This window comes from Micromonospora sp. NPDC049662, from assembly GCF_040675055.1.
In the GTDB taxonomy this organism is placed as follows: Bacteria; Actinomycetota; Actinomycetes; order Mycobacteriales; family Micromonosporaceae; genus Micromonospora.
In genome coordinates, this window is sequence record NZ_JBFAOC010000002.1 from 56,487 (window position 1) to 114,157 (window position 57,671).

The 57,671-nt window shown below is 72.4% G+C and carries 49 protein-coding genes, 1 pseudogene and 1 riboswitch (1 of these 51 only partly in view); of the genes and pseudogenes, 28 read left to right on the top strand and 22 right to left on the bottom strand.

The features are described from left to right. Positions 1-82: 82 nt before the first annotated feature. A complete protein-coding gene (locus AB0J36_RS02110) occupies positions 83-403 on the top strand; it encodes a MerR family transcriptional regulator (RefSeq protein WP_357124019.1) in 321 nt (106 codons plus the stop codon). 111 nt (positions 404-514) lie between these two features. Here AB0J36_RS02110 and eccD read toward each other — a convergent pair whose 3' ends face one another. Then, the gene (gene eccD / locus AB0J36_RS02115) at positions 515-1,915 is read right to left on the bottom strand and encodes a type VII secretion integral membrane protein EccD (RefSeq protein WP_357124022.1); all 1,401 of its coding nucleotides are present in this window, start codon (positions 1,913-1,915) and stop codon (positions 515-517) included. A 166-nt stretch (positions 1,916-2,081) separates the two neighbouring features. Here eccD and eccCa point away from each other — a divergent pair, with 166 nt between their 5' ends. From eccCa to AB0J36_RS02145, 6 genes are all read left to right on the top strand, one after another. After that, complete coding sequence (gene eccCa / locus AB0J36_RS02120) at positions 2,082-6,044, top strand: type VII secretion protein EccCa (protein ID WP_363660040.1); 3,963 nt, start codon at positions 2,082-2,084, stop codon at positions 6,042-6,044. Between the two features lie 206 nt (positions 6,045-6,250). After that, a complete protein-coding gene (locus AB0J36_RS02125) occupies positions 6,251-6,559 on the top strand; it encodes a WXG100 family type VII secretion target (protein WP_357124028.1) in 309 nt (102 codons plus the stop codon). Between the two features lie 25 nt (positions 6,560-6,584). Continuing rightward, positions 6,585-6,863 carry a WXG100 family type VII secretion target gene (locus tag AB0J36_RS02130; RefSeq protein WP_007454922.1) on the top strand — a complete coding sequence of 93 codons (279 nt, stop codon included), beginning with the start codon at positions 6,585-6,587 and terminating at the stop codon, positions 6,861-6,863. A gap of 117 nt (positions 6,864-6,980) precedes the next feature. Then, a complete protein-coding gene (locus AB0J36_RS02135) occupies positions 6,981-8,414 on the top strand; it encodes a S8 family serine peptidase (RefSeq protein ID WP_363660041.1) in 1,434 nt (477 codons plus the stop codon). 37 nt (positions 8,415-8,451) lie between these two features. Continuing rightward, positions 8,452-9,015: a hypothetical protein gene (locus tag AB0J36_RS02140; RefSeq protein ID WP_234590012.1), complete on the top strand. Its 564-nt coding sequence runs from the start codon at positions 8,452-8,454 to the stop codon at positions 9,013-9,015. Positions 9,016-9,033: 18 nt separating this feature from the next. Beyond that, positions 9,034-10,362, top strand: a complete 1,329-nt coding sequence (locus AB0J36_RS02145; RefSeq protein ID WP_363660042.1) for a hypothetical protein — start codon at positions 9,034-9,036, stop codon at positions 10,360-10,362. A gap of 52 nt (positions 10,363-10,414) precedes the next feature. On the opposite strand, the gene mycP is transcribed toward AB0J36_RS02145, so the two are convergent. Both mycP and AB0J36_RS02155 read right to left on the bottom strand, forming a co-directional pair. Next, the gene (mycP, locus tag AB0J36_RS02150; protein ID WP_357124037.1) at positions 10,415-11,653 is read right to left on the bottom strand and encodes a type VII secretion-associated serine protease mycosin; all 1,239 of its coding nucleotides are present in this window, start codon (positions 11,651-11,653) and stop codon (positions 10,415-10,417) included. Positions 11,654-11,728: 75 nt separating this feature from the next. Next, on the bottom strand, positions 11,729-12,046 hold the full coding sequence (locus AB0J36_RS02155; RefSeq protein WP_357124040.1) for a MarR family winged helix-turn-helix transcriptional regulator: 318 nt from the start codon (positions 12,044-12,046) through the stop codon (positions 11,729-11,731). A gap of 160 nt (positions 12,047-12,206) precedes the next feature. On the opposite strand from AB0J36_RS02155, the gene AB0J36_RS02160 reads away from it, so the two are divergent. Then, the gene (locus tag AB0J36_RS02160) at positions 12,207-12,914 is read left to right on the top strand and encodes a carbonic anhydrase (RefSeq protein ID WP_357124043.1); all 708 of its coding nucleotides are present in this window, start codon (positions 12,207-12,209) and stop codon (positions 12,912-12,914) included. A gap of 59 nt (positions 12,915-12,973) precedes the next feature. On the opposite strand, the gene AB0J36_RS02165 is transcribed toward AB0J36_RS02160, so the two are convergent. Beyond that, a complete protein-coding gene (locus AB0J36_RS02165; protein ID WP_357124047.1) occupies positions 12,974-13,996 on the bottom strand; it encodes a hypothetical protein in 1,023 nt (340 codons plus the stop codon). Positions 13,997-13,999: 3 nt separating this feature from the next. After that, a riboswitch (cyclic di-AMP (ydaO/yuaA leader) is annotated at positions 14,000-14,131 on the bottom strand. Between the two features lie 166 nt (positions 14,132-14,297). Then, positions 14,298-15,656, bottom strand: a complete 1,359-nt coding sequence (locus AB0J36_RS02170; RefSeq protein ID WP_357124050.1) for a YibE/F family protein — start codon at positions 15,654-15,656, stop codon at positions 14,298-14,300. 312 nt (positions 15,657-15,968) lie between these two features. On the opposite strand from AB0J36_RS02170, the gene AB0J36_RS02175 reads away from it, so the two are divergent. Next, positions 15,969-18,008 carry a copper-translocating P-type ATPase gene (locus AB0J36_RS02175; RefSeq protein ID WP_357393110.1) on the top strand — a complete coding sequence of 680 codons (2,040 nt, stop codon included), beginning with the start codon at positions 15,969-15,971 and terminating at the stop codon, positions 18,006-18,008. A 5-nt stretch (positions 18,009-18,013) separates the two neighbouring features. Here AB0J36_RS02175 and AB0J36_RS02180 read toward each other — a convergent pair whose 3' ends face one another. Continuing rightward, positions 18,014-18,310: a metal-sensitive transcriptional regulator gene (locus AB0J36_RS02180; protein ID WP_355235159.1), complete on the bottom strand. Its 297-nt coding sequence runs from the start codon at positions 18,308-18,310 to the stop codon at positions 18,014-18,016. A 95-nt stretch (positions 18,311-18,405) separates the two neighbouring features. Here AB0J36_RS02180 and AB0J36_RS02185 point away from each other — a divergent pair, with 95 nt between their 5' ends. The 7 genes from AB0J36_RS02185 (at position 18,406) to AB0J36_RS02215 (ending at position 24,445) form a co-directional block, all read left to right on the top strand. After that, positions 18,406-18,615 (top strand): copper ion binding protein, encoded by a 210-nt coding sequence (locus tag AB0J36_RS02185; protein WP_357124057.1) that lies wholly within the window; start codon positions 18,406-18,408, stop codon positions 18,613-18,615. Between the two features lie 13 nt (positions 18,616-18,628). Then, positions 18,629-19,567: a hypothetical protein gene (locus AB0J36_RS02190; protein ID WP_357171966.1), complete on the top strand. Its 939-nt coding sequence runs from the start codon at positions 18,629-18,631 to the stop codon at positions 19,565-19,567. A gap of 12 nt (positions 19,568-19,579) precedes the next feature. Continuing rightward, positions 19,580-21,832 carry a heavy metal translocating P-type ATPase gene (locus AB0J36_RS02195; protein ID WP_363660043.1) on the top strand — a complete coding sequence of 751 codons (2,253 nt, stop codon included), beginning with the start codon at positions 19,580-19,582 and terminating at the stop codon, positions 21,830-21,832. A 74-nt stretch (positions 21,833-21,906) separates the two neighbouring features. Next, positions 21,907-22,080, top strand: a complete 174-nt coding sequence (locus tag AB0J36_RS02200) for a CsbD family protein (RefSeq protein WP_278150219.1) — start codon at positions 21,907-21,909, stop codon at positions 22,078-22,080. Between the two features lie 160 nt (positions 22,081-22,240). Then, positions 22,241-22,588 carry a helix-turn-helix domain-containing protein gene (locus AB0J36_RS02205; RefSeq protein ID WP_357171964.1) on the top strand — a complete coding sequence of 116 codons (348 nt, stop codon included), beginning with the start codon at positions 22,241-22,243 and terminating at the stop codon, positions 22,586-22,588. Beyond that, the gene (locus AB0J36_RS02210; protein ID WP_357124071.1) at positions 22,585-22,854 is read left to right on the top strand and encodes a hypothetical protein; all 270 of its coding nucleotides are present in this window, start codon (positions 22,585-22,587) and stop codon (positions 22,852-22,854) included. The genes AB0J36_RS02205 and AB0J36_RS02210 overlap by 4 nt, the downstream gene beginning before the upstream one ends. Positions 22,855-22,975: 121 nt before the next feature. Continuing rightward, positions 22,976-24,445 (top strand): alpha/beta hydrolase, encoded by a 1,470-nt coding sequence (locus AB0J36_RS02215; protein WP_357124074.1) that lies wholly within the window; start codon positions 22,976-22,978, stop codon positions 24,443-24,445. A 19-nt stretch (positions 24,446-24,464) separates the two neighbouring features. Here AB0J36_RS02215 and AB0J36_RS02220 read toward each other — a convergent pair whose 3' ends face one another. The 6 genes from AB0J36_RS02220 to AB0J36_RS02245 all read right to left on the bottom strand — a co-directional run bounded on the left by AB0J36_RS02220 (position 24,465) and on the right by AB0J36_RS02245 (position 30,362). Next, positions 24,465-25,718, bottom strand: a complete 1,254-nt coding sequence (locus AB0J36_RS02220) for a DUF6596 domain-containing protein (RefSeq protein WP_357124077.1) — start codon at positions 25,716-25,718, stop codon at positions 24,465-24,467. Next, positions 25,715-26,071, bottom strand: coding sequence for a YciI family protein (locus AB0J36_RS02225; RefSeq protein WP_357124669.1), 357 nt, complete (start codon positions 26,069-26,071; stop codon positions 25,715-25,717). Before AB0J36_RS02225 ends, AB0J36_RS02220 begins: the two co-directional genes overlap by 4 nt. Positions 26,072-26,218: 147 nt before the next feature. Next, complete coding sequence (locus tag AB0J36_RS02230) at positions 26,219-27,553, bottom strand: DUF2786 domain-containing protein (RefSeq protein ID WP_357171963.1); 1,335 nt, start codon at positions 27,551-27,553, stop codon at positions 26,219-26,221. A 162-nt stretch (positions 27,554-27,715) separates the two neighbouring features. After that, entirely contained in the window at positions 27,716-27,994 is a 279-nt protein-coding gene (locus tag AB0J36_RS02235) for a hypothetical protein (RefSeq protein ID WP_363660044.1), read from the bottom strand. 69 nt (positions 27,995-28,063) lie between these two features. Continuing rightward, positions 28,064-29,212, bottom strand: a complete 1,149-nt coding sequence (locus tag AB0J36_RS02240) for a CaiB/BaiF CoA-transferase family protein (protein ID WP_363660045.1) — start codon at positions 29,210-29,212, stop codon at positions 28,064-28,066. After that, a complete protein-coding gene (locus AB0J36_RS02245; protein ID WP_357124089.1) occupies positions 29,202-30,362 on the bottom strand; it encodes an acyl-CoA dehydrogenase family protein in 1,161 nt (386 codons plus the stop codon). The genes AB0J36_RS02240 and AB0J36_RS02245 overlap by 11 nt, the downstream gene beginning before the upstream one ends. Positions 30,363-30,518: 156 nt before the next feature. On the opposite strand from AB0J36_RS02245, the gene AB0J36_RS02250 reads away from it, so the two are divergent. Further along, positions 30,519-30,821: a hypothetical protein gene (locus AB0J36_RS02250; protein WP_357396332.1), complete on the top strand. Its 303-nt coding sequence runs from the start codon at positions 30,519-30,521 to the stop codon at positions 30,819-30,821. Positions 30,822-30,947: 126 nt separating this feature from the next. Here AB0J36_RS02250 and AB0J36_RS02255 read toward each other — a convergent pair whose 3' ends face one another. Next, on the bottom strand, positions 30,948-31,163 hold the full coding sequence (locus AB0J36_RS02255) for an AlpA family phage regulatory protein (protein ID WP_110564596.1): 216 nt from the start codon (positions 31,161-31,163) through the stop codon (positions 30,948-30,950). A gap of 134 nt (positions 31,164-31,297) precedes the next feature. On the opposite strand from AB0J36_RS02255, the gene AB0J36_RS02260 reads away from it, so the two are divergent. Beyond that, positions 31,298-31,552: a hypothetical protein gene (locus AB0J36_RS02260; RefSeq protein ID WP_357124098.1), complete on the top strand. Its 255-nt coding sequence runs from the start codon at positions 31,298-31,300 to the stop codon at positions 31,550-31,552. A 146-nt stretch (positions 31,553-31,698) separates the two neighbouring features. Here AB0J36_RS02260 and AB0J36_RS02265 read toward each other — a convergent pair whose 3' ends face one another. After that, a complete protein-coding gene (locus AB0J36_RS02265) occupies positions 31,699-32,853 on the bottom strand; it encodes a peptidoglycan recognition family protein (protein ID WP_357124101.1) in 1,155 nt (384 codons plus the stop codon). 234 nt (positions 32,854-33,087) lie between these two features. Here AB0J36_RS02265 and AB0J36_RS02270 point away from each other — a divergent pair, with 234 nt between their 5' ends. After that, a complete protein-coding gene (locus AB0J36_RS02270) occupies positions 33,088-33,741 on the top strand; it encodes a TetR/AcrR family transcriptional regulator (RefSeq protein ID WP_357124104.1) in 654 nt (217 codons plus the stop codon). Positions 33,742-33,871: 130 nt separating this feature from the next. On the opposite strand, the gene AB0J36_RS02275 is transcribed toward AB0J36_RS02270, so the two are convergent. After that, complete coding sequence (locus AB0J36_RS02275) at positions 33,872-34,714, bottom strand: zf-HC2 domain-containing protein (RefSeq protein ID WP_357124672.1); 843 nt, start codon at positions 34,712-34,714, stop codon at positions 33,872-33,874. A 72-nt stretch (positions 34,715-34,786) separates the two neighbouring features. Here AB0J36_RS02275 and AB0J36_RS02280 point away from each other — a divergent pair, with 72 nt between their 5' ends. From AB0J36_RS02280 to AB0J36_RS02315, 8 genes are all read left to right on the top strand, one after another. Next, the gene (locus AB0J36_RS02280; protein ID WP_357124106.1) at positions 34,787-35,827 is read left to right on the top strand and encodes an SAM-dependent methyltransferase; all 1,041 of its coding nucleotides are present in this window, start codon (positions 34,787-34,789) and stop codon (positions 35,825-35,827) included. Positions 35,828-36,116: 289 nt separating this feature from the next. After that, on the top strand, positions 36,117-36,206 hold the full coding sequence (gene kdpF, locus AB0J36_RS02285; RefSeq protein WP_036390805.1) for a K(+)-transporting ATPase subunit F: 90 nt from the start codon (positions 36,117-36,119) through the stop codon (positions 36,204-36,206). Beyond that, positions 36,206-37,861: a potassium-transporting ATPase subunit KdpA gene (kdpA, locus tag AB0J36_RS02290; RefSeq protein WP_357396328.1), complete on the top strand. Its 1,656-nt coding sequence runs from the start codon at positions 36,206-36,208 to the stop codon at positions 37,859-37,861. The genes kdpF and kdpA overlap by 1 nt, the downstream gene beginning before the upstream one ends. Positions 37,862-37,881: 20 nt before the next feature. Continuing rightward, positions 37,882-40,077, top strand: a complete 2,196-nt coding sequence (gene kdpB, locus AB0J36_RS02295) for a potassium-transporting ATPase subunit KdpB (protein ID WP_357396324.1) — start codon at positions 37,882-37,884, stop codon at positions 40,075-40,077. After that, positions 40,077-40,958, top strand: coding sequence for a potassium-transporting ATPase subunit C (locus tag AB0J36_RS02300; RefSeq protein WP_357124115.1), 882 nt, complete (start codon positions 40,077-40,079; stop codon positions 40,956-40,958). Before kdpB ends, AB0J36_RS02300 begins: the two co-directional genes overlap by 1 nt. 77 nt (positions 40,959-41,035) lie before the next feature. Next, complete coding sequence (locus AB0J36_RS02305; protein ID WP_357124118.1) at positions 41,036-43,588, top strand: DUF4118 domain-containing protein; 2,553 nt, start codon at positions 41,036-41,038, stop codon at positions 43,586-43,588. Then, entirely contained in the window at positions 43,585-44,265 is a 681-nt protein-coding gene (locus tag AB0J36_RS02310; protein WP_234586659.1) for a response regulator, read from the top strand. The genes AB0J36_RS02305 and AB0J36_RS02310 overlap by 4 nt, the downstream gene beginning before the upstream one ends. A gap of 97 nt (positions 44,266-44,362) precedes the next feature. After that, a complete protein-coding gene (locus AB0J36_RS02315; RefSeq protein WP_357396319.1) occupies positions 44,363-46,372 on the top strand; it encodes an FAD-dependent oxidoreductase in 2,010 nt (669 codons plus the stop codon). Positions 46,373-46,388: 16 nt separating this feature from the next. On the opposite strand, the gene AB0J36_RS02320 is transcribed toward AB0J36_RS02315, so the two are convergent. After that, entirely contained in the window at positions 46,389-47,312 is a 924-nt protein-coding gene (locus AB0J36_RS02320) for an SDR family oxidoreductase (RefSeq protein WP_357171953.1), read from the bottom strand. Between the two features lie 174 nt (positions 47,313-47,486). Between AB0J36_RS02320 and AB0J36_RS02325 the strand changes: the two genes are divergently transcribed. Further along, a complete protein-coding gene (locus AB0J36_RS02325; RefSeq protein ID WP_357124127.1) occupies positions 47,487-48,242 on the top strand; it encodes a dienelactone hydrolase family protein in 756 nt (251 codons plus the stop codon). Positions 48,243-48,249: 7 nt separating this feature from the next. Here the strand turns inward: AB0J36_RS02325 and AB0J36_RS02330 are convergent. The 6 genes and pseudogenes from AB0J36_RS02330 to AB0J36_RS02355 form a co-directional block, all read right to left on the bottom strand. After that, positions 48,250-48,336: pseudogene (locus tag AB0J36_RS02330) on the bottom strand (DUF421 domain-containing protein); the annotation flags it as partial. Between the two features lie 41 nt (positions 48,337-48,377). Further along, entirely contained in the window at positions 48,378-49,481 is a 1,104-nt protein-coding gene (locus AB0J36_RS02335; RefSeq protein WP_357396315.1) for an L-dopachrome tautomerase-related protein, read from the bottom strand. Positions 49,482-49,672: 191 nt separating this feature from the next. Beyond that, complete coding sequence (locus AB0J36_RS02340) at positions 49,673-50,548, bottom strand: SMP-30/gluconolactonase/LRE family protein (protein WP_357396313.1); 876 nt, start codon at positions 50,546-50,548, stop codon at positions 49,673-49,675. A 94-nt stretch (positions 50,549-50,642) separates the two neighbouring features. Continuing rightward, complete coding sequence (locus tag AB0J36_RS02345; RefSeq protein ID WP_357396310.1) at positions 50,643-53,075, bottom strand: AAA family ATPase; 2,433 nt, start codon at positions 53,073-53,075, stop codon at positions 50,643-50,645. A gap of 95 nt (positions 53,076-53,170) precedes the next feature. Then, the gene (locus tag AB0J36_RS02350) at positions 53,171-56,185 is read right to left on the bottom strand and encodes a S8 family serine peptidase (protein WP_357396306.1); all 3,015 of its coding nucleotides are present in this window, start codon (positions 56,183-56,185) and stop codon (positions 53,171-53,173) included. Positions 56,186-56,830: 645 nt separating this feature from the next. Further along, positions 56,831-57,671, bottom strand: partial view of a DUF222 domain-containing protein gene (locus AB0J36_RS02355; RefSeq protein WP_357172033.1) — the 3' portion only. It continues 410 nt past the right edge of the window; the window shows 841 of its 1,251 coding nt (coding positions 411-1,251); its start codon lies off the right edge, out of view; its stop codon occupies positions 56,831-56,833.

Below are 57,671 nucleotides of genomic sequence, written 5' to 3' on the forward strand. Positions count from 1 at the left end.
GTCGGTAGATGGTGTATTCAACCCGTAACCCTGGGCCCCGGCGCGACATGCGCCGGGGCCCTCGTTCACGAAGAAGGAATGTATGGCCCAACCCGACGACATGCTCAACGATGACGACTACCCCGCCTACACCATGGGCCGGGCCGCCGAGATCGTCGGCGCCTCGCAGGATTTCCTGCGCCGCCTCGACGAGGCGAAACTGATCGTCCCGTTCCGCTCCGCCGGCGGCCACCGCCGCTACTCCCGATACCAGCTGCGCCTGGCCGTACGAGCCCGGGAGATGGTCGACCACGGCACCGCTCTGGAAGCCGCCTGCCGGATCATCATCCTCGAAGACCAGCTGGAAGAGGCCCTTCAGCACCACCGCGACCACGTATGCCGCCAGCAGGGCGGCGCCGCCTGACCCGCACGCTGCACGGTCCTTCTCGGGGTGGAGAAGGACCGTCTGCCGCCAAGGCGGCAGAACGAGATCAACGGGCGGTCGCGGTCTTCGCTGAAAACTACGGCCGTCCCGTCAGGGGCGCAGGTTGACGATCCAGTCGTACATGCCGCAGACCCAGACGGCGAGCGGCACCAACGCGATGATCAGCAGGATCTCGACGATGTCGAGCAGCCGACCCCACACCGGTGAGATCCGCTTGCCGGCGACGGACAGGCCGTAGATCAGGCTGACCACGGCCGCCAGCAGCAGCCCACCGAGGATCAGGCCGAGCCGGACCGCCAGTGCGCCGCCCGCGAAGGTCGCGGCGGCCGCCAGGCCCAGCCCGACGGTGCCGGCGAGCAGCACCGGAACGCGCTGCGCCCGGCCCAGTAGCGGACGCGCCCGCAGCAACGACAGCAGGGCCAGCACCAGACACAGCAGCACGGCCGCCAGCCCGCCGTCCAGGGCCAGCACCACCTCCGCGCCGAGGACCAGCAACGACAACGTCCACAACAGAGCGGTGAGGAACGCGTCGGCGCGGTCGCTGCGCTCAAGCACCCGCCGCCCGTCCACCGTCTCGCTGTCGGTCTTCAGGTCGTCCGGGCCGGTGGGGATCGACGGCACCGGCAGGCGGGCCAGCCGGTAGGCCACCATCGGCAGCGCCGGCACCAGGCCGAAGGCGACGGCCGCCACCACCGCGGCGCCGGCTGCGGCGTCGATGCTGAGGAGCAGGCAGAGCAGCGCGCCCACGCCGGCCCCCGCGCCGAGACCGATCGCGGCGAAGAAGAGGGGGTACCGGTCGTCACCGACCGCCAGCACGGCCACCGCCCCGGCGACCACCACGGCGGTGGCCGCGAGCAGGACGTGTGGGCTGGCCAACTCGGTCAGCTTCCGGTCCCCGGCGAGCAGCAGCAGGCCACCGGTACCCGCGTAGAGCAGCCCGGCCATCGCCAGCACCGAGCCCGTCCGACTGTCGCCCATGGCCCGGGCGAGCACCGCCGCGCCGACCAGCAGCGCCACCGCGACCAACAGGGCGGCCAGCGCGGCGGGCAGGTGCGGAGGGCCGGTGAACAGGGCCGCCACCGCGCCCGCGCCGAACGCCGCCGCGGCGAACAGCACGGCGAACGACCGGGTCGCGTCGACCTGCCAGGAGCCTGGCCGTTGCGTGGTGGCGGTGGCGACCGCGTCCACCACGTCGTCGAAGACGATCTCCGGGGCGGCTGCGGAGCGCGGGTTGAAGTACAGCACCTCGCCGTCGCGGACACCGAGCTGCGCGGCGGTACGACCACCGTCCAGCGGCGCCGAGCCCAGCCGGGACAACGCCCAGCCGCCGTGCCGCACCCCGTCGTCGGCCAGGTCCTCCCCCGCGTAGCGCAGCAGGGTGGGCAGCAGGTCGGCCATCGGTACGTCCGAGGGCAGCGCCAGGTCCATCCGGGTACGGGGGGCCACAATGGTGATCCGGCTCAGACCGCCGGTCGCCGACTTCGTAGCCACAGTGGCCTCCTGGTGTCCATCTATGATCAGCGGGCCGCGGCGCCACGGTGCGGGTGCACCGCGCCCACGGGAGATTACCTACGATGACGGGCACGTACAGTGCCCACCCGCGAGCTTCGCGTCGCGTCGGCACGACGGCAGGGCCGCTTCTGGGGAGGAGACAGCCGTGAGCACGGTGGTGTTCCGCCGACCTCCGCGTCAACCGGGGCCGGCATTGCCGCGTGGCGAGGTGGTGCTGGAGTCCCCGCCCGAGCTGCCCGAGCCGACACCGCGCGGGATGGGGCAGCTGCTCATGATCCTGCCGATGGTCTGCGGCGTCGGCGCGATGGCGTTCCTCTACGCCGGTCGGGGCAGCGGCATGATGACGTACGTCGCCGGTGGCCTGTTCGGAGTGTCGATGCTCGGCATGGCCATCGGCTCGCTCGGCAACGGCGGCAACGACAAGGCCGAGCTGAACGCCGACCGCCGCGACTACATGCGTTACCTGGCGCAGATGCGCAAGCGCACCCGTCGTGCGGCTGCCCAGCAGCGGGACGCGATGGACTGGCGGCACCCCGAGCCCGACGCGCTCTGGTCGATCGCGGCGTCCCGTCGGCTGTGGGAGCGTCGGATCACCGAGCCGGACTTCGGCGAGACGCGGATCGCGATGGGCCCGCAGCGGCTCGCCGTGGAGATCGTCCCCCCGGAGACCAAGCCGGTCGAGGACCTGGAGCCGATGAGCGCCATCGCGCTGCGCCGGTTCGTCCGCGCGCACACCACGGTGCCCGAACTGCCGACCGCGCTGTCGGTCCGCGCGTTCAGCCGGGTGGTGCTGCGCGGTGACCGGGACCCGGTGCTCGACCTGACGCGGGCGGCCCTGGGCCAGCTCGTGACCTTCCACGCCCCCGACGACCTGGTGGTCGCGGTGGTCGCCGCGCCCGACCGGCAGCCGGTCTGGGAATGGGTGAAGTGGTTGCCGCACGCCCACCACAGTGGCCGGACGGACGCCGCCGGAGCGCGTCGTCTGGTCTTCGCCAGCCTGGCCGAGGCCGAGGAGTCCCTCGCCGCCGAGCTGGCCGGGCGACCCCGCTTCGCGGCCGAGGCGAAGCCGCTGACCACCGCGCCGCACCTCGTCGTGGTGGTTGACGGTGGCGAGATCTCCCCGACCTGCCAACTGGTGGGTCAGGGTCTGCTCGGCGTCACCCTGATCGACCTGTCCGGGACGGTGCCGCGCGACGCCGGCCGCTGGTTGCTCTGCCTGGACGCGGGCGACGGCAACGCGCTCGACCTCATCCGGGGCAATTCGACCTCGCGTCTCGGCCGGCCCGACCGGCTCTCCGCCGAGGCGGCCGAAGGGCTGGCCCGGCAGATCGCGCCGTACCGGCTGTCGCAGCAGCAGACCAGCAACGAGGAGCCGCTGGCCCGCAGCATGGAGCTTCCGGACCTGCTCGGCGTCGGCGACGCCGCGGCGGTGGACGTACACCAGACGTGGCGGCCGCGCGGTCACCGCGACCGGCTGCGCATCCCGCTGGGTGTCGGCCCGGACGGCAACGTGGTCGAGCTGGACTTCAAGGAGTCCGCGCACGAGGGCATGGGCCCGCACGGCCTGGTCATCGGCGCGACCGGTTCCGGCAAGAGCGAACTGCTCCGTACGGTGGTGGCCGCGCTCGCGGTGACCCACTCGTCGGAGGAGCTGAACTTCGTCCTGGTGGACTTCAAGGGCGGCGCGACGTTCGCCTCGTTGGAGGCGTTGCCGCACACCAGCGCGGTGATCACCAACCTGGCGGACGAGCTGCCGTTGGTCGACCGGATGCGTGACGCGCTCGCCGGCGAAATGGTACGGCGGCAGGAGTTGCTGCGGGCGGCGGGCAACTACGTCTCGCGGTTCGAGTACGAGAAGGCGCGTGCGGCGGGGGAACCGTTGGCGCCCATGCCGAGCTTGTTGATCATCTGTGACGAGTTCAGCGAGTTGTTGGCCGCGAAGCCGGACTTCATCGACCTGTTCGTGATGATCGGCCGATTGGGTCGGTCGTTGGGCGTGCACCTGTTGCTGGCCTCGCAGCGGCTGGAGGAGGGCAAGCTGCGGGGTCTGGACACCCACCTGTCGTACCGGATCGGGTTGCGGACCTTCTCGGCCGTGGAGAGCCGGATCGTGCTCGGCGTACCCGACGCGTACGAGCTGCCGAGCGCGCCGGGGCACGGTTACCTGAAGACGGACACCAACACCATGCTGCGGTTCCGGGCCGCGTACGTCTCGGGGCCGTACCGGGCGCCCGGCCAGCAGGCCTCCACGTCACAGGCCCTCGTGCAGCGCCGGATCGTGCCGTACGGCGTCAACTTCATCCCCGCGCAGGTTCCGCAGGTGTCGGTGGACACCGCGCCGGAGCCGGAGCAGCCGACCGACGGCAAGGCCGTGGCGATGTTGGACGTGCTGATCGAGCAGCTCAAGGGGCGGGGCCGACCGGCTCACCAGGTGTGGCTGCCGCCGCTGGCCGACCCACCGGGCCTGGGCGAGCTGCTCGGCCCGCTGGCCGTCGACCCGACCTACGGGTTGTGCACGGCGTCCTGGCCGGGCCGGGGACGCCTGACGGTGCCGGTCGGCGTGGTGGACCGCCCGTACGAGCAGCGCCGCGATCCGATGATGGTCGAGCTGGCCGGCGCGGGCGGCAACGTGGTCATCGTGGGCGGGTCGCTCAGCGGCAAGAGCACCATGCTGCGGTCGCTGCTGGCCTCGTTGGCGCTCACCCACACGTCCCGCGAGGTGCAGTTCTTCTGTCTGGACTTCGGCGGTGGCGCGCTGCGCAGCCTCGAACGGCTGCCGCACATGGCCGGGGTGGCCGGGCGACGGGACGTCGAGGCGGTGCGCCGCACGGTGGCCGAGGTGGTCGCGGTGCTGGACGACCGGGAGACACGCTTCGCCCAGCACGGCATCGACTCGGTGGCGAGCTACCGACGTCGGCGGGCGGCCGGCGAGTTCGCCGACGACCCGTTCGGCGACGTGTTCCTGGTGGTGGACGGCTGGAACACGCTGCGCCAGGACTACGAGGAGCTGGAGCAGACCATCACCGCGCTCGCCAACCGGGGCCTCGGCTTCGGGGTGCACGTCGTGCTCACGGCGGTGCGGTGGGCGGAGATCCGGATCAACATGCGGGACCTGCTCGGCACCAAGCTGGAGCTGCGCCTCGGCGACGCCGCCGAGTCCGAGATCGACCGGCGCTCGGCGATGAACGTGCCGGAGAAGTCGCCCGGTCGCGGCCTGACCCGGGACAAGCTGCACTTCCTGACGGCCATCTCGCGGATCGACGGTCGGCGCGACATCGAGGACCTGAGCGAGGCGTCGATCGCGCTCGCCGGACACGTGGCGGCGAACTGGCCGGGGCGTCCCGCGCCGAAGGTACGGCTGCTGCCGCGCCGGCTGCCGGTGCCCGAGCTGGCGCGCATCATCGACCGGTCGGCGCCCGGCCTGCCGATCGGTGTCAACGAGTCGGCGCTCGCGCCGGTCTACCTGGACCTGGCGAACGAGCCGCACCTGACCGTCTTCGGCGACGCCGAGTGCGGCAAGACCAACCTGCTGCGGCTCATCGCCCGGGGCATCACCGAGCGGTACACGCCCGCCCAGGCCCGGCTGGTGATCGCCGACTACCGGCGGGGCCTGCTGGGCGCGGTCGAGGGCGATCACCTGCTCGACTACGCGCCGTCCAACCAGGCGTTCGCGCAGGGGCTCGCCTCGATCCGCAGCGCGCTGTCCAACCGTCTGCCGGGCCCGGACGTGACCACCGCCCAGTTGCGGGACCGCAGCTGGTGGAAGGGTCCGGACCTGTACATCCTGGTCGACGACTACGACCTGGTCGCCTCCGGTGGCAGCAACCCGCTGAGCGCCCTGCACGAGCTGCTGCCGCAGGCCCGGGACATCGGCCTGCATCTGATCATCACCCGCCGGGTCGGCGGCGTGGCGCGGGCGCTCTACGAGCCGGTGCTGCAACGCCTGCGTGAGCTGGATTCGCCCGGCCTGCTGATGTCCGGCAACCGGGAGGAGGGCGCCGTGTTCGGCACGCTGCGTCCGAGCCCGCAGCCACCCGGTCGGGGCACCCTCGTGCGGCGGCGCGACGGTCAGCAGCTCATTCAGACCGCCTGGTCCGAGCCGGCCTGATCGAGCCGTCCGGGTGGTCCGTACGGGTCGTCCCACCGGTCCGATCCACCATCATCCATCGAACCGTCCCGGTCAGGGCTGCGGTGGCTGGACGGATTCCGCTACCGTCTCTGGTGGAGTGTCCGTCGGTGGGGTGTTGCTGCCTTGCCGCGGGGGAGAGGCGCGGCAAAGCCGCAGCCACACAACATGACGGAAGGGTGTGAAGCATGGCGTTCGAGGTCTCAGCTGCGAGTCTGCATACTGCCGCGAGTGACGTGCGGTCCACGCGCAGCGAGGTCGACGGTGAGCTGAAGAAGCTGTGGAACGTGGTCGACGACCTGGCCATGGCGTGGAAGGGTCAGGCGTCCACGGGGTTCCAGTCGCTCATGGCTCGCTGGAACGAGGACACCGTGAGTCTGCTGACCGCGATGGACAACATCGCGGACCTGCTCGACAAGTCGGGTACGACGCACCAGGTCAACGACGAGGAGCAGCAGCAGATGCTGGACAAGTTCCACTCTGCTCTCAACCCGTGATCCGTAGCCAGCAGAGGAGGAAAACGTGACGATCAAGGTTGACTACGCGGTCCTCGAGAGCAGCAACCAGCAGATGCAGGCCATCTCGAAGACCATCGACGAGAAGCTGGACACGCTGCGGTCGATGCTGTCCAAGCTCGAGTGGGAGGGCGAGGACCGCACCGCCTACGAGCAGCACCAGGCGAAGTGGGACTCGTCGGTCCGGGACATCAACCGGATCCTGAACGAGATCGGTGGTGCCGTCGGCATCGCCCGCGAAAACTACGTCTCCACCGAGATGAGCAACTCCAAGGTGTGGGGCTGACACAATCACCGATGCGGCTCCGGTCCGGCTCGACCGGGCCGGAGCCGCATCGTGTTGGCGTCGGCGAGATACGGGAGAGCGATGCGTACGGGGAAGCCTTTCCGATCGACACGGGCCGTGGGCGCGGCCGCGCTGGCGCTGTGCGCCGCGCTGGCCCCCGCGGTGACCGTCGCGCCGACGCCGGCCCGGGCCGCTGACACGGTCCGTGGCCTTCAGTGGTACCTGGACTATCTCAAGATCCCCGCCGCGCACCAGATCACCAAGGGTGCGGGTGTAGTGGTCGCCGTCGTCGACACCGGAGTCGAGGCAAGTCATCCTGACCTGCGCGGTCAGGTGCTCGCGGGGCACGGCACCAACCCCCTTGCGGCCTCGGACGGCCGGCGTGACGACGACAAGGTCAAGGGGCACGGCACCTCGATGGCCGGCATCATCGCCGGGCGCGGCGGTGGCGCGATGCACGAGTTGGGCATCGCCCCGGCCGCGAAGATCCTCCCGGTCTCGACCGGTGCCGACTCCGACGGCCAGGACGTGGTCCTGGGCGTCCGGTGGGCCGCGGACAATGGTGCCGACATCATCAACCTCTCGCTCGGCGACGAGGGGGCGGCTCCGCCGGAGCTGGTGGACGCCATCAACTACGCGCTGAGCAAGGATGTCGTGGTGGTGGCGTCCGCCGGCAACACCGAGCAGGGCGACCGCCAGGTCATCGCGCCGGCCAACATCCCCGGCGTCGTCGCCGTCAGCGGATTCGACAAGCGGGGCGGCTTCTCTTCCGGCTCGGTGCAGGGCCCGGAGACCGTCCTCGCGAGTCCGATGGAGAGCATCATCGCCCCGGCGCCCAAGGCGGTCTCGCCGAACGGATATACGGTAGCCAGCGGCACCAGTCCGGCGGCGGCCATCATCTCCGGGGTGGTGGCGCTGATCCGCGCGAAGTACCCGAAGCTCGACGCGCCCAATGTCATCAGCCGCCTGATCGAGACCGCTCGCGACGCCGGTCCGGCCGGCCGGGACCCGCAGTTCGGCTTCGGCCGGGTCGACCCGGTCGCCGCCCTGACCCGCTCGGTACCCACCGTGACGGCGAACCCCCTGTTGAAGGGCGAGGCGGCCGGCCCGACCGGCCCCGGCCGCGCGACCCGACCGGGTGAGGACGACGGCCCGGCGGTCGAGTTCGGCGTATCGAACAAGGCCGGTGCGATCGTCCAACTGGGACTCTGCCTCGGCGTACCGATCATCGGGTTGATCGTGCTGTTCGTGGTGCTGCGACGCCGCAAGCGGCGCACGCCGCCGGCGGCCGTCGGCCCGTACCCGGGCGCACCCGGCATGCCGCCACCCGGCTGGCCCGCCACCCAGTCGCCACCGGCCGGCTACGGCCCGCCGCAGCAGCCCGGCCCGGGGTACGGCCCGGCACCGGGCCAGCCCGGCCCGGGGTACCCGCCGCCCGGCCATCCCACCCAGGGTTATCCGCCGACGCCGACCGCTCCGGCGACACCGCCGGCCGGGTCCGGCTGGCCGGGCTCGGGCCCGCCGTCGCCGGGCCCACACCAGCAGCAGTGAGCGCACACCACCAGTCAGGGTTTCGGGGAGGGGACCGATGACGGACGACAGGACCACCCAGCCGGAACGGTACGTGAACGACGACCTCTACATCCCGGTTCCGGTGGGCGGGATACCGACGTCGGGCCTCGCCGTGACCGGCCTGGAACTCGACAACGTCAACCACGCCGCGACGCCGGAGGGCCTGATCGCCGCGCCCGGTGAGGCCGGCGTCAAGACCGAGTGGGACGCGACCAGCCTGGACTCGGCCATCACCTGGCTGGAGACCCACGCCGCGTACCTGAACAAGCTCTCCTACGACATGGTCGACATCCAGGACCTGATGGGTGGGGCGGCCAGCGGCGTGGCGGGCGGAGCCGGTGGCCAGCCGAGCCCGCTCGGGGGGTTCGACTGGGCGGCCCGGCTGGCCGCCAAGCACCAGGGGCTCTACCAGGGCACCGAGTCCGGTGTCCGCAAGCTCTCGCAGAGCCTGTACGACGCGGCGGAGGCGCTGCGCCAGGTCAAGCAGAACTACGAGACGGCGGAGGAGCAGAACAGGATGTCCGCCGCCGAGATGCAGCGTGTCTTCGGCGACGTGGCCGGCAACGGCGACGGACGCTAGGACGGGGGAGGACAGCAGATGGGCCTGAGCTGGGAAGAGATGTGCCAGAAGGTCGTCATCGACGGCCGGCCGGGTGACGTGGAGAGCGCCGCCCTCGGTTGGGAGCAACTGCTCAAGAATCTCAACAACGTCAAGCAGAGCCTCGAGTCCAACATCAAGGATCTGGGTACGACCTGGAAGGGCCCGGCGTACGAGGCGTTCAAGGGTCACGTCGAGCAGATCGCCAAGGACACCGGGCACATCGTGGCGGACGCCGAGAAGGGCAACGGCATCGTCCAGTCGCTCAAGTCCGCCGCCGACGATCTCACCAAGGCCCAGCGGGAGTTCCCGATCCCGGCGACCTGCGTCAACGACGTGCTGGAGGCGCGCAACGCCAAGCTGACCCTCGGGGTGGGCTTCTTCGAGGCGAAGGTCTCGCCGGACTTCCTGGGCTGGTTCGACCCGGTGACCGCCATCGCCGACTGGATCAACGACCAGTCGGAGGACGCTGCCCGGGTCTACGAGCAGGTGCGCGGTGACTACCAGGCCAAAGCCCCCGGCACCCCCGGCGACGCTTACAACCCTGCAGAGAAGGCGACGCAGCCCGAGATTCCCGACCTGGACACCGGTGGTGGCGGCGGTGGCGGTGGCGGTGGCGTGCCGAAGCTCGGCGGCGGTGGCGGCGGTGGTGGCCTCGGTGCCACCCCCTCGATCGGTACCAGCGGCCTGCCGGGCACCGGCAACCTGCCCAGCGGGTCCGGCACCCACCCCGACCTCTCCGGCGGGTACGACACCCCCGGCACGGGCGACTACCCGGGCACCGGCGGTGTACCCGGCGTGGACGACGAGTTCAGCAGCGGCCTCGCGGGCGCGGGCGGTGGCGGTTCCCCCGGGCTCGGCTCCGGCCTCGGCTCCGGTGGCCTGGGCTCCTCCGCCGGGCTCGGCGGCGGTGGCGGCCTGGGTAGCGCCGGGGGAGGCGTCGGCGCTCTCGCGGGTGGCGGCGCGCTCGGTCGGGCGGTCTCCCCGGGCGTGGGCCCGATGATGGGTGGCGGCGCGGCGGGTGCCGGTCGCGGTGGCGGCCGGGGTGCCGGTGGTCGGCTCGGCGCGGGCGGCAAGCTGGCCGGTGGCATGGCGCCCGGTATGGGTGGCGTCGCCGGTGGCGGCGGCGGTGCGGGCCGCGGCGGCGCCGGTCGCGGCGCGACGGGCGCCGGGGGGCGTGGCGCGGGCGCGCGCGGCGCCGGTGGCCTGGCCGGCGCGGGTACCGGTGCCGGTTACGGCGAGGAGGACGGCGCCCGCAACACCTGGCTGGAAGAGGACGAGGACGTGTGGGGTGCGGACGGCGGCGGCACCTCCGGCATCCTGCGCTGAGCGCTGCGGCACGGCGCTGGTGAGGTAGACCGCATCAGCGCCGTGACCGGGCTCAGCCGGCGACCGGCTGGTCGGTGCGGCGGCCGGCACGCCAGCCGCGTTGGCGGCCCCGCGCCACGATCGGCCGAGTGATCAGCAGCAGTACGGTGAGCAGGGCGCCGACCACGGCCGCCCAGATCGCCGCGGTGCGCTGCCAACTCAGCGGATCGGCTGCGGAGGCGGGCGGGGCGAGCGCGCCGACCGGCGGGTTGGTGCGGGTGCCCAGCAGGCTCGACACCGCCCGGTACGGGTTGACCACCCCGTACCCGACCTCGGCGTTGCGGCCCTGCGGCGGGTTGTCCGCCGTACGCTCCAGCCGGTCGGCGACCTGCTCCGGAGTGAGGTCCGGGTAGGCGGCCCGGACGAGCGCCGCCGTCCCCGAGACGTACGCGGCGGCGAAGCTGGTGCCACCCGCCGGCTCGGGGAGGTAGCCGGCCCCACCGGGCGCGGGGCCGACGATGTTGAGGCCCGGCGCGGCGACGTCGACGTAGCTGCCACTGACCGAGGTGCCGACGTGCCCGTCCTGCTCGTCCACGCCGGCGACGGCGATGACGCCCGGGTAGGCGGCCGGGTACGCCGGCTTGTCCTCCTGTGTCTCCTGCCGGTTGCCGGCGGCAGCGACCAGGATCACCCGCTTGGCGAGGGCGCGTTCGACGGCCCGGGCCAGTTCGGGTCGGGGCAGGGTCACCAGGGACAGGTTGATCACGTCGGCGCCGTTGTCGACCGCCCAGTCGATGGCCGCGGCGATCTGCCCGGGCAGCGCCTCGTCGTTGGTGCCCTTGGCGTTGGGCAGCACCCGGATGGGCAGGATGCGGGCCGCCGGGGCGATACCGCTGAACGGCGCTCCGGTGCCGTCCTGGCCGGCGATGATGCCGGCGACCATCGTGCCGTGGCCCGCCAGGTCGCACTGGCCTCGGTTGTCGGTCAGGTTGTTGAAGTCGCGCCCGGGGAGAACCTGGTTCTTCAGGGCGGGGTGGATGGCCGAGACCCCGGAGTCGATGACCGCCACCGTCACCCCGGCGCCTCGCGAGATCGGCCAGGCCGAGACCGGATCGAGCCGATGTAGCGCCCACGGCATCTCCACCAGGCCGTCCTCACCGGGCGGGCCGCAGACGGGTGCCGCCGCTGCCGCTGAGACGCATGGGGCCACTACCAGGGTGATCCCGAGCAGGGTCGCGATCGTTCCATTGAGGACAGCGCGGACGGTACGGCGGGGTGGTTCGGTCGCGCTCGGCGGCAGGCATTCGCGCACCCGCAGAGATTACCGCTGCGCCGCGTCGCGCAGCGGCCCGGCGACGCCGGCCGACATCGGGGCGCACGACGGTCGTCAGGGAGTGTCGTCGCCGGGGGTGGGGGTGAACAGCGCGAGGAGGTCACCGACCTGCACTTCGGCCTCGGCGGGGTGCCGGAACCGGCCGGCGGGGTTGAGGGTGTACTCGTTGCGCCGCCCCACCCGGGTGCGGTGCAGGTAACCCTCGGCCTCCAGGTCGGCGACGATGGCCTGGGCGGCCCGCTCGGTGACGCCCACCTCCGCCGCCACATCACGGAGCCGGGCGGTGGGGTCGCGGGCGATGGCGAGCAGCACATGGCCGTGGTTGGTAAGAAATGTCCAGTTCCGGCCGCCTCCGGCCGTCGTGCTCGCCATCGTGGGGGGCCGCCTTTCCGGGTCAACGTATGAAATCTAAATCACGCATATCTTGACGCATCTTGCCGTGCGTGTGACCGTTGAGCGCGAGCCAGCGCCCGCCGCCGGCCCGGTTGAAAAGACCGTTGAGCAGGTCAAACGCGTGAGACGAGGTGCGGGGATGAGCCGTTCCGGTACGCCCGGCGGGCAGCCGGGCACGCAGCGGACCGTCGAGCAGGCGCCGGTCGCCACCGAGCCGGCCCGAGCGTACGCCGAGCTGGTCTCTGGCAACCGTCGCTTCGTCGCCGGAGAGCCGCGCCACCCCAACCAGGATGCCGGGCACCGGGCCGCCGTGGCGGACGGGCAGCACCCCTTCGCGGTGATCGTCGGCTGCTCCGACTCGCGGCTGGCCGCCGAGATCATCTTCGACCGGGGGCTGGGTGACCTCTTCGTCGTCCGGACCGCCGGGCACACCACCGGGCCAGAGGTGCTGGGCAGCGTCGAGTACGCGGTGGCCGTCCTCGGCGCTCCGCTGGTGGTGGTGCTCGGGCACGACTCCTGCGGCGCCGTGCAGGCGGCCCGCGAATCGGCGGCCACCGGCATCGCGCCCCCGGGACATCTCCCAGCGGTGGTCGACGCGGTGCTGCCCAGCCTGCGACGAGCCACGGCCGAGGGCGTGCACGACATCGACGGCATCGTCGACATCCACATCGCGCAGACGGTCGAGACGCTGCTCGGGCAGTCGCCCGTGCTGGCCGACGAGGTGGCGCGGGGGCGGTGCGCGGTGGTGGGGATGTCGTACCGGCTCGCCGCCGGGGCGGTGCGACCCGTGACCCCCGTACCGGCCGGCGACGCCTCGGACGACCCGGCCGCGACCGCCGCCGCCTGACACGCGACGAGGGCCGCCCCGCTCGACGCGGGACGGCCCTCGAACTGTTGGGCGTCGGATCAGAGCAGCGACATGTGTACGTGGTCGGTGTGGTTCGACGGCCCGCTGTACGACTTCCAGCCGGTCGCCGGGAACCAGATCTGCCGGTTCCAGATCACGTAGTAGATGCCGAGCCGGTCTGCGTTGCGGATGAGGAACGCGGCCACGTTGTTGCCGTACATCCGGGTGTCGTCGTTGTGCCACGGGCTGAAGCCGCTCTTCTGCAACGACCAGTCACAGGCGCGACCCTTCGGGTGCTCGTACGGTCCACCGTTGCGGTGGCAGCCCACGAACCGGTTGAACCCGGCCCGCTTGACCTCCTTGTACGCGTGCAGCGTGCGCGGCGTGACGCAGCCGGAGGTGGTCGGGTCCTTCTCGCTGCACGACTGGGGCTTCCAGTCGCCGTCGGCGGTGCGACCCGGGCCGATCCGGGCGACCGGGGAGGTGGCGTCCACCAGACCGCCGGTGAAGCCCTTGCCGCCGACCAGCGCGAGCGCCTTGTCCGCGTCGCGCTTGTCCTTCGCCATCAGCGCGGTCTGCTTCTGCTGCTCCCGGACCTCGGTGTCGAGGGCCAGCTTGGCCTCCTCGGCGCGGGACTTCACCGCGTTGACCTCGGCGAGCTTCTTTTCGTTGACCATGTTCATCTCGTCGAGCGCCGCGGCCCGCTGGACGAACGAGTCCGGGGCGTCGGCCTCCAGCAGCATCGCGATCGCGCCGACCCGTCCGGTCCGGTACGACTGAGCGGCGATCTGCGCGACCTGCGGGGCCAGCGCGGCCAGGTCGGCCTTCGCCCGGTCGACCTCTGCCGCGAGTTCGACCTGCCGCTTCTTGGACTTGTCCAGTTTGGACTTGGCCGCCACGTAGTCCCGGTTGGTCTGCTCGATGACGTCGGTGAGCAGCTTGGGCTCGTCGCCGTCCTCCTCGTGCCCGGACGGTGTGGGGGTCGTCGGGGCGGCGTGGGCCGGGAGGGGTCCGGCGAGCACGGTCAGCGCGGCGAACACGGCCACCACGGGCGTCAACCAGCGGCGTAGGGGTGCCGTCACAATCTTCCCTTCCGTCGACCGCCGACCGGGTTAGCTGACGGGTTCGGGGCGGAAGTGGCCCCTACCGCTGTCGCGGATTCACCCCAGGTACCTGGGTCCCCGGCTCGCCGGTTGGCGATTGGGCGGTGGCACCGCAGGCGCCGCTGCGCGCCTTCGTCGGTGACCGGCAGCGAGGTTACCCGAGAGTCCACCGCCTGAGCTACGTCCTGATGCCGACTAAAAGCGTCATTTCGCCATGGCGTTGAGTGACCAGTGACGCGGTTCTCAGGGCGGGTGCCCGATCCGGTCACGCTGAGGAGTGTCACCATGCCGTATCCGTGCTCCTGTTCGGCTCTGGCCACCCGGTGGTGGCGGTGGATGGGGGTGTGTTCCGCTGTGGATCGGGCCGGTCGGCCCGATCCGTCGGCGGGGAACTGAGAGCGGCGAGCGCCTCCGCGCGGTCCGCGCGGGGGCGCGGTGGCGGGGCGTCCGCGTCGGGCGTGGCCGTCGACCCGGCCGCGGTCACCACCGCGGCCAGCCCGGTGGTGAGGGGTACGGCGGCGATCAGGCCGAGGGTGGCGACCGCGCTGCGGACGATCTCCTGTGCGAGGAACTCGCTGGTCAGAATCTGCCCGATGGGGCGCGAGTCGGCGGTGAGCAGAAGCAGCAGCGGCAGTGACGCGCCCGCGTACGCCAGCACGATGGTGTTGACCGTGGAGGCGATGTGCGCCCGGCCGACCCGGGTGGCGGCCCGGTAGAGCTGTCGTCGACCCAGCCCGGGGTTGGCGTTCGCCAGCTCGGTGACGGTGGCGGCCTGGGTGACGGTCACGTCGTCGAGTACCCCGAGTGAGCCGATGATGATCCCGGCGAGCAGCAGGCCGCGCAGGTCCACCTCCGCCTGGAACATCGAGAGCGTGGTGGCGTCCTCGCTGCCGAAGCCGGTGAGCTGGGTGGCGGCCGTGGCGATGGTCGCGAGGACGCCGGTGAGCACCAGGCTGCCCAGGGTGCCGAGGACCGCGACGGAGGTCTGCGCGGTCACCCCGTGTGTCAGGTAGAGCACCACGAACATGATCAGGGCCGCGCCGACCACCGCCACCAGCAGCGGTGACCGGCCCGCGCCGATGGCCGGCAACACGAAGGTGAGCAGGATGGCGAAGCTGGCGGCTAGGCCGGCGAGCGCGGCCAGACCCCGCCACCGGCCGAACGCGACGATGGCGGCGGCGAAGACCCCCACGAGCCACACCAGTGGCGTCCCGCGCTGGTGCTCGGCGATGTTCCAGGTGCTGAGGGTGGGATCGGTCGGATCGGTCAGCTCGACCAGGACGACGTCGTCGCCCACCTCGACCCGAGGCGCTCCGGGGCCGGCGGGGACGGGCGTGCTCACCTGCCGGTCGGCGCGCGGCCCGTCTTCGAGGAGTACGTCCACCGTGCCGCACGGCCCGCCGCTCGGCGTGCCCTCCGGGCTCGTCGAGGGTGGGCACGGTTCGGTCACCACCCGGGTCACCGTGCCGTGGTGGCGCGGCAGATCCGCCCCACCGCCGCTCTTCGGTGCGCCGTCCCGTGGCCACAGCACCACGGCGGCGACGACGGTGGCCACGAAGAGCGGCACCACCGTCGCGATGAGGATCCGTCGTACCCGGGGCGGGGCGGGTCGAGCGGAATGGCTGTGGTCGGAACCCAATGCGAGACTCCCAACGATCCGGTGCGGGGTACGTGCCGGCGGCCTCTGCGGTTCAGTTCCGCCGGACGAACGCGGGCACGAGCGCGTCGGTTCGCCGCCTGACGACCCGGCAATCACGGAGAGTGATGAAGTGGTCGGGTCGGCGCCGTACGGGGCCGCGCCGTGGCGGCGCCGTCGCCCGTCTCGGCGGCGGGATCCGGTGGGTCATCGCTGGACGATGCTAACCAGCGCGGCGGGGGGTCGCAGGTCGTGCGGACGTGTCGGGGGAGTCGAACCGCTGACACCGCCCCGGGCGCGGCGGATGGTGGAGTCATGCCTGAGCCACCCACCGAGCACCGACAGCACGACAAGCACGCCGGGCACGACAAGCACGCCGGGCACGACCCGGCCCTGTTCCGTCGGCGGTTCTGGGTCTGTCTGGTGCTCACCGTGCCGGTGGTGCTGACCAGTGACCTGGTGGTGGACCGGCTCGGGCTCCGGCTGGACGCGCCGGGTCGCTCCTGGGTGGGGCCGGTGCTCGGTTCGGTGGTGTTCCTCTGGGGTGGCTGGCCGTTCCTGGTCGGCGCGGTACGTGAGATCCGGGACCGCGCGCCGGGCATGATGCTGCTGGTCGCGATGGCGATCACCGTGGCGTACACCGCGTCGCTGGCGACCAGCCTGGGCGCCTTCGACCTGGACTTCTGGTGGGAGCTGGCCGCGCTGGTCACCATCATGCTGCTCGGGCACTGGCAGGAGATGAAGGCCATCGGGCAGGCCCGTGGGGCGCTCGCGGCACTGGCGGCGCTGCTGCCCGACGAGGCCGAGCGGGTGGCGGCGGACGGGCGGGTCGAGCGCGTACCTGTCGACGGGCTGCGGGTCGACGACGTGGTGCTGGTCCGACCCGGGGGTCGGGTGCCGGCCGACGGCCGGGTCGTCGACGGCGACGCGGAGTTGGACGAATCGATGATCACGGGCGAGTCGCGCCCGGTTGCCCGGTCGGCGGGCGATCGGGTGGTGGCCGGCACGGTCGCCACCGATTCGGCGATCCGGGTCCGGGTCGAGGCGCTGGGCGACGAGACCGCGCTCGCGGGCATCCAACGCATGGTCGCGCAGGCGCAGCGCTCGGGCGGGCAGGCTCAACTGCTCGCCGACCGGTTCGCCGCCGCGCTCTTCTACGTGGCCGCCGGTACCGCCGTGCTCACCCTGGTGGTCTGGACCGCGCTCGGTGAGCCCGACGAGGCGGTGGTGCGTACCGTCACCGTTCTGGTGATCGCCTGCCCGCACGCGCTCGGCCTGGCCATCCCACTCGTCGTCGCGCTCTCCACGGCGCTGGCGGCGCGAAGCGGGATCCTGGTCAAGGACCGGCTCGCGTTGGAGCGGATGCGTACCGTCGACGCGGTGCTGTTCGACAAGACCGGCACGCTGACCCGGGGCGCGCACGAGGTCACCGACCTGGTGACGGCCCCCGGCGTGGGCCGGGACGAGGCGCTGCGGATCGCCGCCGGTGTCGAGTCCGACAGCGAACATCCGCTGGCCCGCGCGATCGTGGCGGCGGCCGGACCCGGTGGGCCGGCCCGTGCCGGCGGCTTCCGCTCGCTGCCGGGTCGCGGGGTGCGGGCCATCGTCGACGGTACGGAGTACGCGGTGGGCGGGCCGACCCTGCTGCGTGAGCGGGGTGGACCGCTGTCGGACGAGCTGCGGGAGGCGACCGGCCGCTGGTCGTCACGCGGTGCCGTGGTGCTGTATCTCCTGCGGTTGCCGGACACGGTGCTCGGGGCGTTCGCGCTCACCGACGCGGTGCGGCCGGAGGCCCGCAAGGCCATCGCCGAGCTGCGGGCCGATGGCGTCCGCACCATTGCCATGATCACCGGGGACGCGCGGTCGGTGGCCGAGTCGGTCGCCGCCGACCTGGGCTTCCGGGCCGGGGTGGACGAGGTCTTCGCCGAGGTGCTGCCGGCCGACAAGGACAGCCGGGTGGCGGAACTCCAGCGGCGCGGGCTGACCGTGGCGATGGTCGGTGACGGGGTGAACGACGCGCCGGCGCTGGCCCGCGCCGACGTGGGCATCGCGATCGGGGCGGGCACCGACGTCGCGATCGAGTCCGCCGGGGTCGTGCTGGCGTCGTCCGACCCGCGTGGCGTCGGGGCCGTGGTCCGGCTCTCCCGGGCGTCGTACCGCAAGATGCGGCAGAACCTGGCCTGGGCTGCGGGCTACAACGTGGTGGCGCTGCCGCTGGCGGCGGGGGTGCTCGCCGGGGCCGGGGTGGCGCTGAGCCCGGCGGTGGCGGCCGTGCTGATGTCCGCGTCCACCATCGTGGTGGCGCTCAACGCGCAGTTGCTGCGCCGGGTACGTCTCGATTCCGGGCGGGAGTGAGGCGCTCAGCCGCGCTTCATGAGTCGGCCGACGGCCGCCATCATCTCGCTGGCCATCTCGTCGGCCCGACCCTCGGCCGCCCCCTCGTGCATGCAGTGCCGAGCATGCCCGTCGAGCAGGCCCAGGGCCACCTTGTCGAGCGCGGCCTGGATCGCGGAGATCTGGGTGAGCACGTCGATGCAGTAGCGGTCCTCGTCGACCATCTTTTCGATGCCCCGGACCTGCCCCTCCACCCGGCGCAGGCGCGCGAGCAGTTGGTCCTTGCTGGCGGTGTACCCGCGGATCGGTGTGGGTGCGGTCATGGCGACGAGGATAGCGTACCCCTGGGGGGTATGGTAGCGTCCGTTCCTGCCGGCATACCCCCACCGGGTACCGGTACTACGAGAGGAGACGTCCGATGGTCGACACGACGTACCAGGTCAAGGGCATGACCTGCGGGCACTGCGTCAGCGCGGTCAGCGCCGAGGTGGGCGCGATCGAGGGCGTACGCGACGTGCGGGTCGACCTCGCCACCGGCCAGGTCACCGTCAGCAGCGAGCAGCCCGTGGACACCGGGGCCGTCCGGGCCGCTGTCGACGAGGCCGGCTACGACCTCGTCGAGGCGTGAGCGGAGGTCCGCGATGACCACGGTGACCAGGCTGGGCGCGTTCGCCCTCGGTCTCACGGCGGTCTTCGGCGCGGCGTACGGGGTCGGTCGGGTGGTCGACCCGGTCGACCCGGTAACCCAGAACCGGCCCGACGTCGCCCACACCTCGGGCCTCACCACGAGCGGCGAGGCGGCCGACCTCGTTCCCGGCGGGTTGCTCGTCTCCGACCGGGGCTACACGCTCCAACCGGTGACCGCGCCCGCCGGCCAGTTCGCGTTCCGGATCGACGGGCCGGACGGTCAGCCGGTCACCAGGTACGACGTCGCGCACGACAGACGGATGCACCTGATCGTCGCCCGCCGGGACCTGTCCGGCTTCCGGCACGTCCACCCCGATCTCGCCCCGGACGGCACCTGGCGGGTCGCCACCCCGCTGGCCGGCGCCGGGCAGTGGCGGGCGTTCGCCGACTTCACCCCGACCGGGGGCGAGCCGTTGACCCTCGGCGTGGACGTGGCCGTCCCCGGCGAGCTGACCGAGCGGACGCTGCCCGCCCCGGCGACCAGCGCCACCGTCGACGGTTACACCGTCACCCTGGCCGGCACGCCGGAGCCCGGCCGGACCTCGGCGCTCACCCTGACGGTGAGCCGTGCCGGGCAGCCGGTCACCGACCTGGAGCCCTACCTGGGTGCGTACGGGCACCTGGTGGCGCTGCGTCGGGGCGATCTGGCGTACCTGCACGTGCACCCGGACGGGACGCCCGGCGATGGACGCACCCCGCCCGGCCCTGCCGTCACCTTCCACGCTGCGGTGCCCTCGGCCGGCGCCTACCGGCTCTACCTCGACTTCCAGCACGGTGGGCAGGTGCACACCGCCGAGTTCACCATCCTGGCGGGCGCTGCCTCGGCCGCGACGGGCGAGCCGACACCGACCGGCGGGACCGACCACGGCACCCCCGGGCACGGGCACGACTGACGGGACTGGACGATGACCACCACCAGCAGCAGACCGCTGCCCGAGGCGCCGAACCGGATCGAACTGGCGATCGGGGGGATGACCTGCGCCGCGTGCGCGGCGCGGGTCGAGAAGAAGCTCAACCGGATGGACGGGGTGAGCGCCACCGTCAACTACGCCACCGAGAAGGCGACCGTCCGGTACGCCGACGACGTCACCCCGGACGACCTGATCGAGACCGTCCAGAAGACCGGCTACACGGCGGCCCTGCCGACGCCGCCGACCGCCGAGCCGCCGCCGCAGGACCCGCTGCGCGGTCCGCGTACCCGGCTGTGGGTCTCGGCGGTCCTGAGCGTGCCGGTGGTCCTGCTGGCCATGGTGCCGCCCTGGCAGTTCGACTACTGGCAGTGGCTCTCGCTGACGCTGGCCGCCCCGGTGGTCGTCTGGGGTGGGCTGCCGTTCCACCGCGCGGCCTGGACCAACCTGCGGCACGGCGCGGCCACCATGGACACGCTGGTCTCGATCGGCACGCTCGCCGCGTTCGGGTGGTCGCTGTGGGCGCTGTTCCTCGGTGACGCCGGTATGCCCGGGATGACGCACCCGTTCCGTTTCGCCATCACCCGCGGCGACGGCGCCGGCAACATCTACCTGGAGGCCGCCGCCGGGGTCACGGTGTTCATCCTGGCCGGTCGCTACTTCGAGGCCCGGTCCAAGCGGACCGCCGGCGCGGCCCTGCGCGCCCTTCTCGACCTCGGCGCGAAGGAGGTGGCGGTGCTGCGGGACGGGGTCGAGACCCTGGTCCCGGTGGACCGGCTCGCCGTCGGTGACCGGTTCGTGGTCCGTCCCGGCGAGAAGATCGCCACCGACGGTGTCGTCGACGAGGGCACGTCCGCCGTGGACGCCAGCATGCTGACCGGTGAGTCGGTGCCGGTCGAGGTCGGTCCGGGCGACGCCGTGGTCGGCGCGACGATCAACGCGGGCGGCCGGCTGATCGTCACCGCCACCCGGGTCGGCGCGGACACGCAGCTCGCCCGGATGGCCGACCTGGTCGAGCAGGCGCAGAGCGGCAAGGCGGCGGTGCAGCGGTTGGCCGACCGGATCTCCGGGGTGTTCGTGCCGATCGTCATCGCCCTGGCCGTGGGCACCCTCGGCTGGTGGCTCGGCACCGGGGCCGGTCCGACCGCCGCGTTCACCGCCGCCGTGGCCGTGCTGATCATCGCCTGCCCGTGCGCCCTGGGTCTGGCCACGCCGACCGCGCTGCTGGTCGGCACCGGTCGCGGGGCCCAGCTCGGTGTGTTGATCAAGGGACCGGAGGTGCTGGAGTCGACCCGCCGGGTCGACACCGTCGTGCTGGACAAGACCGGCACCGTGACGACCGGTCGGATGACCCTGGTGGGCGTGGTGCCGGCCAGTGGCGAGGACCGCGCGGAGCTGCTCCGGCTCGCCGGTGCGGTGGAGGCCGCCTCCGAGCATCCGATCGCCCGTGCCGTCGCGGTGGCCGCCGCCGAAGCGGGCGAGCTGCCCCGGGTGACCGGCTTCGCCAACCTCGAAGGGCTGGGCGTGACCGGCACGGTCGACGAGCGGGTCGTGCTGCTCGGCCGGGTCCGGCTGCTGCGCGAACGCGGTGTCGAGGTGCCGCCGGAGGTCGAGTGGGCCGTGCGGGACGCCGAGGCCGCCGGTCGTACGGCGATCGTCGCGGGCTGGGACGGGCGGGCCCGGGGCGTGCTCGCGGTCGCCGACGTGGTCCGGCCCACGAGCCGGGCGGCTGTGGCGCGGCTGCGCGCCCTGGGGCTCACTCCGGTCCTGTTGACCGGCGACAACACCACCGTGGCCCGGGCGGTCGCCGCCGAGGTGGGCGTGGACGAGGTGATCGCCGAGTTGCTGCCGGCCGGCAAGGTGGACGTGGTCAAGCGGCTCCAGGCGCAGGGGCGCTCGGTGGCGATGGTCGGTGACGGCGTCAACGACGCGCCGGCGCTGGCCCAGGCCGACCTGGGGCTCGCCATGGGCACCGGCACCGACGTGGCGATCGAGGCGTCCGACCTGACCCTCGTCCGGGGCGACCTGGACGCCGCGGAGGACGCCATCCGGCTGTCCCGGCGCACGCTCGGCATCATCCGGGGCAACCTGTTCTGGGCGTTCGGCTACAACGTGGCGGCCCTGCCGCTGGCCGCCGCCGGGTTGCTCAATCCGATGATCGCCGGCGCCACCATGGCGTTCTCGTCGGTCTTCGTGGTGGCCAACAGCCTGCGGCTGCGCCGCTTCCGTTCGGCCGCTGGCGAACTGTGACGACCGCGATGGTTGGACCGGTGACGACGGGGGTACCTCTGAGTTCGTAGCGACGCTTGCGATGGAGGTTGGCAATGGGATTCGACGACAAGGTCAATAACGCCACCGAGGACGCGGCCGGCAAGCTGAAGGAAGGCGCCGGTCGGGCCACCGACAACGAGCAGCTCGAGGCCGAGGGTCGCGCCGACCAGTCCACGGCCAAGCTCAAGCAGGCCGGCGAGAAGATCAAGGACGCCTTCAAGAGCTGACGTACGACGTAATCCGCACGCCGGGCCGGTGATCATCACCGGCCCGGCGTGCTGTCGTGTCCGGGGCGCCGAACCCTGAGATCCCCCTGATTCCGTCTTCGTGCCGCGCCGCCGTGTCGCCGCACCTGCTAACTTCTATTGGCATGTGCAAGGGCTGGTTATGAGCGCGGCTTCGCCGCCGACCGGCGACGACCTGGTCCGGGTGCTGGCCACGCTGGCCAACCCGCACCGGCTGCGGGTCGTCGCCGCGTTGGCCCGCGAGCGCGCGTACGTCAGTGGGCTGGCCCGGCAACTGGGCATCAGCCGCGCGCTGTTGCAGGTCCACCTACGGAAGCTGGCGGCGGCCGGACTGGTCACCGCCCGCATGGAGTTGTCGGAGGACGGGAAGGCCATGAACTACTACGAGGTGGAGCCGTTCGTGCTCACACTCACCCCCCAGGTCATCGCGGCGGCGATCGAGACGCTCACCGTGCCCGACTCGGGCGAGCAGCCGGAGGCGCGGTCATGAGCGAGCACGACTGGACCGAGGTGGTCGGCGCGTTCGGGGTGTTCGCCCTGTTGATCAGCGTGTTCACCGTGACCGTCGTACAGCTCGCCAAGACCCGGCGGGCCCGGTACGAGGCGAACCGCGCGGACGACTACCGCAAGCTCGCCGAGACCGCCGCGCAGGCGCAGGCGGAGAACGCCCGACTGCTCGCCGCGATGGACAGTCGGCTGGGCGGAATGGAGACCCGGATGACCACGCTCGAACGTGTCCTGCGCGAGGTCGACTGACCCGCGTGTCGAGGCCCCGGGCCGTCGAGCGGCCACTCGACGGCCCGGGTGGAAGAAGCACCACCTCGCCCGCTGGGCGAGTTTCACCAGCAACGCTCCTTCCAGGAGAGGACAGCACCCCATGCTGCGCGTACGCAAATCCGGAGTCGGCTGGGCGGTGGCCCTGGCCCTCACGGCCGCCGGCCTGACCCCGGCGAGCCCGGCCGTCGCCCGACCCGCCATCGACTGGCACCCCTGCGCCGAGGACACCCCCGAGGAGGAGCCGCCCGTCGCGGAGGCCCCGCCCGAGTGCGGCAGCCTGTCGCTGCCGGTCGACTGGAACCGGCCACGGGGGGAGCGTTTCGAACTGGCGTTGGCCCGCCGGGTCGCCACCGACCCGGCCGCCCGACAGGGCACCCTGGTCTTCGGCCCGGGCGGGCCCGGCGACAGCGGGGTCGACCGGGTGGTGAACGGCAGTTCCCGGTTCAGCGCCGACCTGCGCCGCCGGTTCGACATCGTCAGCTTCGACCCGCGCGGCACCGGCGGCAGTCACCCGGTGCGCTGCTCCCGCGACCTGCTCGCCAGGCAGCCCCAGGTGATCGCCGACCAGGCCCAGTTCGACGCCACCCTGACCAACAACGCGCTGCTGCGCGCCGACTGCCGGGCCCGTACCGGCGCGCTCTACGACCACGTGGACACGACGAGCGCCGCCCGTGACCTGGACGCGGTCCGTGCCGCGCTCGGCGAACGGCAGCTCACCTTCCACGGCAGCTCGTACGGCACCCTGCTGGGCGAGCGGTACGCCGAGTTGTACCCCGACCGGGTGCGGGCCATGGTGCTGGAGGCCGCGATGGACCACAGCCTGGAGACCCGCGCCTTCCTCGACACCCAGGCCGTCGCCGCCGAGGACGCGTTCGACGAGTTCCTCGACTGGTGTGCCCGGTCCGCCGACTGCGTCCTGCACGGTCGGGACGTGCGGGCCATCTGGGCCGGGCTGCACGACCGGGCCGAGGCCGGCACGCTGACCGACCCGGACCGGGCCGGTGCCCCGCTGGCCCCCTTCGAGCTGAGCCGCCTCGCCCACAAGCGGCTCTACGAGACCGACCGGTGGCCGGGGCTCGGGCAGTGGATCGACAAGCTGGCGGGTCCCCCGACGCCGGGCGTCACCACGCTGGCGGACGACGCCGTGGTCCCGTACCCCTTCGCGGTCTTCTGCCAGGACTGGAGCCTGCCGGTCCGCGACTACCGCGAGTACGACGCGCTGCTGCGCCGCAGCGCCCGGCTCGCGCCCGACCTGCGCTACCCGCCGGCGCTGTTCGCCCTGGTCACGTGCCTGGGTACGCCCACGGTCGCCAACCCTCAGCACCGGCTGCGGGTACGCACCGACGTGCCGCTGCTGATCGCCGCCACCGTGCACGATCCGGCGAGCGGCTACGCCTGGGCCCGCGCGGTGGCCCGGCAGTTGGGTCGGCACGGGGTGCTGCTCACCTACCAGGGCTGGGGGCACGGCAGCTACACCACGAGCCCGTGCGTGGGGCGAGCCGTCGACTCGTACCTGATCGATCAGGTCGTGCCGGCGCGGCAGGCGAGCTGCCCGGCGGTCGGCGTGTGACGGGCGGGCGGCGCGGTGGTCACCGCCGCGCCGCCAGTCGGGTGGCGCGCAGCTCCAGGTAGCGCTGCTCGGGCAGGCTCGTGGTGCCGCGCGCCGCCGCCAGGTACGCCTCCCGCGCCGCCGCCGGCTCGCCGGCCAGCTCCAGCAGGTGCGCCCGCACGGCCGCGAGGCGGTGGTGCCCGGCGGTGCGCTCGTCGGCGTCCAACGGGCCGAGCAGGTCGAGCCCCGCCCGGGGCCCGTCCACCATCGCCACCGCGACCGCCTGGTTGAGCGTGACCAGCGGGTTCGGGGCGATTCGGCCCAGCAGCCGGTAGAGCGCGACGATCTGCCGCCAGTCCGTCTCCGCCGCCGTCGCCGCCTCCGCGTGCACGGCGGCGATGGCGGCCTGCAGCTGGTACGGGCCGGGCGGCGACCAGGTCAACGCCTCGGTGATCAGCGCGACCCCCTCCGCGATGGCGGCGGCGTCCCAGCGGGAACGGTCCTGTTCCGTCAGCGGCACCAACTCCCCGTCCGCGCCCACCCGTGCCGCCCGGTGCGCGTCGGTGAGCAGCATGAGCGCCAGCAGCCCGGTGACCTCGCCGTCGTCGGGCAGCAGCCCGTGCAGGACGCGGCCGAGTCGGATCGCCTCGGCCGTCAGCTCGGCCCGGCGCAGGTCCGGCCCGCTCGACGCCGTGTACCCCTCGTTGAAGATCAGGTAGAGCACCCGCAGCACCGTCCGCAGCCGCTCCTCCCGCTCGGCCGGTCCGGGCATGGCGAACCGTGCGCCAGCCGCCTCGATCCGCTGCTTGGCCCGCCGGATGCGCTGGCTCATGGTCGCCTCCGGCACCAGGTGCGCCCGGGCGATCTGGGCCGTGCTGAGGCCGCCCACCGCGCGCAGCGTGAGCGCCACCTGCGCCGAGGGGGCCAGCGCCGGATGACAGCAGAGGAACAGCAGGGTCAGCGTGTCGTCCGCGTCCGGCACCGCCGGCTGCGCGTCCGCCGGAGGCGCCACCTGGGCGTACGCCGGCTCGCGCAGCGCCACCGCGACCTCGCGCTGCCGGCGGGCGCTCTCGCTGCGCCACTCGTCGGTGAGCCGGCGGGTCGCCACGGTGAGCAGCCAGGCGCGCGGGTTGTCCGGTACGCCCTGCCCGGGCCACTGCGTCGCGGCGGCCAGCAGCGCCTCCTGGACCGCGTCCTCGCACCTGTCGAACTGGCCGTGCCGACGGACCAGCAGGCCGAGGACCTGCGGCGCGAGTGTGCGCAGCAGATCCTCGACCGTCCGGTCGTCGGTCACATCTCCGTCCCGGCCTCGTCCATGATCGGGCGGACCTCCATCGCGCCGCCGTAGCGCACGTCCGGCCAGCGGGCGGCGATCTCGGCGGCCCGTTGCGGGCTGTCGCAGTCCACGGCCAGGTAGCCGGCGAACTGCTCCTTGCTCTCCATGAACGGCCCGTCGACGATCTCGGGTTGACCGCCGGCCAGCCGGACCGTCTGCGTCTGCGACGGGTCGGCCAGCGCCTGGCCGCCGATCAGCTCACCGGTCTCGGCCAGCTCCTTCATGATCTCGTCGACCTCGCCGAACAGGGCGGTGCGGTCCTCCTCGGTCAGCCCTTCGGTGAAGCCGGGCCGGTTCCAGATCAGCAACATGTACTTCACGGGGATGCTCCTCGGTTCCTGGTCGCGCCCCGGCTGGGGTGCGGCTCACCGGAGGGTCGGAGCCGTCACCCCGTTCCCTACCGCCTACCGAAGAAAATCGCAGAAACGTCCGGCCGTGGCGCTCCCACGCCGGGCGGATCAGGGTCGGCCCGGCACCTGCCGAGGCGTGGAGCCGCCGCCGACGTCCAGGGACGCCCGGTCGGCGGCCGAGGTGCCGGACGACCAGCCCTCGGCGTCGCGCACGCTGAGCCGGTGCCGGGTCACGCCGGGGAACAGCGTCTCCAGCCGCTCCCGGACCGCCTCGCCCCGCGCGGCGAGCACCGGCAACAACCGATCCGCCCCGGCTTCCGTCTGCCCCGCCGCCTCGGTCGCCGCGTCCGTGGCCGTGCGCAGCCGCTCACCGATCCGCAGCGCGAACGCGTTGAGGAAGGACTCGTCCCACACCTTCGTCCGGCGGCCCGACCCCGGTCGACGCTCGGCCCGCCCGCGCAGCATCGCGGCCGTCGCCTGCACCAGCAGCGACGTGTAGAGCAGCTCCACCGCCACGAGGTCCGCCGGCCACCCCAGCACGGTGGTGAAGCCGAGGTCGTCGGACCAGATCGCCTCACACCGGTTCGCCGCCGCCACCTCCTGCACGAGCAGCGCCTTCGCCCCGGCGTACGGGGTCTCGACGCCCAGGCGCACCCCGCTCGGCAGCTCGCCCCGCTCGGTGCCGGCGGCCAGCAGCGCCTCGTCGATGCTGTGCCGGGCGATCAGCTCCTGCGCCTTGCCGGTCAACGCCTCCGCCTCGGCCGGGAAGGTGGTCGACTCCGCCTTCGCCAGCAGCGCGCGTACCCGGTCCAGCATCGGCGACCCGCTGCGGGCCGTACCGGCGGCGCGGGGGAGCGCCGCTCCGGTCGAGCCCGGCGGCGGGCGCAGCACCGCGATCGGCGGCAGGCTCTCCACCAGCGCGAGTACGTCGACCGCCGCGCGCAGCGCGTCGACCCGGTCCAGCCCTTCCGCGCGGGTCCAGTCGGCCACCAGGTCCTCCGGGCCGACGTCCCGGCCGGCCTTCGAGCCCTGGCCGGCGTCCCGGCCCCGGCTGGCCTTCGAGCCCTGGCCGGCGCTTGAGCCCTGGCCTGCGGCGTCCCGGTCCTGGGCGGCGAGCACGCGGAGCTGGTCGTCCCACCAGGCGGGGACCGGCTCGGCCTGCTCGCGTCGCTGCGCGGCCAGCGCGTCGCGGACCAGTCGGGCCGCGCCGGCGTCGAGCCGACGCCGGACGATCCGGTGTACGTCGACCGGCTGCCAACCGCGCGGCCAGAGCCGCCCGAGGCCGCGAATCAGTCGTCGCGCCAGGGCGGCGTCCACCGCCGTCGCGCCGTCCGCCGTTCCGGTGCCGACCATCAGCCGGTCGAGCTGCCGTTCGGTCTGTCGTACGTCGGTGCCGCGCACCGCCGCCAGCGCGTCGGCGACGAGGTCCTCCGCGTCCGGCACCGGCACCTCCTCGGCCCAGGCGGCCCACAGCGACCCGCCCCCACCATGATCATGCCGTCCCCCACCCCGGACACCCAAAACAGGAAGGTCGACCCCGCCCGTTAGGCGGTGATCAAGAGGTTTGCGTCAGGGTGCAGCCGTTTTCTGACGCCAACCTCTTGATCAACTCTGGGAAGGGGTGGCGGCCAGGGCGGCCGACAGCCGGCGGAGGAACGCGCGGATGTCGTCCTCGCTGTGGGGGGTCTCGGCCTGGTCGTTGAGCGGGCCCGAACAGCGCAGCGCCTGATCGATCGCGTCCCGCGTCTCGGCCCGGTCGCCCGGGTAGAGCCCGGCGTCCACCCCTTCGGCGACCCGGGTCACCACCGCGTCGTCGAGCGCGCTGTCGAACTGGACCCCGTACAGGATCCCGTTGACGTGGCCCTTCCAACTGTCCGTACCCATGCACTGACTCCCCCCGGACCGTCGGTGCACGACCGTATCAACGCGACACCGGCACGGCTGTCCCGCCGGCTACGGCCAGGTGGTCAGGATCTCCTCGACCGGCGACGCGTCCCGCTCCGGATCGGGCGCCGGGACGGGCGGCCCCGTCGGCGTACGGTCGAAGCGCGGCGCCGGTGCCGGTTGGACCTCGCCGTCCACCTCGACGAACGTCCCCCGGGCCGCGTTGTGCGGGTGCCGGTGCGCGTCGCCGGGGGCGAGCACCGGGGCGACACAGGCATCCCGGTCGGCGAAGATCGCCGTCCACTCGTCGCGCGTCCGCTCGGCGAACCGTTCGGTGAGCCGCCTGCGCAGCTCGTCCCAGCCGCGCGGGTCGTACTGGTGGGGCAGGTCCGCGTCGGCGAGGCCGAGACCGGCCAGCAGTTCGCCGTAGAACGCCGGTTCCAGCGCCCCGACGGCCATGAAGCCACCGTCGGCCGTGGCGTACGTGTCGTAGAAGGGCGCTCCTCCGTCGAGCAGGTTCCGCCCCCGCGGGGCCGCCCACCGGCCGGTGCCGAGCAGCCCGTGCAGGAACGAGGTGAGCAGCGCCGAACCGTCGACCATGGCCGCGTCGACGACCTGGCCGAGGCCCGAGCGCTCCCGTTCGAGCAGCGCGGCCAACACGCCCACGGCCAGCAGCATGCCGCCACCGGCGAAGTCGCCGATCAGGTTCAACGGCGCGTGCGGGCGCTCACCGGCCCGGCCCAACGGTTCCAGCGCTCCGGCGACCGCGATGTAGTCGATGTCGTGGCCAGCGCGGGCGGCCAGCGGGCCGTCCTGACCCCAGCCGGTCATTCGCGCGTACACCAGGCGGGGGTTGCGGTCCCGGCAGACGTCCGGGCCGAAGCCGAGGCGCTCGGCGACCCCCGGCCGGTACGCCTCGACCAGCACGTCCGCCCGCTCGACGAGACGCAGCAGGTCCGCCACACCGGTCGGGGACTTCAGGTCCAGCGCGGTCAGCCGCCGGCCGCGCTGCAACGGTCCTCCGCTCGGCGCGGCCAGCCGACCGGCCCCCGGGCCACCCGGCCGGTCGACGCGCACCACGTCCGCTCCGAGGTCGGCGAGCACCATGCAGCCGAACGGCGCCGGCGCGAGACTGGCCAGCTCGACCACCCGTACGCCGGCCAGCGGTCCGCCCCGCGACGATCCGTCCGTGCCGCGCGTGGACGCCTCAGAGGGCACGGGCGATCAGCTCCTTCATGATCTCGTTGGTGCCGCCGTAGATCTTCTGTACCCGGGCGTCGGCGTACATGCGGGCGATCGGGTACTCCGTCGTGTAGCCGTACCCGCCGAAGACCTGGAGGCACCGGTCGACGACCTCGCACTGCCCGTCGGTGAGCCACGACTTGGCCATCGCGGCCGTGGCGACGTCCAGGTCGCCGCGCGTGTGCCGGACGACGCAGTCGTCCAGGAAGACCCGACTGACCCGGGTACGCGTCGCACACTCCGCGAGCACCATCCGGGTGTTCTGGTGGCCCATCAGCGGCTTGCCGAAGGCGGTGCGCTCCTTGGCGTACGCGACGGTCAGCGCCACCGCCCGTTCCATGGCCGCCACCGCGCCGACGCCGATGACCAGGCGCTCCTGCGGAAGCTGCTGCATCATCTGGACGAAGCCCAGCCCCTCGACGCCGCCGAGCAGGTTGGCCGCCGGCACCCGGAACTCGTCGAAGAACAGCTCGGCCGTGTCGTTGGCGTGCAGCCCGATCTTGGACAGCAGCCGGCCGCGACGGAACCCCTCCGGGTCCCCACCCACCTCGCAGACCAGCAGTGAGATGCCGGCCGCCCGTTGCTCGGGGTCGGTCTTGACCGCCACGATGACCAGGTCGGCCAGACCGCCGTTGGTGATGAACGTCTTCGCGCCGCTGACCAGGTAGTCGTCGCCGTCACGGACCGCCCGCGTCCGCATCGCCTGAAGGTCCGAGCCGCCGTCCGGCTCGGTCATCGCGATCGCGCCCACCAGTTCACCGCCGCACAGGCCGGGCAGCCACCGCCGCTTCTGCTCCTCGCTGCCGTACGCCACGAGGTAGCCGGTGACGATGCCACTGTGTACGGCCAACCCGAGGCTGCCCTCCCCGGCGTACGCCTGCTCGTGCAGCACCACGGCCTCGTGGGTGAAGTCGCCGCCCCCGCCGCCGTACTCCTCGGGCACCGACGGGCCGAGCAGTCCCAGCTCACCCGCGCGGCGGTAGTGCTCGCGGTCCGGGTGCCCCTGCGCCAGCAGCCGTTCGGAGTGCGGCAGCACCTCCTTGGTGAAGAAGGCGCGGGCCAGCTCGGCGAGGTCGTCGTGTTCGGGCCGCCGCCAGGGCGCGGGGGAGCCGTCGGGCGTGGGCATGGCACCACCCTCGCGCCCTGTTGGCAGCATGTCAATAAGCCCTCAACGCCTTGATCGACTCCGCTTCCATGAAGTCGGGCCATCCGCCCGAGCAGGACACCCCGCCTTGCAGGAAATCGAGTCGATCAAGCGGCCTGCCCGGGTGAGGATCGTGCCATGAGAGCAATGCCGCCGGCCCGGCTCGACGGAGCCCAGGTCACGCTGGTCGCCAGCCTCGCGCCGGGGCAGTTGGCGACCGGGGCGACACGGCACTCCGTCAGCAACTTCGCGGAGGTTGTCGCCCATCTCGCGATCGCTCGCTACGACGAGGCCGACGCGGACTTCTACGTCTTCTACTGCACGGGCGACTGGCAGGTCTTGACGGACACGTGCCATTCGACAGAGGCAGAGGCGGTCGCTCAAGCGGTGTTCGAGTTCGGAGACGTGACGTTCACGCGGTCGGTGAGGGAGGGCTACTAAGCCCGCATGCGACCCTCATGGACCCCCGCACGGGGTGATCCACTCCAGATTGGCGATGTGGCGGTATTCAGGCGATCGGATACGCCCAGGTCGGCGATCTCGTGTGGATCAGCCGCCAGATGGGTGCTACTCGGCCTCGTCGCCGTCGGTCGGGCGGGGCGGGCGGTGCTCGGCGATCCACGCCTCCACGTCAGCACGCAGCCAGACCGTGGTGCCGTGCAGTCTCTGGAACGGGGCGGGGAAAGTCGGGTAGCGGATGAGCTGGCGCATGCGGGTCCGGCTCACGCCGAGCAGGTCTTGCACCTCGTGCGGACCGACCAGTGGACCCGGGACTTCACCCATTACCTGACGGTAGGGCGATCAGGCATGCCGAATTAGGTCTACCTACTTGCGCAGCCCTTCCGGATGGGTGAGGGTGAACGTGACGGTCCGAGAAGCGATCGGGTGGTGGCGCGGTGCGGCGAGAGGTGGGCGTGATGGACCAGGCGACGGAGTTGGCGTGGTTGCGGGAGCGGGTCGGGGGACTGGAGACTGCGTTGCACTGCGCACGGCGGGAGCTGTTCGACCTGCGGTGTCGGCTGACGTTGATCGGCCGGGTGGTGCGGGACGTCGACCGGGTGCAGCGCGCGCCGGGAGTGGCGGTCGGTGCGATCAACGCGGCGCTCTACTCCGAGCCGTCAAACCTGCGGCACCTCGGCCGACACCTGGTCCGCCGTCACCGGCTCCGGTGATCACTTGATGCTCACCAGTTGCCAGGAACGCCCGCCGAACTGGTGAGCATCAAGTGATCACTGCCCGGAAGGTGCGCACGCCCCACCGCCTCCGCCGGGCGTCGGGGGAGACGGAATCGAGACGGAGACGGTGGGGCGCGGGTCTCCTAGCGCGGGTGCTTCGGCGGGGTCGGGAACTGGCTCAGCAGCACCGCCACCTCCTGGCGCAGGGTGCCGAGGTACGGGTGGAAGGCGTCGCCGGGGCACTCGGTCGGGTCGGCCCCGATGGTTGCCCAGTCCCGGTGCCCGGAGATGACGTCGACCGTGCCACTCGCTCCGCTGACCGGGTTGACGTAGTCGGTCCGGCCGGCGGGGGCGAGTCGACCCGCGGCGGCGAGGCCCGCCAGGACGAACACCAATGACCGGTGCGCGGCGGCGCTGGGCTGGCGGGACGTGAACCGGCCCAGCAGGCAGACGCCGATGTTGCCGGCGTTGTAGCCGCCGACGTGCGCCGCGTTGACCATGAGCGGCCGGCGGTCGCTGCCGAGGCCCGGCCCGTACACCGGGAGGGGTCCCGGATCGGAGTAGCGGCCCTCGTAGATCCGCCCCGCCTCGTCGATCAGCAGGTGATAGCCGATGTCGCCGAACTCCTGGAGGACGCACTGGTCGTAGTAGATGGCACGGACCGTCGCGGCCGGGTCCGGGTCCTCGTTGTGCTCGTACACGCCGCTGTGGTGGACGGTCAGCGTCTGCACCGGAAAGAACTCGGCCGGCCACAGTTCGCTGCCGTCGTCGGCGAGGCGCAGCGACTCGTCCGCACCCCACCGGGATCGGGGCAGGTACGTCGGCTTCCGGCCACCTCGCGGAACCGGAAGGTTGTTCGTTCGCGGGTTGGCGACCGTCCGCCGGGGCCCGTCGACCGTGTTCAGCTCGGCGACGGTGGCGTCGGAGCCGTCGGCGGTCTGCACCTCGTACGCGGTCGCGCCGTTGGCGACCACGACGTTCGAGCGGGCCGCTGGCCGGCCGCCGTCCCGGCCGTTCTGGCACGCGTTCAGCTCCAGCCAGTCGCTCCACCCCTTGCCGGTGCGCAGGCGTACCGCCGCCGAGGGGCCGCCGTGCCGGATGGACAGGTGGGTCAGCGGGATGGCCGGCGAGGTCACCACCGTCCTGCTCATCAGGCGACCGCGCCGAGCGGCCAGCGGAGATGTCACTTCGGCGGAGGTGGCCGGTGCTGCCGTCGCGGAGCCGGCGAACGTGCCGGCGGCCGACAGACCCACCGCCGCGCCGGCCGCGCCGGAGAGGACTCGACGTCGAGAAACCACAGTTGTGCTCCCTTGCTTGGTGCGCCAGGCGTCAGCCGGCATGTCGGCCGACGGCCCGGGGCCGTGGTGCCCTGGCGAGCCCTGCGGATACATCGCCAGGATGGGGCACTACAGAGGCTAAAACGGCACTCTGGACTTTTGGTTTATTGCCACTGGAGAGCCGCACGAACTCGTTACCTAGCGTGATCATGGCGAGGGCGTGGCCGGCCGGGCGCTGCCGCTAGGGTCGGGCAGATGAGTGTCGAGACCGCTCCCCGCCGCCGCCGGCTGGAGCCGGACGCCCGGCGCGGCCAGATCCTGGCCTGCGCGGTCCGCCTGTTCGGCGAGCAGCCGTACGCCGACGTGTCGACCACCGACGTGGCCCGGGAGGCGGGCGTCGCCCGAGGGCTGGTCAACCACTACTTCGGCACCAAGAAGGACCTCTACCTGGAGGTGGTCCGGGTCATGGTGACCATTCCGGAGGTCGCCCTCGAACGACTGCCCAAGGGTGATCTGCGGAACCGGGTTGACGCCAGCGTCTCGTGGTTCCTCGACGTGGTGTCCCGGCACAGCACGTCGTGGCTCGCGGCGGTCACCGCCCGGGGGATGGGCGGCGACGCCGACGTGGAGCGGGTGCTCGCCGAGGCCGAGGAGGTCGCCGCGGACCGGATGCTGGTCGCCGTCGGGCTGGCCGACGAGGCCGAGGACCACGAGGAGTTGCGGGGAATGGTCCGGGCGTACTGCGGGCTGGCGACGTCCACCGCCCGGGAGTGGCTCCAGCGCGGCGCGTTGACCCGCGCCCAGGTCCACCTGCTGCTCACCACCACGCTGCTGGCCATCGTCGAACAGGTCATCCCGCAGGTCATCGCCGCCGACGAGCCGCTGGGCCCGGTCGACCCCCGCGCCTAGTCACCCGCCCCACAGCGGGCAGGTCCTTGGGGACGACGCCCGACAGCGGAGCAGGCCCCGCGGGCAACGCCCGACGGACGGCAGGCCTCTCGGGCGACGCTCCGCCTCCCGGGCGGCGACCCTGCCCGGCTCAGGCCGCCTGGCGGTCGCCCGTCCGGTCTGCGCGCGTGGCCCGACCGGTCCGCGCCGCCGGGGCAGCGTGCCGGTCGGCGGCCTGCCCGGGGTACGCCCCCGCGTTGACCACCCGCAGCGGCCGTTCGCCCTCCTCGGTGCCGAAGCGCCAGCGCGACGGCGTGGGCTGCCGCTGCGGCGCGGGCCCGCCGGGACGCAGCCCGGGACGGGACAGCAGCACGGTGATCAGGTAGCCGACCACCAGGAAGCCGTGGCTGACCAGCCGCTCCCCGCTCACCGACCCGGTGGCCAGGTCGTTGACCGAGAGCAGCAACAGGGTGCCGACGAACGCGCTGAGCATCGGCAGCAGACCCGCCGGTGGGCTGCGGCGTACCGCCACGAAGAGGAAGCCGGCCCCGACCGCCACGTTCCAGGCGGCCGACTCGTGCCACAGGTGCTGGCCGGAGGCGTGCAGGTGCTCCGCGGCCGCTCCCCGGCCCACCTGGGCGAGGCCGAGCACCAGTTGGACCGCGCCGAGCAGCCCGAGCGCCGCGCGCAGCCCGACGACCAGGGTGCCGCGTCCGGGCAGGTGGAGCCGCCACCGCGACCGGCGGGCCGCCGGCGCGTCGTCCGCCCCGGCCCCGGCAGCGCCGCCGATGGCGGCCATGATCGCGTCGGTCCGGTCGGGGACATCAGTGACCAATCGGGTACGAACGCGGCGCGTCACCGCCGCCGCCGTCGCGAACCAGGCCCGGCACGTGGCGCACTCGTCCAGGTGCCCCTGCGCCGCCGCCCGTTCGTCGGCGGTCTCCTCCCCGTCCAACTGCGCGGACAGGATCTCCCGCCACTGCTCACACCCCATGTGTGGGTAGTCGGTCCGCGCGTCGCTCCGGTTCCCGGCGGTCGTCACCCGTTGTGGAATACTCGCCCGATCATGACGCGCTACGGCCTGCTGATCCTGCCCGCCACCAACCGGGTGTACGCCCGATCCGCCATCGACCTCACCCGGGCCGAGCTGGAGATCTTCGGCCGCTCGGCGCTCGACGGCCGGATCGGCGAGCTGGACACCGAGGTCGTCGGCGGCGCGACGTACGTCACGTTCGCGGGTGACGGGCTGACCGAGCGGGATCTGGCCGTCCTGGGCAACCTCTCCGCCGGGTACGCGCTGTTCGAGATCGTCGGTGACCTGCTGCGCCCGGTCGAGTGGAGCCGGCTGGACCGGTACGACGACGACCTGCTCACCATCCAGAAGTACGTGGGCAAGACCAACGAGCAGTTCACCAAGCTGCTGCTCAACGTCACCCTGCTCGCGTCGGACTGGGCCGGCGAGCTGACCGACCGTCGGTTCCGGGTGCTCGACCCGCTCTGCGGTCGGGGCACCACCCTCAACCAGGCGCTGATGTACGGCTTCGACGCGGCGGGGATCGAGCGCGACCAGAAGGACGTCGAGGCGTACCGGGCCTTCGTCACCACCTGGCTGAAGCAGAAGCGCGTGAAGCACCGGGTGCTGGAATCGGGGCCGGTGCGGCGCGAGCGCAAGGTGGTCGGCCGGCGGGTACGCATCGAGCTGGCCCCGACCCGCGAGGAGCACAAGGCGGGCCGCACGCAGTTGCTGGACGTGGTCAACGCCGACACCACCCGGGCGGGCGAGTTCTTCCGGCCGGAGACCGTCGACGTGGTGGTAGCCGACGCCCCGTACGGCGTACAGCACGGCAGTCGTACCGCCGATCAGGGTCTGTCGCGCGACCCGCTGGCGCTGCTCGCGGACGCCGCGCCGGTCTGGGCGCGGTTGCTACGGCCCGGCGGCGCGCTCGGCATCTCGTGGAACACCCACGTCGCGAGCCGGGACGACGCGGCGGCGGCGCTGGCCGACGCCGGCCTGACCGTGGTCGATGACGAGCCCTACCGCGCGTTGCGGCACCGGGTGGACCAGTCGATCATGCGCGACGTGCTGGTGGCCCGCCGCCCGGCCTGACCGGCCCGGCTCCTCTCCTCGGTCTCGGACCGTCGGGTTTGTGCCGCATTTCACCTGATCAGGTGCGTGCGTGAAAACCGCGTCAAGAAAAGGTTCGCCGCCGTCATGGTCGCGTTATGGCCCGTGCCGTCTGAGGCGCACGTGGGCTTTGCTTGCCCGGCGCGACCGGAAGGCGGTCGCGACGAACCTTTCCGGTAAGAGGAGTCAGCGTGTCTGACGTGGTGTTCGTGGTCCTCACGGTGGCGCTGTTCGCAGTGCTCGCCCTGGTGGTCCGGGCGGTGGAGAAGCTGTGAACGCGGTCAACGCCGTCGGTCTGGTGCTCGCGATCGTCCTGGGCGCGTTCCTGGTGTTCGCCCTGCTGTTCCCGGAGCGCTTCTGATGACCATGACAACAGCGGGCGTCATCTTCGTGCTGACGCTGGTGGCGGCGCTCGTCGCCGTCTACAAGCCGTTCGGCGACTACATGTTCCGGGTCGTTTCCGGGACGAAGCAGTCGCGCGTCGAGCGGGGGATCTACCGCCTGGTCGGCGTCGACCCGGCCGCCGAGCAGACCTGGGGCGTGTACGCCCGCAGCGTGCTCGCGTTCTCGGCCGTCTCGATCCTGTTCCTGTACCTGTTTCAGCGGGTGCAGAACCACCTGTGGCTGTCGCTGGGCTTCGACCCGGTGATGACCCACGGCGCGTGGAACACTGCCGTCTCGTTCGTGACCAACACGAACTGGCAGTGGTACTCGGGTGAGTCGACCATGGGCCACCTCGTGCAGATGGCCGGTCTGGCGGTGCAGAACTTCGTCTCGGCGGCGGTCGGCATCGCGGTGGCGGTCGCGTTGGTCCGCGGCTTCGCCCGCAGCCGCACCGGGCAGCTCGGCAACTTCTGGGTCGACCTGACCCGGATCGTGCTGCGGATCCTGGTGCCGATCGCGGTCCTCGGCGCAGTCGTGCTGATGATCGGCGGAGTGGTGCAGAACCTGTCCGCCGGCACCGATGTGAGCACGCTGACCGGCGGCACCCAGACGATCACCGGTGGCCCGGTCGCCGGCCAGGAAGTGATCAAGGAGCTGGGCACCAACGGCGGCGGCTTCTACAACGTCAACAGCGCCCACCCGTTCGAGAACCCCACCACCTGGACGAACTGGCTGGAGATCTTCCTGATCCTGCTGATCCCGTTCAGCCTGCCCCGGGTCTTCGGCCGGATGGTCGGGCAGAACCGGCAGGGCTACGCCATCGCCGCGGTGATGGGCATCCTCGCCTTCCTCAGCGTCGCCATCACCAACATCTTCGAGCTGGCCGGCCACGGCACGGTCCCGCAGGCGGTCGGCGCGGCGATGGAGGGCAAGGAGGTGCGGTTCGACGTCTCCAACTCGGCCACCTTCGCCGCCGCCACCACGCTCACCTCGACCGGTGCGGTGAACTCGTTCCACGACTCGTTCACCTCGCTCGGTGGCGGGATGCTGCTGGGCAACATGATGCTCGGCGAGGTCGCGCCCGGCGGTACCGGTTCCGGCCTGTACGGCCTGCTGATCCTCGCGGTGATCACGGTCTTCGTGGCGGGGCTGATGGTCGGTCGCACCCCCGAGTACCTGGGCAAGAAGATCGGGTCGCGGGAGATCAAGTTCGCCTCGCTCTACTTTCTGATCACGCCGATCCTGGTGCTCGTCGGCACGGCTGCGGCGTTCGCCACCGGAAACAACTCCACGGCGCTCAACGTCGGGCCGCACGGCCTCTCCGAGGTGCTGTACGCGTTCACCTCGGCCAGCAACAACAACGGCTCCGCCTTCGCGGGCATCACGGTCAACACGGCCTGGTGGAACACCGCACTCGGGTTGTGCATGCTGCTCGGCCGGTTCCTGCCGATCATCTTCGTGCTCGCGTTGGCCGGCTCGCTGGCCCGCCAGGCACCCACCCCCGCGTCCGAGGGCACCCTGCCGACCCACCGACCGCTGTTCATCGGGATGGTCGTCGGCGTCACGGTGGTCCTCGTCGCGCTGACCTTCCTGCCCGCGCTCGCGCTCGGCCCGCTGGCAGAAGGGCTCTGACCATCATGAGGAACGAGGACATGTCCGTCACGTCCGCCCCGACAGAGCAGCTTCCCGGCAGCCCGGCAACGCAGGGCAACCGGATCGGTGGAGGCCTGCTCGACCCCAAGCAGCTCGTCCGGTCCCTGCCGGACGCCGTACGCAAGCTCAACCCGGCCAGCCTGTGGCGCAACCCGGTGATGCTGATCGTCGAGGTCGGTGCGGCCTTCACCACCGTCCTGGCGGTGACCGACCCGTCGGTGTTCGCCTGGGCGATCACCGCCTGGCTGTGGCTGACCGTGATCTTCGCCAACCTGGCCGAGGCGGTCGCCGAGGGTCGGGGCAAGGCCCAGGCAGCCGCCCTGCGGCAGGCCAAGCAGGACACCATCGCCACCCGGCTGGTCGACTGGAAGCCCGGCGCGCGGGCCAACACCTACCGCGACGAGGCCGTGCCCGCGCCGGAGCTACGCCAGGGCGACATCGTCCTGATCGAGGCCGGCGGGATCATCCCCGGCGACGGCGACATCGTCGAGGGCATCGCCAGCGTCGACGAGTCGGCCATCACCGGCGAGTCGGCCCCGGTCATCCGCGAGTCCGGCGGCGACCGCAGCGCGGTCACCGGCGGCACCAAGGTGCTCTCCGACCGGATCATCGTGAAGATCACCCAGAAGCCCGGCGAGAGCTTCATCGATCGGATGATCGCCCTGGTCGAGGGCGCCAACCGGCAGAAAACGCCGAACGAGATCGCGCTGAACATCCTGCTCGCCGCGCTCACGGTCATCTTCCTGCTGGCCGTGGTCACCCTCCAGCCGCTGGCGATCTTCTCCAAGGCGTACCAGGCCGCCGCACCGGACAGCGGGGCGATCAACGGCTCCGGTGTGACCGGCGTCGTGCTGGTCTCGCTGCTGGTCTGCCTGATCCCCACCACCATCGGCGCGCTGCTGTCGGCCATCGGCATCGCCGGCATGGACCGCCTCGTCCAGCGCAACGTGCTGGCCATGAGCGGTCGGGCCGTCGAGGCGGCCGGCGACGTCAACACCCTGCTGCTGGACAAGACCGGCACCATCACGTTGGGCAACCGGCAGGCCGCCGAGTTCGTCCCGGTCGAGGGCGTCGACGCCGCGACCGTGGCCGACGCCGCGCAGCTCTCCAGCCTGGCCGACGAGACCCCGGAGGGGCGCTCGGTGGTCGTCCTGGCGAAGAACGAGTTCGGGCTCCGCGAACGCGAGCCCGGCGTCATGCCGCACGCCACCTTCGTACCGTTCACCGCGCAGACCCGGATGAGCGGTGTCGACCTGACCCCGGACGCCAGCGTCGACGGTGGCGCGTCGGGCACGGCCCGCCGGGTCCGCAAGGGCGCCGCCGCAGCGGTCATGAAGTGGGTACGGGAGAACGGCGGTCACCCGACCGAGCAGGTCGGCGAGATCGTGGACGCGATCAGCGGCACCGGCGGCACCCCGCTCGTCGTCGCCGAACACGTCGACGGTCAGCCCGCCCGCGCGCTCGGTGTCATCCACCTCAAGGACGTGGTCAAGTCCGGCATGCGCGAGCGGTTCGACGAGATGCGCCGGATGGGCATCCGGACCGTGATGATCACCGGTGACAACCCCCGTACCGCGAAGGCCATCGCCGATGAGGCCGGAGTGGACGACTTCCTGGCCGAGGCGACGCCGGAGGACAAGCTCGCGCTGATCAAGCGGGAGCAGGAGGGTGGTCGGCTGGTCGCGATGACCGGTGACGGCACCAACGACGCGCCGGCGCTCGCCCAGGCCGACGTCGGGGTGGCGATGAACACCGGTACGTCGGCCGCCAAGGAGGCCGGCAACATGGTCGACCTCGACTCCGACCCGACCAAGCTGATCGAGATCGTGGAGATCGGCAAGCAGTTGCTGATCACCCGGGGAGCGCTGACCACGTTCAGCATCTCCAACGACATCGCGAAGTACTTCGCGATCATCCCGGCCATGTTCGCCGGCCTCTACCCGAGCCTGGACGCGCTGAACATCATGCGGCTGGCCAGCCCGGAGTCGGCGATCCTGTCCGCCGTCATCTTCAACGCCCTGGTGATCATCGCGCTGATCCCGCTCGCCCTGCGCGGCGTGCGGTACCGGCCGGCCGCCGCGTCGAAGCTGCTCAGCCGCAACCTGCTGGTCTACGGGCTGGGCGGCATCATCGTGCCGTTCATCGGGATCAAGATCATCGACCTGCTCATCCAGTTCATCCCGGGGATTTCGTGATGCGTCTACCCACCTGGATCGCCCAACACCTCGCCGCCCTGCGCGCCCTGCTCGTCTTCACGGTGCTGCTCGGCCTGGTCTACCCGCTGGCCCTGGTCGCGCTCGGCCAACTACCCGGCCTCAACCACAAGGCCGACGGTTCGCTGATCACCTCGGGCGGCACCACCATTGGCAGTTCGCTGATCGGCCAGTCCTTCACCGACGCGGACGGCAACCCCGTCGCCCGCTACTTCCAGTCCCGCCCGTCGGCCGCCGGCGACGGCTACGACCCGACGTCCACCTCGGCCAGCAACCTCGGCCCGGAGAGCGTCGTCGACACCATCGCCACCGACCCGGAGGAGTCCAGCGAGAGCCTGCTCACCCAGGTCTGCGGGCGCAGCAAGGCGGTCGGCGAGCTGAACGGCGTCGACGGTCGGCGTCCGTTCTGCACCGACGACGGGGTGGGCGCCGTACTCGCGGTGTTCCGCGCCGACGGCCTGACCGGCCCGGTCACCCGGGTGGTCAGCGTCAACCAGGTCGCCCCGGCGACGCCGTTCGTTCCCTCGTACCAGGGGGTCACTGTGGAGCTGGCCAAGCCCGGCGAGGACTACGTGGCCGCGGGCGGAGTGGTCACCCCGATCCGGGGCGACGCGCCGGCCGACCCGGCGGTGCCCGCCGACGCGGTCACCGCCAGCGCCAGCGGTCTCGACCCGCAGATCAGCCCGGCGTACGCCGAGTTGCAGGTGAACCGGGTCGCGCGGGAGCGCGGCGCGGACCCGGCGGTGGTCCGCAAGCTCGTCGAGGAGCACACCGACGGGCGGGGGCTCGGCTTCATGGGTGCGCCCGGCGTGAACGTGCTGGAACTCAACATCGCCCTCGACAAGCAGTTCCCGGCGCGCTGAGCGTGAAAGGAAGGGCCCCTTACTAACGCATAGCGTTAGTAAGGGGCCCTTCCTTCGACATTGAGAGGATGGTTCCCGTGCCACGCGGAGAACTACGCATCTATCTCGGGGCCGCTCCCGGCGTCGGCAAGACGTACGCGATGTTGGAGGAGGCCCAGCGGCGGGCCGCGCGCGGCACCGACGTGGTGATCGGCTTCGTGGAGACGCACGGCCGGCAGCACACCGCCGCGATGATCGGCGACCTGGAGCAGGTGCCCCGCCGCACGATGACCTACCGGGGCGCCGAGTTCACCGAGATGGACGTGGACGCGGTGCTGGCCCGCCGGCCGGAGATCGCGGTCGTCGACGAGCTGGCCCACAGCAACGTGCCCGGCTCGCGGCACGACAAACGCTGGCAGGACGTCCAGGAACTGCTGGACGCGGGGATCGACGTGCTGTCCACGGTCAACGTGCAGCACCTGGAATCGGTGAACGACGTCGTCGCGCAGATCACCGGCACCACCCAGCGGGAGACCGTGCCGGACGAGATCGTCCGCGCCGCCGAGCAGGTCGAGCTGGTCGACATGACCCCCGAGGCGCTGCGCCGGCGGATGGCGCACGGCAACATCTACCGCCCCGACAAGATCGACGCCGCGCTGGGCAACTACTTCCGGGTCGGCAACCTCACCGCGCTGCGCGAACTGGCGCTGCTCTGGCTGGCCGACAAGGTCGACGAGCAGCTCGACAGGTACCGCAGCCAGCAGGGCATCGCCGCCACCTGGGAGGCCCGGGAACGGGTCGTGGTGGCGCTGACCGGCGGCCCGGAGGGTGAGACGCTGATCCGCCGGGCCGCCCGGATCGCGGCCCGCAGCAAGGGCGCCGACCTGCTCGCCGTGCACGTGGCCCGCAGCGACGGTCTGGCCGGCGCCGACCCGGCCCAACTCGCCCGCCAACGGGTGCTCGTGGAGAGCCTGGGCGGCACATACCACCAGGTGCTCGGCACCGACGTGCCGGCTGCGCTGCTCGACTTCGCCCAGGGCGTGAACGCCACCCAGCTCGTGCTCGGCGCGAGTCGGCGGGGTCGCCTCGCGCAGATCTTCGCCCGGGGCGTCGGGGTGACCACCACCGCGCTCTCCGGCTCGATCGACGTACACCTGGTCACCCACAAGCAGGCCGGCAAGGGCCGGCGGGCGTCGGCCGTGCCCGCGGCGCTGTCCCGACGTCGCCGGCTGCTCGGCTTCGGCCTGGCGGTGCTCGGCATGCCGCTGCTCACCCTGCTGCTCAAGGCGCTGCCCGACCTGACGCTGACCAACGACATCCTGCTGTTCCTCGCCGGAGTGGTCGGGGTCGCGCTGGTCGGCGGGGTGTGGCCGGCGCTGGTGGCCGCGCTCGGCGGGTCGCTGCTGCTCAACTGGTTCTTCACCCCGCCGTACCGGACGCTCACCATCGCCGAGGCCGACAACCTGCTCGCGCTCGCCGTCTTCGTCGGGGTGGCCCTCGCGGTGAGCTGGATCGTCGACGTGGCCGCCCGGCGGACCCGCGAGGCCGCGCGCGCCGCCGCCGACGCGCAGACCCTCGCCGCCGTCGCCGGTGGGGTGCTGCGCGGCGAACGTCCGCTGGCCGCCCTGCTCGACCAGCTCCGCGAGACGTTCGGGCTGCGCGCGGTGAGTCTGCTGGAGCTGGCCGAGGAGGCGAGCGGTCGCCCCGAGCGGGCCCGCGAGGAACACGCCTGGTGCGTCGTGGCCAGCGTCGGTGAGCAGCCGGCCTGCACGCCGGACGACGGCGAGACCGCGGTACCCGTCGACGAGCGCATCACCGTGGTGCTCAGCGGCCGGCGGTTGGAGGCCGCCGACCGGCGGATCGTCGAGGCGTTCGCCGCCCAGGCCGCCGTCGCGCTACGCCAGGAACGGCTCGCCGAGGAGGCCGCCACCGCCCGGCCCCTCGCCGAAGCCGACCGGATGCGCACCGCGCTGCTCGCGGCGGTCAGCCACGACCTGCGTACGCCCCTGGCGTCGGCTAAGGCGGCGGTGACCAGCCTGCGCAGCCACGACATCGAGTTCGACGAGGCGGACCGCGAGGAGTTGCTGGAGACCGCCGAGGAGTCGCTCGACCGCCTCGCCCGACTGGTCGCGAACCTGCTCGACATGAGTCGCCTTCAGGCCGGCGCGCTGGGCATCTCAACGACTGTCATCGGTCTGGAGGACGCCGTACCCCTGGCCCTGGACGAACTTGGCCCGGCGGCCGCGACCGTCGTCACGGACATCCCGGCCGACCTGCCGGCGGCCACCGCCGACCCCGGCCTGCTGGAACGGGTGCTGGTCAACGTCATCGCCAACGCGCTGCGCTACAGCCCGCCCGACCAGCCGCCCACGATCACCGCCAGCGCGCACGCCGGTGAGGTCGAGCTGCGGATCATCGATCGTGGGCCCGGCATCCCGGAGGACAAGTGGGAGCACGTCTTCCTGCCGTTCCAGCGCCTCGGTGACCGGGACAACCAGACCGGCGTCGGCCTCGGGCTCGCCCTGTCCCGGGGGTTGGCCGAGGCGATGGGTGGCAGCATCACCCCCGAGACCACCCCCGGCGGGGGTCTCACCATGGTGCTGCGGCTGCCCGCCGCCGCCCAGACCAGCCCGGAGGAGCCGCAGGAATGACGCGCATCCTGGTCGTCGACGACGAACCGCAGATCCTGCGGGCCCTGCGGATCAACCTGCGCGCCCGCCGGTACGACGTGGACGTCGCCGCGACCGGGGCCGCCGCGTTGAAGGCCGCCGCCAGCCACCCGCCCGACCTGGTGGTCCTGGACCTCGGCCTGCCCGACATCGACGGCGTCGAGGTGATCCGTGGCCTGCGCGGCTGGACGGCCGTGCCGATCATCGTGCTCTCCGGTCGGGCCGGCAGCGAGGACAAGGTCGCCGCGCTGGACGCGGGCGCGGACGACTACGTCACCAAGCCGTTCGGGGTGGAGGAGCTGCTGGCCCGCATCCGCGCGGTGACCCGGCGGCTCGGCGGCCCCACCGAGGCCGTGCCGGCGCTGCGGATCGGCCGGCACACCGTCGACCTGGCCGACCACCGCGTCTGGCGCGACGACGACACCGAGGTCAAGCTGACCCCCACGCAGTGGAGCGTGCTGGAGAAGCTGCTGCGCCACCCCGGCAAGCTGGTCAGCCAACGCCAGCTCCTGCAGGAGGTGTGGGGGCCGGAGTACCAGAACGAGACCAACTACCTGCGGCAGTACCTGGCCCAGCTCCGGCGCAAGTTGGAGGACGATCCGGCCCGCCCCCGCCACCTCATCACCGAGCCGGGCATGGGCTACCGCTACCGTCCCTGACCGTTGACACCCGCCCGCCGAGATTGAAGAATTTCGCTAGCAGTGGCAGCGGCGTGCTTCTGTAACCGTCCCCTCCGGTTACCCCTTGGAGTGCGCCGTGTCCCTGCCCCTGTCCCGTCGCCGGCTGTTGACCGCCGGTGGCGCCGGCCTCGTCCTGGCCGGCCTGGCCGACCCGTTCCGCGCCGGCCCCGCCAGAGCCGCCGTCACCACCGCCGACCTGGTCGTCTACGGCGCCACCGCCGGCGGGTTGGCCGCCGCGATAACCATGCGCCGACTCGGCCGCACCGCCGTGGTGGTCGAACCCACCAGCCACGTCGGCGGGCTGAGCACCGCCGGGCTCGGGGCCACCGACACCGGCGTCCAGGCGTCCATCGGCGGGCTGGCCGCCGAGTTCTACCGCCGGGTGTACGTCAAGTACCACGGCGGGACGCTCACGCCGACCTCCCCGCTGCGGATGACCTTCGAACCGCACGTCGCCACCGAGATCTTCGCCGAGATGCTGGCCGAGGCGGGCGTCCCGGTGGTCGTCGGAGCCCGACTGTCCAGCCTCGGCCGCGCCGGCAACCGGATCACCGAGCTGCGCACCGAGGACGGCTCGGTCTACGCAGGTGGCGTGTTCGTCGACGCCACCTACGAGGGTGACCTGCTCGCCATGGCGGGGGTGAGCTTCACCGTGGGGAGGGAGTCCAACGACACGTACGGCGAGACGATCAACGGGGTGCAGTCCCGCAACACCCACCAGTTCGTCTACCCCGTCGACCCGTACGTGACGGCCGGCTCGCCGGCCAGCGGCCTGCTGCCGGGCATCTCCACCACCCCGCTCGCCCCGCAGGGCAGCGGTGACGACCGGATCCAGGCGTACTGCTTCCGGATGTGCCTCACCCAGGCGGCGAACCGCATCCCGTTCGCCAGGCCGTCCGGCTACGACCCGATCCGGTACGAGCTGCTGTTGCGCCACATCCAGGCCGGCTACACCGGGCCGTACTTCACCACCGCATCCATCGGCGGCGGCAAGACCGACTCCAACAACAACGGCGCGGTCTCCACCGACGACATCGGCTTCAACTACGCGTACCCGACGGCGAACTGGGCCGTCCGCGAGAGCATCATCGCCGAGCACCGCACGTACCAGCAGGGACTGATGTGGTTCCTGGCCAACGACCCCCGGCTGCCGGCGACCGTGCGCGACTCGACCGCCCGGTGGGGGCTGCCCGTCGACGAGTTCACCGGCACGGGTGGCTGGCCACCGCTGCTCTACATCCGCGAGGCCCGCCGGATGGTCTCCGCGTACGTGATGACCGAGGCCGACTGCCGGGGTCGGGTACGGGTCACCGACTCGGTGGGCCTGGCCAGCTACACGATGGACTCACACAACTGCCAGCGGGTGGTCGTCGACGGGCGGGTCCGCAACGAGGGGGACGTGCAGATCAGCGTCCCGCAGCCGTACCCGGTGAGCTACCGCGCGATCGTCCCGCACCAGAACCAGTGCGCCAACCTGCTCGTGCCCGTCTGCCTGTCGGCCAGCCACATCGCGTACGGCTCGATCCGGATGGAGCCCGTGTTCATGATCCTCGGGCAGGCGGCGGCCACCGCGGCGTCGCTGGCGCTCACCGGCGACCTCGCCGTGCAGGCCGTCTCCGTACCCGCCCTGCAGGCCCGGCTGCGCCAGGACGGCGCGGTGCTCGACTGGGGAACGCCCGGCGAGGTGATCGTGGACAACGCCTCGACCAGCGGGGTTACCCGGGCCGGGACGTGGCTGCGCAGCACCAGCATCGGCGGCTACTACGGCGCGGACTACGAGCACGACGGCAACACCGCCAAGGGCGTCAACCGGCTGCGGTTCCGCCCGACGCTGCCCACCGCCGGCTCGTGGACCGTGCACCTGCGCTGGACCGCCGACCCGAACCGGGCGACGAACGTGCCGGTGGACATCGCGTACTCCGGTGGGGTGACCACCCGGACCGTCGACCAGCGGCAGTCCGGCGGCCAGTGGGTGTCGATGGGCACCTACCCGTTCACCGCGGGCAGCGACGGGAGCGTGCTGATCCGCACGGAGGACACCGACGGCTACGTGGTCGCCGACGCCGTGCGCTTCGTACCAGCCTGAACGGGCGCGTCTCCGCTCAGTACTCGACGCCGACCAGCCCTTCGGAGACGGTCCACAGCCGGGCCGCGTCGTCCGTACTGCGGGCCGCACGGTAAACGGTCAACTCGGTCGGCGCGCCGGTGAACTGCCCCAGACCGTCCGGCCCGTAGAACCGGCCGCCCTGCGCCCGCTCGCTGCTGGCCGCGTAGAGGGCGGGCCGCAGGCCGGCATCCACCGACTGGACCAGGATGCCCCAGCGGGCCAGCCGGCTCATCAGGGCGTGGTGTGGCGAGGGCCGGCTTCGGCCCAGGTTGGGCCCGGACGCGTACAGGTTGGTCATGGTGGTGCCGGGGTGCGCCACGTTGCTGGTGACGCCCCAACCGCCGGCCCGACTGCGCCTGTCGAACTCCAGCCCGAAGTGCAGCGTGGCCAGCTTGGAGGCGTTGTACGCGCGGACCGCCCCGTACCGTCGGGTGCTCTGCAGGTCGTCCCAGTCCAGCCTGCCGGAGCGTGCGGCGCTGCTCGACATGGACGTGACCCGGGCTCGTCCGGCCCGCAGCAGCGGCAGCAACCGTCCGGTCAGCGCGAAGTGGCCGAGGTGGTTGGTGCCGAACTGCAGCTCGAAGCCGTCGGCGGTGGTATGTCGGGTGGGTGGCGTCATCACACCGGCGTTGTTGATCAGGAGGTGGATCGGTCGCCCCTCGCCGAGCAGTGTGTCGGCCAGTGCGGCCACCGAGTCCAGCGAGGCGAGGTCGAGCTGCCGGGTCGACACGGTGGCGCCCGGCGCGGCGGCCCGGACGGCGTCCAGCGCGGCGTCACCCTTGGTTGGGTTGCGGACCGGCAGCACCACCTCCGCTCCGGCGCGGGCCAGCCGCTTGGCCAGGGCGAGCCCCAGCCCGTCACTGCCGCCGGTCACCACGGCGAGCTTTCCGGTCAGGTCCCCAACGGTCTCATCGAGCACGACAACCTCCACGTCGCGGCGTCCTTCATCGGTCGCCGACAACACTGGGTCGGTTCGCGCCCGGTATTCAGGGTGACCTCGTCCAGGGATCGCCGATCCCTGGCTGGCGGACCGCTGCTCAGACAGGGCGAGTAACGTTCCGAACGGACCAAGATCGGCGTACGAGGAGGCTCGGTGCAGACGACGACGGTGGACATCCCGACCAGCGACGGAACGGCGGACGCGAGCCTGACCCGGCCCGACGGTGACGGCCCGTTCCCCGCCGTGCTCCTCTTCATGGACGCCTTCGGCCCCCGGCCCCGACTGGTGGAGATGGCCGAGCGGATCGCCGAACGCGGTTACCTGGTGCTCACGCCCCACCTGTTCTACCGGGCCGGCCGGGCGCCCCTGTTCGACCTGTCCCGGCTCGGCGAGGCCGACCAGCGAGGGGCCCTCTTCGAGAAGATCGTGCCGCTGATCGGGGCGCTGACCCCCGACGTGATCAGCCGGGACACCGCCGCGTACCTGGACTTCCTGGCCGCCCGCGACGACGTCCGGCCGGGCCCGGTCGTGATCACCGGCTACTGCATGGGCGGTACGAACGCGCTGCGGGCCATCGAGGCGTACCCGGACCGCGTCGCGGCCGTCGCCAGCTTCCACGCCGGGCGGGTCGTCACCGACGCGCCGGACAGCCCGCACCTGGGCGTCGGCTCGATCAGCGGCGAGCTGTACTTCGGGCACGCCGACGCGGACCAGTCCATGACGCCCGAGCAGATCGCCACCCTGGAGCAGGCGCTCGACGCCGCCGGGGTGCGCTACCGCTCCGAGGTGTACGAGGGCGCGCACCACGGTTTCACGATGGCCGACACCCCGATGTACCACGAGCAGGCCACCGAGCGGCACTGGGCGGCCCTGTTCGACCTGCTGGACCGTGTCCTGCCGGTGCGCTGACGCAGGCGAACAGCGCGAGGTACATGACGCTGCCCCGAACCACGATCTCCACCAACGGGGTGTCCGGGACGAACAGCTCATGCCAGTCGGCCACTCGACGGGCTACCCGCCGCCCGCGCGGCCATGCCTACCCGGTCAGGGGCGCAGCAGCACCGGGCCGGCGTCGATCCTCACCCGGAACAGCGCGTACGGCTTGCGTCGCAGGTCCCGGCCCCGCTGGTACTGCGGCTGCCGGTGCAGCTGGTTCGCGGTCACGTAGAGGTGCCCGTCGGCGGCCACCGACATGGTGTCCGGCCACAGCAGGCGCGGGTCGTGTACGAAGGTCTCGTACTCGCCGTCCGGCAGTCGCCGCAGCACGGCGTTGTGCTCGTACGAGGTGAAGTAGAGCCGCCCCTTGTCGTCGGACTCCAGGCCGTCCGACCCGGTGCCCTTGTCCCCCTCGTCGACGACGGTCGCCGCGACCGCCTCCTGCGTCACCGACGGGTCGGCCAACGCCTCGGCCGAGACGCTGTGCAGGTGCCGGGACAGCAGCGGGGAGTAGTACAGCCGCTCGCCGTCGGCCGAGATGGCGATGCCGTCGGAGCCCATCGCCAGCGGCTTCGGCGGGCCGTCCGGCGGGCGGTTCATGAGCGGACGACCCTCGACGAAGGGGCGGAAGGTCGTCACCGGGTCCGCCTTCGTGGACGGGTGATCGTGCAGCCGCCGCCAGGAGGCGCCGCTGGCCAGGTCCACCACGATGATCCCGTTCGGCCCGGAGTCCGTCGAGTCGGTGAGGTAGGCGACCCCGGCCTCGCCCCGACGCAGGTCGAAGCGGACGTCGTTGAGGTACGTCGTCGGCGGCGCCACGTCCTGCGGAAAGGTGATCACCTGGGCCACGGTGTCGCTGTCCAGGTCGATCCGCACCAGCTTCGGCCCACCCGGCTTCGTGGGCTGGAGCTTCGGGCTGCCGGTGTCCACCACCCAGAGCCGGTCCGCCGGGTCCACCACGATGCTCTGCACCGACACGAACGCCCCCGCGTCGTCGATGCCGGACGGGCTGTTCCACGCCTGGTCGGGGAAGGGCACCTCCCGGCCGTCGCGCAGTTCGACCACGCCGGCCGGCGGGTCGTCACCCCACTGCGGGAAGTTGACGAAGATTCGCCCCTGGTGCGAGACGCTCACCCCGGTCGGCATCGGGCCGGTGAAGGTGTGCACCAATTCCAACTCGCCAACCGGCTCGTCGCCGACCGGCCCGTTCATGACGAACGCTCCACGGTGCTCATCGTCCAGCCCCCTGTCGGTCGACCCACTGCCGCTTCCGGCGTGGCTATTCCCACCCCGGCGTCCGATATGCCTCTGCCGCTCTGCGGTCCGGCGCGGGTCGTCAGCGGCCGCCCGACGTCGGGTCGGACCGGTTCGGCGTGGGTCGTCGGTGGCCGTCCGACGTCGGGTCAGACGGCGTGGGCGTGGGAGATGGGCAGGCCGGGGACACCGACGTCGACCGCGAGCAGCGCGCCGTCGAGCGGACCGGCCGACGTGAGGCCGACCGAGGCGGTGCCGATGAAGAGACGCCGCAGGTCGCCGCCGCCGAGGCAGATGCCGGCCGGCTGGGCCGCCGGTAGCTGGATCTCCCGGTCCAGGCTGCCGTCCGGCCGGTAGCGGCGGACGGCGGAGCCGCCCCACAACGCGACCCAGAGGTGGTCCGCCGCGTCGACCGTCATCCCGTCCGGGCTGCCCTCGTCCGGGGACAGCCGCACGAACGGCGTCCGCCCGTGCAGGTCACCGGTGGCCGGGTCGACGGCGAACCGGTCGATCTCGCCACGCGGCGTGTCCGCGAGGTACATGGTGGTGCCGGTGGCGTCGAACGCCGGCCCGTTCGGGATGGACATGCCGGTCACGGCGGACACCGGCGCGGTGCCCGGGGTCAGCCGGAACAGCGTGCCGCCGCCGGGGGTCTGCGCGTACGTCATGCTGCCGGTCCAGAAGCGGCCGTGCGGGTCGGCGACCGCATCGTTCATCCGGGTGGGCTCGGGCGCGTCGGCGACCAGTTCGGCGATCGGCCGGGGAGCGCCGGCAGCGGGCAGCACGGCGACGCCGGTGCCGGCGGCGGCGAGCCACTCGCCGGGTCGGTCGGCCACCGGGGCGACCGCGCCGAGCGGGACGTCGAGCCGGCGTAGCTCCTTCAGCGGGGCGGGCCGGTCGCCGTCGGTCTCCAGCAGACGCCCGGCCAGCAGGTCGACCAGGACCAGCCGGTCGTCGACCCAGCGCAACCCCTCGCCCAGCTCCAACCGCTCCGTGTTCCAGACGGTCGGTTCGGTCAGCTCCATCTCGTTCCTCCTGCGGTTTCCCGGCGGTGGCAGGGGTCCGTGCCGTTGCGCGGACCGTACCGCGCGCCCACCCCATCCACGCTCCCGCGCCGGCTCAGGCCGGGACCAGCTCCCGGCAGCGACGCAGCGCGGCGAGAGCGAGCGGCGCGTCCCGGCCCGCGATCCCGGCCTCCAGTTCGGCGACCGCCCCAGCCGCGCGGGCCGGATCAGCCGCCGTCACGGCCGCCTCGGCCAGCACCAGTACGGCATCGGCGGCCCACGCCAGGATGCCCTTGGCCCGCACCAGCGTCAGCGCCTCGGTCGCGTGCCGCACTGCCTCGTCCGGCAGCCCGCGCAGGACCAGCCGAGCCAGCGCCGAGAGCGCCTGCACCAGCGGCCAGATCGCGCCGACCCGCCGCGCGTCCGTCACCACCAGACGCAGCGCGCCGTCGGCCGCCCGTACCTCGTCGTCGCCGGTGGCCGTGCGGGCCAGCACGGTGGCCAGGTCGGCCCGCGCGTCGAGCAGGGTCACCGGCATCCGCTCGGCGCTGACCACCAGCCGGGACAGCCGTTCGGCCAACCCGTCGAACCGCCCGGCGGCCCGGTCCAGCGACAGCTCGGTCGCCTCCACGAGGGAGGCGAGCCGCTGGTAACCGGTCTCCTCGACCAGCTCGCGGCCGTCCGCGAGAAGCGCCGTGGCCCGGGACAGGTGCCCGGCGTGCAGCGCGCCCTGCGCCCAGTTCAGGCAGGCCCGCGCGTGTTCGCGGGGTCGGTCGACCAGGTCGGCGGAGCCGCGCAGCTCCTCGACGATCGCCCACGCGCCCGGGTCGCCCAGCTCCAGCAGCAGCGAGGCGCGCGCGATGCGTACCGCGAGGTGCGCCGCCGGGTCCCGGCTGGCGACCGCGGCGGCCTCCGCCTCCGTGCACCGCGCCAGGTGGTCGTCGACGTGCCGGCCGACCACCGTGTCGGGGGCCGCCAGCACCGCGAGGGCCGGGGCCCGGCGGCGCGGTGCCCGCAGGTACGGCACGGCTCGTTCGATTTCGGTGTACCCGCGCAGGGCCTCGCCCTGCTGACGCAGCATCCGGCCGAGCACCAGACCCAGTTCGCCCCGGGTGCCGGGCGGCAGCCGGCGGTCGGCCAACAGCCGTTCCAGGACCGGGATCGCGGTTGCCTGGCTGAGCCCGTCGATGGCCGACCGGCCGAGTTTGCCGGCCAGCCGTGCCCGTACCGGTCGGGGCAGCTCCGCGACGTCCATCGTCTGGAGCAGGAAGTCGGCGGCGGTCGCGTCGTCGCCGCGCTCGGTGGCCAGGTCGGCGGCGGCTTCGGCGTTACGGACGAAGTCGGCGCCGCTACCCGCCAGCCGGTAGTGGTGGGCGAGCTGGGCGACCGGGCGGGGCAACTCCTGCTCCAGCACCCGGGCGACGCGCAGGTGCAACCACTCCCGGGTCTCCCGGGGCATCAGGTGGTACACGATCTGGCGGGCCAGGTCATGACGGAACCGCAACCCCTCGCCGTCGTCGTGCAGCACGCCGGCTCGGTGCGCGGCGGCCAGCGCCGCGCCCACGGTCGTCCGGTCCTCGGCGAGCGCCGAGGCGAGGACACGCTGATCGGGCGCCCGACCGAGCACGGCGGCGGCGCCGAGCACCTCGCGGGTGGCGTCGTCGAGCGGGCGTAGTCGCCAGAGCAGCACATCCTGTAGGACGAACGGCACGCTGTCGTCGGCCAGGGGGTCGCCGCCGCGCTCGGCGAGCGTCCGCAGCACCTCCTCCACCACGAACGGGATGCCGGCGGTGCGGTCGAGCAGGGCGGCGGTGAGCCGGGGCGACGGCTCGTCCAACCGCAGGGTCCGGGCGGCCAGTCGACGCACGTCGTCCGCGTCGAGAGGACCCAACGGGACGCGGGTGACCGCCCGGGGCGTACGCGAGAGCACGTCGTGGATCGGTGTGCTGCCACCCGGCGGCGGCGTGCGGGCCGTGAGCAGCACGGCCAGACCGTCCACCGGGCGGGCGCTGAGGTAGCCGAGGAATTCGCAGGTCGCCGGGTCGGCCCAGTGCAGGTCCTCGAGCAGCAGCGTGGCCGGGCTCAGCGCGGCCAGCACCGCGGCGGCGGCCCGCAGCAGGCGGTGCCGTTCGGCCGCCGGGTCGGCCAACGGTGGCGGCGCGGCGGGCAGCGCGTCGGCCAGTTCGGGCAGGAGCGGCGCCAGGGCGCCCGCTACCGGGTTGAGGGTGTCGACCGGTCCGAGCCGGTCCGCGCCCGCTCGGATGGCATCCAGCAGGACGCCGAAGGGAAACGGCTCCGGTACGTCGTCGCACTCGCCGACCAGGTGCGGTCCGCCAAGTGTGGCGAGCAGTTCGGTGACCAGTCGGCTCTTGCCGATGCCGGGCTCGCCTTCGAGCAGGACCAGGCAGGGCGGGGCCTCGACGAGGCGGCGTAGCTGGGCCAGTTCGGCTCTGCGTCCGACGAACTCGACGGGTCCGCGCAGGCGTGCGGGGCGAACGGAGGTGGAACCCCCGCCGCCCCGCGTCGTGTTGTCGTCGTCGCCGCTCACCGTGGGGCGAGCAGATCACCCGTGCGCGGGGGGTCGGCCGCCCGGCGGTCCGGTGGTGACTCAGGTCACACGCCGTCCGCCGGGCGTTGCCGATGTCAGGACTGGACGGTGACCGGCACGGTCTTGAGCGACCCGTCGCCGTTGCGGAACTCCAGTACCCCGAGGTAACGCCGCCCCGGCAGGAGCCCCGACCAGCGCAGGGTGAGCTTCGCCGTCGCGCCCGGCTGCACGCTGCGCTGCGCCGGGTCGATGGTGGACCGGCCGGTCGAGGTGCCCGGCGCGCCCGGCAGGTAGCTGGTGATGGTGTACGCGTTGGTCTCGTCCGCGATGTTCTCGGTGAACTCCTGCTCCACGACCACGATGTAGTCGCCGGGACCGTCCGGGAGCGTCACCTTGGCACCGTCACGGCCGCTGGCCGTGGCGGTGACGAACTTCCCGTTCCGGTCGTAGACGTTGAGGCTGAACTCCGTGCACTCCATCACCCCCTCCTCGTCGTCCCAGTCGATGTGGGAGCAGGTGGGCCGCGCCGAGGTCACCTGCACGAGTGGGCTGCGGGTGCCGGACGGCACGTGCAGGGTGGTCCTGCTGATCGAGGCGGGCAGCGGGACCGGAAGGTTGTCCGACGTGCTCCAGTCCCAGCTCGGCCCGTCGCCCTTGAGGGTCACCGCGGTGCTGGTGCCCGAGGTCAGGCCGGCGAGCTGGGAGATCAGCTTGCCCCGGTAGCCGACCTCGGCGGCGATCGAGACGCTGCCGGAGGTCCCCTTGCCGACGACGGCGTCGGGGGCGACCAGCCCCGAGTTGTGCACGATCAGCGGGGTGCGTACGCGGTGCTTGAACTGGTCGCTCCAGGTGAGCGAGCCGTCGGCCCAGGTGTCGAACGCGCCGCCCGTGTTGGTGACCTCCACGCTGAAGCGGGCGGATTTACCGGGACGGATCTGCATCTTCGCCGGGGTGACCTTGACCTTGTAGCCCGGTGGGGCCTGCACCGAGGAGGAGTAGGTGCTGGTCTTGTCGCCGACGTTGGTGACGGTCCGGGTGACCGTCTGCTTGCCCACCATCCGGCCGAACGCGATCGACGGGTAGTTGAGCTGTGCGGTGTCGATGGCGCCCGTGGTGTCGCAGCCCTCCAGGTCGCCGAGGCCGAAGTCGCCGCCACGGTCGGCGGAGACCCCGCAGAGGTACCTGATCCAGTCCCGCTGGTCGGAGTCGTACACCAGGCCCGGGTCGAAGGCGCCGCCCGGCTTGACCTGACCGGCCCCGTAGTTGAGCGGGGTGGCGTCCCGGGTGCCGATCTTGATCGGGTTGCCCTTGTCGGTCTTGTCGGTGGCGCTGGTCATCAGCGCCGACCGGACCGCGGCCGGCGACCAGTCGGGGTGCTTGGCCAGCAGCAGAGCGGCGATACCGGCGATGTGCGGCGCCGCCATCGAGGTGCCGGACTCCAGCGCGAAGTCCTCGCCGCCGATGGACGGCGAGAACGCCGCCACGATGTCCTGCCCGGGAGCGCTGATGTCCGGCTTGAGCAGCTCACCGGCGTTCAGGTTTGACGGTCCCGCCGACGAGAACGCGGCGACCGACGGCGCTTCGACGATCTCCAGCTTGGCCGGCGAGATGGTCGCCGTGGGGTTGCCCTTGGCGACGTACGCGGTGACCGTAGCCAGGTCCACCTCGTTGATGTGCACGGTCGGGACCGTCTGGACGTCGGCGTTGAGGGAGTTCAGCTCGTCGTTGTAGAGCACCATCCCGATGCCGCCGGCCCGCGCGACCTCGACGCTCTTGTCGGTACGCGGGATCTCGCCGCGTAGGCAGAGCACGATCGCGCCCTTGACCTTGGCCGGGTCCAGCGTGTCGTCGGCGCAGAGGCCCGCGCCGTACGCGCCGTCCGGGTCGAGCGCGCTGTCCCGCGCGAAGACCAGCCGCGCCGGCCCGACACCGGTCTCGCCCAGGCCCGCCCCGGTGATCCGGGTGCCGTCACCGAGGGTCAGCGTCCGGTTGTTCTGCCGGTCGGTGGTGCTCGCGGCCACCGTGGTCACCCACGGCGTCGAGTTGTCGACCGTGTTGGGGTACGGGCCGGAGTTGCCGGCGGCCGCCGCCACGAACACCCCGGCCGCCGCCGCGTTGAAGAACGCCGCGTCGACCGCGCCGAACTGCTCGCTGTCGTCACCGATCGAGTAGTTGATCACGTCCACGCCGTCGGCGACCGCGTCGTCGATCGCGTGCACGATGTCGATGTCCGTACCGGACGCCGAGCCGGCGCCGTTGTCGTACAGCGCCTTGTAGATCGCCAGCCGGGCGGCCGGCGCCATGCCGGAGATCATGCCGAGGTCACGGCCGCCCTGCGTCGCCTGCACGCCGTGGTTGCCGGCGGCGGTACTGGCGGTGTGGGTGCCGTGACCGTTGCGGTCCCGGGGCGACTGATAGTCGTCCGGGAACGCGTCGGCGATGCCACTGTCGTTGTACCAGCGCGCACCGATCACCTTGTTGTTGCAGGTGACCGGCGCCTCGACGCCGACATCGCAGGTGCCCTTCCACTTGGCGTCGATGATCGCCTGGTCCGGCCGGGGCGTGGGCAACGCCGCGAAGCTCGCGCTCTCCGGCCAGTACCCGCTGTCGATGACGCCGACGATGACGCCCTCACCGGCGCGGGACTCCCCGCCGAACTCCTGCTTCCACACCCCGCCCTTTCCGGTGAGGCCGAGGTAGTCGGGCGTGTGCGAGGTGGCCGCGTGCACCGTGCGGCTCTCGTACACCGCCCGCACACCGCGCGTCGCGCGCAACCGGGCCGCCTGCGGCCCGGTCAGGTCCGCGGCGAAGCCGTTGAACGCGGTCTCCAGGGTGACCCGGGTGCGGTCGGCCGGTACGCCGACGCTGGCCAGGACAGCCGAGCGCTTCTGCCGTAGGTGCTCGCGGTAGGCGTTGGCGGTGCCGGAGGTGCGGTTCAGCTTGCCGCCGGGCGCCGGCTTCGTCGCCGCGATCCCAGGGACCCCACCGGTGTACGTCGCCAGCGGCTCCTCGGCGAGCTGGACCAGGTAACGGGCCGTCGGGCCACTGCTGGTCGGGGCGGCGGTGGCGCTACCCGGCAGGCTGGTCAGGCCGGCCGCGGTCAGCGCCACGGCGGCCAGCATGCCGACGCCGCGTCTGGTCCGTCCGGGCCGATGTGTGATCGGTTGTGGCACGTCGTTGCCTCCACGTTCGGTGCCGGCCGTCACGACTGATGACGGTGGCCGAAACGTAGGATCGGCGCCGATCTTCCAGAAGCACTCGTAACCTTCCCGTCATCTTGGAAACAAGCTCGTAACGCAACGGGTACTTTGCGCGTCATTTCCGACGGCGATTCCGCTGCTGCTGCCACTGGTCGTGCTAGTGCGCGTGCCAGGCGGTGCCTGTGTTCGTGCTCGCGCCGGGATGCCGGTGCTCGTGCCGGTGTCTGTGCTCGTGCCGGTGTCTGTGCTCGTGCCGGTGCCTGTGTTCGTGCCGGTGTCTGTGTTCGTGCCGGTGTCTGTGCTCGTGCCTGCCGGTGTCTGTGTTCGTGCCGGTGTCTGTGTTCGTGCCGGCCCGCCTGTGCCTGTGCGGCCCGACGCTGTCGAGAGAGCAGCAGGCCGTCGTGCTCGTGCGGTCCGTGCCCGTGCGTGCCCGTGCCCGTGCCGCCCATCTCGCAAAACTGTCAGTGGCGTGCCTGTTTCCTCTTCTGCGCACGGACGCTCCTGGTCGCGGGCATGGTTCGCCTACTGAAGGTCTTGCTCGTCGGACGGGTTGGCTTATCTGCGTCGGTGGTAGTGGTTGCGGCGTGGGACTTGTTCGGGATCGAGCCACGCCGGTGGGACGAACACCGGGTGGCCGTCACCGCCGAGTCGGACGTGCCAGTCGCCGTGATGGATGTGGCGGTGGTGGTGGCCACAGAGGAGGACGGCATTGTCGAGGCTGGTCTCGCCGCCATTTGCCCAGTGTCTGATGTGGTGGGCTTCGCACCAGCGGGGTGGGCGGTCGCAGCCGGGGAATGCGCAACCACGGTCACGTAGGACGAGCGCGCGGCGCAGCGGCCCGTTGATCAGGCGACGTTGTCGACCGACGTCGAGGACCTGTCCGGCGCTGTCGAGGACGGTGGGCAGGATGGCGGCGTCGCAGGCGAGGCGGCGCACTGTATTCGGGGTCAGCGTGGGGCCGGTGTCGAGAAGGCCGCCGCTGAGCTGCCGGGTCAGCGTGTCGTAGGCGGTGGTGACGACGAGCTGAGCGGAGTCGCCGCCCCTGGTGGGCAGCTCCCCGGTGCGCAGGGCGAGTCGACAGATGTCGGCGAGCGCGTCATGGCGGCGCTGGCCGGGACTGCGTGTGTCGTCGAGGCCGGTTGGTGCGGTCAGTGGATCGATGGCGGCGCGGAGCAGGCCGGCGGTTTCGGCGTCGAGGGTGCCGGTGAGGCGGAGGCGGCCGTCGGTGAGGGTGGAGAGACTGACGTGGCGCTCGCGGGCGGCGCGCCGGGCTTCGGCGTCGAGGGCGGCCTTGGCGGTGGCGTCGGCGGTCTCGGGCGCGACGTGGTCGAGGATGCGGGTGCCGAGTTTGCGCAGCAGGGTGGGCTCGAATTGCCCGGCCCAGTCGACGAGCACC

What these genes read in the sequence shown, in the direction of transcription:
- AB0J36_RS02110 (WP_357124019.1), top strand. Translation starts at nt 83, where the DNA reads ATGGCCCAACCCGACGACATGCTCAACGATGACGACTACCCCGCCTAC.
- AB0J36_RS02125 (WP_357124028.1), top strand. Translation starts at nt 6,251, where the DNA reads ATGGCGTTCGAGGTCTCAGCTGCGAGTCTGCATACTGCCGCGAGTGAC.
- AB0J36_RS02140 (WP_234590012.1), top strand. Translation starts at nt 8,452, where the DNA reads ATGACGGACGACAGGACCACCCAGCCGGAACGGTACGTGAACGACGAC.
- AB0J36_RS02145 (WP_363660042.1), top strand. Translation starts at nt 9,034, where the DNA reads ATGGGCCTGAGCTGGGAAGAGATGTGCCAGAAGGTCGTCATCGACGGC.
- AB0J36_RS02155 (WP_357124040.1), bottom strand. Translation starts at nt 12,046, where the DNA reads ATGGCGAGCACGACGGCCGGAGGCGGCCGGAACTGGACATTTCTTACC.
- AB0J36_RS02160 (WP_357124043.1), top strand. Translation starts at nt 12,207, where the DNA reads ATGAGCCGTTCCGGTACGCCCGGCGGGCAGCCGGGCACGCAGCGGACC.
- AB0J36_RS02175 (WP_357393110.1), top strand. Translation starts at nt 15,969, where the DNA reads ATGCCTGAGCCACCCACCGAGCACCGACAGCACGACAAGCACGCCGGG.
- AB0J36_RS02180 (WP_355235159.1), bottom strand. Translation starts at nt 18,310, where the DNA reads ATGACCGCACCCACACCGATCCGCGGGTACACCGCCAGCAAGGACCAA.
- AB0J36_RS02185 (WP_357124057.1), top strand. Translation starts at nt 18,406, where the DNA reads ATGGTCGACACGACGTACCAGGTCAAGGGCATGACCTGCGGGCACTGC.
- AB0J36_RS02190 (WP_357171966.1), top strand. Translation starts at nt 18,629, where the DNA reads ATGACCACGGTGACCAGGCTGGGCGCGTTCGCCCTCGGTCTCACGGCG.
- AB0J36_RS02195 (WP_363660043.1), top strand. Translation starts at nt 19,580, where the DNA reads ATGACCACCACCAGCAGCAGACCGCTGCCCGAGGCGCCGAACCGGATC.
- AB0J36_RS02200 (WP_278150219.1), top strand. Translation starts at nt 21,907, where the DNA reads ATGGGATTCGACGACAAGGTCAATAACGCCACCGAGGACGCGGCCGGC.
- AB0J36_RS02205 (WP_357171964.1), top strand. Translation starts at nt 22,241, where the DNA reads ATGAGCGCGGCTTCGCCGCCGACCGGCGACGACCTGGTCCGGGTGCTG.
- AB0J36_RS02210 (WP_357124071.1), top strand. Translation starts at nt 22,585, where the DNA reads ATGAGCGAGCACGACTGGACCGAGGTGGTCGGCGCGTTCGGGGTGTTC.
- AB0J36_RS02215 (WP_357124074.1), top strand. Translation starts at nt 22,976, where the DNA reads ATGCTGCGCGTACGCAAATCCGGAGTCGGCTGGGCGGTGGCCCTGGCC.
- AB0J36_RS02225 (WP_357124669.1), bottom strand. Translation starts at nt 26,071, where the DNA reads ATGTTGCTGATCTGGAACCGGCCCGGCTTCACCGAAGGGCTGACCGAG.
- AB0J36_RS02235 (WP_363660044.1), bottom strand. Translation starts at nt 27,994, where the DNA reads ATGGGTACGGACAGTTGGAAGGGCCACGTCAACGGGATCCTGTACGGG.
- AB0J36_RS02245 (WP_357124089.1), bottom strand. Translation starts at nt 30,362, where the DNA reads ATGCCCACGCCCGACGGCTCCCCCGCGCCCTGGCGGCGGCCCGAACAC.
- AB0J36_RS02250 (WP_357396332.1), top strand. Translation starts at nt 30,519, where the DNA reads ATGAGAGCAATGCCGCCGGCCCGGCTCGACGGAGCCCAGGTCACGCTG.
- AB0J36_RS02255 (WP_110564596.1), bottom strand. Translation starts at nt 31,163, where the DNA reads ATGGGTGAAGTCCCGGGTCCACTGGTCGGTCCGCACGAGGTGCAAGAC.
- AB0J36_RS02260 (WP_357124098.1), top strand. Translation starts at nt 31,298, where the DNA reads ATGGACCAGGCGACGGAGTTGGCGTGGTTGCGGGAGCGGGTCGGGGGA.
- AB0J36_RS02270 (WP_357124104.1), top strand. Translation starts at nt 33,088, where the DNA reads ATGAGTGTCGAGACCGCTCCCCGCCGCCGCCGGCTGGAGCCGGACGCC.
- AB0J36_RS02275 (WP_357124672.1), bottom strand. Translation starts at nt 34,714, where the DNA reads ATGGGGTGTGAGCAGTGGCGGGAGATCCTGTCCGCGCAGTTGGACGGG.
- AB0J36_RS02280 (WP_357124106.1), top strand. Translation starts at nt 34,787, where the DNA reads ATGACGCGCTACGGCCTGCTGATCCTGCCCGCCACCAACCGGGTGTAC.
- kdpA (WP_357396328.1), top strand. Translation starts at nt 36,206, where the DNA reads ATGACCATGACAACAGCGGGCGTCATCTTCGTGCTGACGCTGGTGGCG.
- kdpB (WP_357396324.1), top strand. Translation starts at nt 37,882, where the DNA reads ATGTCCGTCACGTCCGCCCCGACAGAGCAGCTTCCCGGCAGCCCGGCA.
- AB0J36_RS02300 (WP_357124115.1), top strand. Translation starts at nt 40,077, where the DNA reads ATGCGTCTACCCACCTGGATCGCCCAACACCTCGCCGCCCTGCGCGCC.
- AB0J36_RS02310 (WP_234586659.1), top strand. Translation starts at nt 43,585, where the DNA reads ATGACGCGCATCCTGGTCGTCGACGACGAACCGCAGATCCTGCGGGCC.
- AB0J36_RS02335 (WP_357396315.1), bottom strand. Translation starts at nt 49,481, where the DNA reads ATGAACGGGCCGGTCGGCGACGAGCCGGTTGGCGAGTTGGAATTGGTG.
- AB0J36_RS02340 (WP_357396313.1), bottom strand. Translation starts at nt 50,548, where the DNA reads ATGGAGCTGACCGAACCGACCGTCTGGAACACGGAGCGGTTGGAGCTG.